This window comes from Nocardia exalbida NBRC 100660 (assembly GCF_000308575.1).
In the GTDB taxonomy this organism is placed as follows: Bacteria; Actinomycetota; Actinomycetes; order Mycobacteriales; family Mycobacteriaceae; genus Nocardia; species Nocardia exalbida.
In genome coordinates this window covers 114676-170784 of sequence record NZ_BAFZ01000089.1, presented here as the reverse complement: position 1 = coordinate 170784, position 56109 = coordinate 114676, and the positions used below count along the sequence as shown (strand labels likewise).

The window sequence follows — 56109 nt, the reverse complement described above, 5'->3', positions numbered from 1 at the left end:
GGTGGTGATAGATCTGGCCGGAATCGCCCACACCGTCGACCCCGGCGAGTTCGGCCGCGGTTCTGCGCCCGCCCATGATCTCGCGCAGCAGACGCAGCCGGACCGGGCTGCCCAGTGCGGCAAGGCATTCGGCGGTCTCGGCCCAGTCGTCCTCGATGAGATCGCCGGTGGTGAACCTGGCCTGCCATGCGCGCTGCTGGTCGTTGGGCAGGCGGACCGACCCGGCGAAGACGACGCCGCCGTTGGGCTCGTCTGCCGCCGCGAACTCCTCCTGTAGGCGGGCCACCGCCCACTCCGCGGTGACCGGAGGAAGGCTCTCCGGCCGTACATTCTCTTCCAGCGCGCTGAGCCGCCGCTCCAGCTCGGCGACTCGGTCTTCCAGACTCACGAATCCAAAAGTTACGGAAGTACGTATTCTCCGACAAACCGAGGGCTCCGGTCCCGCGGGCGGCGGGAGCCGGAGCCCGCGATCTCAGTTGTAGACGGCGCCGAACGACGGGACCGAGATCGTGGCCAGTCGGTAGGCGTACCCGTCCGGATTCTCGTCGCTCACGGGCACCGACCAGCGGTGCCACAGCGATCCGTACACCGCGGCGGCGACCGGGCCCGCGCCGGTGTCCAGGGCGCGGGTGCGAATGGTGGTGTCCACCGGGACATCGTTGTGCTCGTAGAGAAGTTCGGTGCCGCTGCGTCCGTTGGCCAGGTTGACCCACAGCACTTCGAGCTTCGCGCCGCCCTGGTTCGGCGAGATGGTGCCGGGCCCGCCGAAGAACCCGAGACGGAATCCGTCGACCCCGAGGGCGATTCCCGATCCGTATACGCCGGGCCCCTCTCCTCGGCCGATATCCGACTGCGCGGGAATCTGGAACGGTTGGGCGGGCAAGGCCACCTGCTCGGCCTCGGCCGGCTGCCCGGAGGCGATCAGCCGATCCACCGCCTGCTCGGCTGCCGCGTTCCCGGCCGCGGCGGCGCGCAGTTGCTGCGCGGCGGCAGTCCAGTCCACCGTGGCGGGCTGCGCGGCGGCGTGCCCGGCGAAGGGGGCTACCAGCACCGCGGAGGCGGCGAAGGCGGTGGCGAGGCGACGCGTGAGACTCAGTCGTTGCATAACCAGTTCTCCTCGAAGTTTTCTGGTACAGCTCGAGTGAAAATACGTCCGCTGATTCGTCGATCCAGCGACTCAGGGCGATAGGCTGCCTGGTCGGTGCGCCGCCTGTCCAGGGGTGAACGCCGAATGGCGTGATCGTGTCGTTGACTCATCGACGCAGCGGCGTGCTCGTCAGCGGGGCGAGCACGATGGATCATAGGGCGCAGCGGTTTCCGCGCCGCGCGAGGCCTCTGCGAAACGGGCCGCCGACGGCGTTCGGATGCTCGCTCGTGGGCAGCATGGCGTCAACTGATGTGGCTGCCGATCGCGGGCCTGCGGGGGCGCATGCTCGATAAACCGTTCCGTATGGTCTGGCCGAGGGTAGTGTGGGTTTCGAGGCGACCGCCGAATCCGCGGCGGCGGTGACCGTATCTCTACGGTGTGCCACCCAATCGGGCGTCATCGATCGCGAATGAGCGGAGAATCCAGAAAATGCATCGAAGTAACCGGTCACCCCTGTTCAGCCACCCGAGTGAGCCCGCAGAGGTCGGCGCGCCTGCGGCCGGAGTTCCCGTGCCCGTATTCAGCGACGTCGTCTCCGCGACGCCGTCCGCGGCGACCGACGAAGCGGGACCGGTCGACTCCGGCAGCGATTAGTGCATCCGGCCGGCCGGGTGTGGGACCTGGGTTACGCCGCCGGCTGGCGGCTGGTGCGCGCCCTGCCGGAATCGCTGGCCGTCCGCCTCTTCGACGCGGGAGCCGAACGCGCGGCCCGCGACGGCGGCCCGAACCAGTTGCGCCGCAATCTCTCCCGTGTCCTGGGCACCGCGCCGGGCGAGGTGCCGCATGAGCTGGTCCGGGCGAGCCTGCGCTCGTATGCCCGGTACTGGCGCGAAGCCTTCCGGCTGCCGTCGATGGACCCGGTACGGCTGGCCGACACCATCGAATCCTGCGCGACCGGGCTGGAACACATCCACCAGGCGGTCGAACGCGGCACCGGTGCCGTACTCGCACTGCCGCACAGCGGTAATTGGGACCTGGCCGGAGTCTGGCTGGTGCAGCGCGTCGGCTCACCGACTGTGGTCGCGGAGCGGCTCGCGCCGGAATCGTTGTTCCGGCGTTTCGTCCGTTTCCGTGAACGTCTGGGTTTCGAGATCATCCCGCTCACCGGCACCGCGACGCCGCCGTTCCCGCAGCTGCTCGCCAGGATCCGGCAGGGACGGATAGTCGGACTGCTCGGTGAACGCGACCTGTCCGGTACGGGCGTACCGGTCACCTTCTTCGGTGAGCCCGCTCGGCTGCCTGCCGGTCCGGCCCGGCTGGCGATCGACACGGGCGCGCCACTGCTCCCCGTGCACTGCTGGTTCACCCCGGACGGTTGGGGAGTCCACGTGGGTCCCCCGCTCGACACCAGCCGTGGAGTGGGCGAGACCACCCAGGCGCTGGCCGATCGCTTCGCGGCCGGTATCGCCGCCCACCCCGCCGACTGGCACATGCTCCAGCCCCTCTGGACGGCCGACCTCACCGCCGCGCAACTCGCGCGCCGGAGTGCCGCCCCGCCGGACTGAACCCGCTCCAAAGGGGAAATTCCGCCAGCGACCAGCGCGGATGCGTGCCGTCACCGGGTAGGATCGAAGTATTCGGAGGCATCCCGCGCGCCGACCGCTCGAGGTCGCGCCGTCCCCGATCCGAAATTCCGATCCTTCCGTGGATCGCGACAGGAGCGTCTCATGACGCAACAGCTACGCCCCATCACCAACCATGCCGATATGGGCGCTGACGCGGGGGGTTCCCACAGCGACCGGCAACCCTTCTCCGTCCCGACCCGCACGCCCCGAGTCCTCCTGCGCCCCGCCGGCGGCGCTCCCGCCCGGATCGGCGGTGCGTGGTGGCCGTGGACGTCGAATATCACCACGGAGCTGCACGACCTGATCACCGCTCTCAGGCCCCGGCTCGGCGAACTCGATCGCATCGGATTCGACTGGAACGCCATCAGCCTCGCCCAGCGCCGCATAGATGACGACGACGGCATCCGTATCCACGGCCCGGTGACCGGGCAGCCCTCCGACACCATGCGACTGGTCGGACGCAACGGCACCAGCCTGACCCTTTTGGTGATCCCCGCCGATACCGACCCCTGGATCGCCGACCGACGCATGCGGCAAGCAGCGGGACAAGCGGCCGACCGTGAATCCTCCACCGAGGCGCCGCATCGCGACATCAACCAAGACGGCGAGCGAACCCGATCCTGAAGTGCCTCAGTCGCCGGGCAGCCCCCACGCGAATCCAGCGGCGATCACGAAACAACTGACGATCGAAATGAGAACAATGCTCCACATGTGCGCGAAGGATACGGAACATCCGGTCCGGAAGCCATAGCCGCCTGATCACCAAATCCGTTCGGTGGACACGTCATTCGTTTTGCCCGATGGCATGGAAACGGAAAATCCGGTGCGAGTCCGAGAAGCTCGCACCGGATTTCGCTACCCGGATCGTCTAAGCCGGTATCACTTCAGCTCGGCGCTGGTCTTGCCGAGGATGCGGCGGGCGACGATGAGCTGCTGGATCTGCTGGGTGCCTTCGAAGATGTCGAGGATCTTCGAGTCACGGCCCCACTTCTCCAGCAGGGTGCGCTGGGAGTAGCCGATGGCCCCGGCCAGTTCGACGGCCTTCAAGGTGACGTCGGTGCCGGTGCGGCCCGCCTTCGCCTTGGACATGGACGCCTCGAGCGAGTTGGGCTTCTTGTTGTCGGCCATCCACGCGGCACGCAGGGCGAGCAGGTAGGCGGCCTCGTAATCGGCTTCCATCCGCAGGAATTCGGCGGCGGCGGCGTGCTGGTTGTTGGCGGGGGTGTCGTAGGAGATTTCCACACCGGCGCCGGTCAGGATGGAGCGCAGCTCTTCGAGCGCGGCGCGGGCGACGCCGATCGCCATCGCGGCGACGAGCGGGCGGGTGTTGTCGAAGGTCTGCATGACCCCGGCAAAACCCTTCTCCACGTTGACTTCCGGGCTGCCGAGGATGTTGTCCTTCGGAATCCGGCAGTCCTGCAACAGCAGCACGGCGGTGTCGGAGGCCTTGATGCCGAGCTTGTGCTCGAGCCGGGCCACCGAGAGGCCGGGAGCGTCGCGCGGCACGACGAACGACTTGATCGCCGCGCGTCCGAGGCTCTTGTCCACCGTCGCCCACACCACGATGTGGGTCGAACGCTGGCCCGCGGTGACGAAGATCTTCTCGCCGTTGAGCACCCACTCGTCACCGTCGAGCACGGCGGTGGTGGACACGGCGGCGGAGTCGGAGCCGAACGACGGCTCGGTGATCGCCATCGAGGCCCACACCTTGCCGAAGCGCTTCAACTGCTCATCGGTGGCCACGGCGGCGATGGCCGCGTTGCCCAGGCCCTGGTAGGGGATCGACAGCATGAGGCCGACGTCGCCCCAGGAGGTCTCCAGCGCGTTCAGCAGCGCGGACATGTTGCCGCCGTTGGTGTTGCCGAGCAGCTCGGTGGCGTGACGGTCGGTGTCGCTGTCGTCGGACCGGCCACCGGCGGCGCCGCCGATCTTCTGGGTGCCGGAGTCGGCCAGACCCTCGACCATGGCGGCCATGGTGTCCAGCTCGACCGGGTAGTCGTGCTCGGCGAGGTCGTACTTGCGCGAGATCGGGCGGAAGATCTCCTGCGCGACCTGGTGCGCCTGGTTCGCGCTGGCCCGCAGCTTCTTGGGGAGTTCGAGATTGATCATGGGGTGAGGTCTCCTGGAAAACGGAACGGGCCGGTTAGATGAGCACGACACCTTCGGCGATGCCGATGGCCCGCAGGTCGCGGTACCAGCGCTCGACCGGGTGTTCCTTGGTGAAGCCGTGACCGCCGAGCAGCTGCACGCCGTCGAGGCCGATCTGCATGCCCTTGTCGGTGGCGAGCTTGCGGGCCAGCGCCGCCTCGCGGCCGAAGGACAGGCCCTGCTCCGCGCGGGACGCGCCGCGCAGCGTCACCAGCCGCAGGCCGTCGAGTTCGATGGCGATGTTGGCGACCATGAACGCGACCGCCTGACGGTGCGAGATCGGTTCGCCGAACGCTTCGCGCTCGTTCACATACGGGATCACGTAGTCGAGCACGGCCTTACCGGTGCCCGCGGCGAGCGAAGCCCAGCCGAGGCGGGCCAGGCGCACGGCGTCGGCGTACTCCTCGGCGCGGGTCGCGGCGTCACCATCGCCCAGGATGGCGTCGGTGCCGACCGCGACGTTGTCCAGGATCAGGCGGCCCAGGCCCGCGGCGCGCAGACCCATGCTCGGGTCGGCCTCCACCACCAGGCCCGGCGCGTCCGACTCGACGATGAACAGCGCGGGACGGCCGTCCAGCTCCGCGGCGACGAGGAACAGCTCGGCATCGGCCGCGGCGGGCACCAGGCTCTTCACGCCCGAGATGCGGTAGCCGCTCGGCGAGCGCACCGCCTTGGTGTCCAGGGCGAACGGATCGAACAGGGCGCGCGGCTCGCTGATCACCACGGAGGCCTGCGGCACGTTCTCACCGGTGAAGGACGGCAGGTAGGTCTTCTGCTGCGCGTCGCTGCCCCACTGCGAGAGCGCGACCGCGACGCCGCTGGGCGCCAGGATGGGCAGGGCCAGACCCATGTCGCCGTGCGCGAGCGCCTCGGCGACCAGCGAGTTGGTCACCGCACCGCGCTCGGAGGCCGCACCCTCGAGTTCTTCGGGCACGTTGATCAGGGTGATGCCGAGTTCGGCGGCGCGCTCGAGCAGGTCGCGGGGCGCCTTGGCGGCATTGTCGGCCTCGTAGGCGGCCGGACGCAGGATCTCGGCGGCGAACTCCCGCACCGTCTCGACGATCATCTGCTGTTCGTCCGACGGCGTCAGGTCGAAGAAGTCCTTGTTCTTCGCCTCGTTGGTGGCCAGGCGCTTCGGCGCGCCGCTGCCCGCCACCCTGGCGAACGCGCGGGTAGCCGCGCCGAGCGTGCGGAAGCCGGTCTTGGTGCCCTCATAGGTGACGCGCTCGATCGGCTTGCGCAGGTTGTATTTCTCGGCGAGTTCCGACCCGGTGAGAGTCGTCATGACCCGCATCGCCGCGCCCATCCAATCCCGCTTGGGATGGGTCAGGCCGACCGCGGACGTGTCTGGACGTCGCTTCGTTGCGCTGTCTCGAGTGCTCATCATCACCTGTTTTCTCGGACGGTTTGGTGCGGTCTGTCTCCGGCTATCTTACTCCAGAGTAAGGCTATCTTACTGCTGAGTAAGAACGGCGTCGAGATGCAGCATACGCGCGGAATCCGGGCCTTGCTGGACAAGTGCCCAAAGCTGGGCAGTCGGCGATCGGACGCCGTCTGCACCACGCGCGGCACCACGCCTGCAAGGGCGATGAGCTGCACTTTCCGGCCTGCAGGAGAAGCTGCCGGGCCGAAGAGTCGAGGCGGCCGCCGCCGATTCGCCCGGTTCCAAGGCGAAAGTGATGATCGATCCTGTTTCGTTACCGGAACTCGGATGCCCGTCCGCCTCGCGACGACGGTGTGGGAGCTGTCGGGACCGACCGGCGCGGGAGCCCGCAGCACGCATGACGGCGGTGCTGACCGTGGTGGCGAACATGCTGGTGGTGGCGTGGGTGATGTGGTCGGCGCGGGCGGCCGACGGTGCTGCCGTGATTACAATCCGACGCATGTCAGCGATCTTCGACTGGGCCCGGCCGGACAACGTGCAGCCGGAGCCGATCACGGTCGACATCTGGCGCGAACTTCCCGACGAGTTCTGCCGCTTGGTGGAGGTGGTGAACGGGGACGCGGTTCGATGCGAATCCCCGACCCGGGCACACCAGAAAGCCGTCCATCGGCTGCTCGCGATGTTGGAAGCGGCGGCCCGGGAGAATATGGCCGAAGATCCCTTGGCATGTCTGGATGCCAACCACGACTTCGAAGTGGTGCTCTGGGAAGTGCCTCGCGCGACGATTCGGCGTCCCGACATCGCCTTGTTCGAGTACGTACCGGCGGACGTGCGACCGGTGCCCGCACGCTATTTGAAGATCGCCGTCGAGGTCATCTCGCCCAGTCATGTCAAAACGGACCGGCTCGAGAAAATGGGCGAGTACGCAGCTGCCGGAATCCCGTGGTACTGGCTGGTCAGTGTGTCGGACACCGAGGTCACCGCCATCGAGACCTACGGTCTCGACCACAGCGTCGGCCACTATCGGCTCGCCCGCCTCCTGAAACCGCAGACCGCGTTCGCCGTGGACCTGCCGATCCGGATCCAGCTCGACTGGGATCAGTTGACCGAGCTCGTGCTGTGAGGTTCGCACACAGGAAGGCCCGGCCCGGACGAGCCGGTGGCGCGGCGGCCACCGGCTCCGGCGCTCACTCGCGCACGTAGTAGCGCAGCGTCGCGTAGGCCGTGATCGCCGCGAAGACGATGCCGACCGGGGCGATGACCAGCGCGGTCATCGCGATGTCGTCGCCGGTGATGCGGGGGAAGACCTTGCTGGCGAACAGGTCGCCGAGGGCGCTGTCGATCACCAGCGGGCGGGCGATGAGCAGACCGAGCACCGCGAGCACCGAGCCGGCCAGCGCGGCGACCATGGCCTCGAGCAGGAACGGCAACTGGGTGTACCAGCGGGTCGCGCCGACCAACCGCATGATGCCGACCTCGGTGCGCCGGGTGAACGCGGCGATCTGCACCATGTTGGCGATCAGCATCACCGCGGCAAGCGCTTGCAGCACGGCCAGACCGAAGGCCGCGTTGCGCAACCCGTCGAACAGGCTGACCAGCCGGTCCACGATGTCCTTGTCGTTGCGCACCATGCCGACGCCGGGGCGATCGTAGAACTTCTCGTAGATCGTGGGGTAGAGCTCCGCGTCCTCCATCTTCACCCGCAGCGACGCGGGCAGCGGCGTCTCGCTGACGTATTTGGCCAGCTCGGGCTGGTCCTTGAAGGTCTTCTCCTTGGCCTCGCGGACGGCCTCCTCGCGATTGAGGAACTGGACCGACTCCACGCCGCCGGTGGCCTTCAGGTCCGCCATGAGCGACCGGCACGGGTCCTGCGAGCAGTCCGGGTCGTTGGCCGAGACGTCCTCGGTGAGGTACAGCCGCACCTCCAGCCGGTCCAGGAAGTACTGCTCGGTCTTGTCCGCGATGCGCACCGCGAGCAGACCGCCGCCGAGCATGGTGAGCGAGACCGCCGTGGTCAGGATCATCGCGATGGTCATCGTGACGTTGCGGCGCAGGCCCGCGAAGACCTCGCCGAACAGGAAGCTCGCGCGCATTACCGGCCCACCCCGTACACGCCCGTGGCCTCGTCACGCACCAGGCGGCCGTGGTCGAGTTCCACCACCCGCCTGCGCATCGCGTCGACGATGTGGTTGTCGTGGGTGGCCATCACCACCGTGGTGCCGACGCGGTTGATCCGCTCCAGCAGCATCATGATGTCGGCGCTGGTGTCGGGATCGAGATTGCCGGTCGGTTCGTCGGCCAGCAGGACCAGCGGCCGGTTCACGAACGCCCGCGCGATCGCGACGCGCTGCTGTTCACCACCGGAAAGCTCGGTCGGCAGCCGGTCGGCCTTGCCGCCGAGCCCCACCATGTCGAGCACCTCGGGAACGGTGCGGTCGATGAACTGGCGCCGCTTGCCGATCACCTCCAGCGCGAACGCGACGTTCTGGTACACCGTCTTCTGCTGCAGCAGCCGGAAGTCCTGGAACACGCACCCGATGCGCTGGCGCAGCTTGGGCACCTTGCGGCCGGGTAACCGGTCGACCCGGAAATCGGCGACTCTGATCTCGCCCGCCGTCGGCGCCTCCTCCTTCAGCAGCAATCGCATGAAGGTCGATTTGCCCGAGCCGGACGGTCCGATGATGAAGACGAACTCGCCCTTGCCCACATCGACGGTGATGTCGTCCAGCGCGGGTCGCGTCGAGGTCTTGTACGACTTGGTCACGTTCCGCATGGTGATCACGGGGAGCCAGTGTAACCAGCAACCGGTCGCGGCCTGCGTCGTCAACCATGGGGGACAGCGTGGCGGCGGACCGTCGCGCTCGGCTCAGCGGCCCGGCGGTTCCGTGATCACCGCTGCCGGAACAGCGTTGACCAGGGTGGCCGGAGGGGTGGTGGTTTCATCGGGTTTGACGAAGACGTACAGCACGAACGTGGCGACCCAGGTTGCCATCAGGATCGCCGTGGATCTACGTGGTCTCACTGATTCCCTCCCGGCGCAGCGCCGCGGCGACTCGCACTCGCAGCTCGCGTCCGACTTCGAACTGTTTGCCCGGCAACGTCCGGGCAACCATTCGGATGTTCATCTGGTCGACGGTGAGGTCTTCCACACCCATGACGGTGGGCTCGTCGAGCAGCAACGGCTGCAGACGAGCGTCTTCGTACGCCTTTGTACCGACCTCGTGCAGGATCTCGTTGACCCTGGTGATGTCAGCGCTGGCGGCCACCGGCACGTCGATCGCGGCGCGTGCCCAGTCCTTCGACAGGTTCGTGACCTTCACGATCTGGCCGTTGGGCACCGTGATCACTTCACCGTCGGCGTTGCGCAACGTGGTGATCCGCAGCGTGACGTCCTCGACCGTACCTTCCGCCTGCTCCGCGGCTCCAGTCACCGCGATGCGGACCACATCGCCGAACCCGTACTGCCGCTCGGTGATCAGGAAGAATCCGGCGAGGATGTCCTGCACGATGCGCTGCGCGCCGAAACCGAGCGCGGCGCCGAGCACCGCGGCGGGCGCGACCAATCCGGTGACGGCGAAGCCGAGCCGCCGCAGCACCTCCATGGTGATCAGCACGTAGACGATGGTCAGCACCACCCAGGTGATCACCTGGGCCAGCGCGTGCCGATGCTTGGCCGCCTCGGTGCGCACCAGGGCGTCGCTGCTGTGGAATCCGGCGTCGATCCGGCGGGTGACCCGGTCCCTCAGGTAGGTGGCGAACCGGCTGAACAGGATGGCACCGAGGATGAGCAGCACGATCTCCAGGCCCGCGCCGCGTAGCCACGTGGTGAAACCGGTGGAAGCGATCGCCTGGATGCCCGCGACATTCATCTAGCTCGCCTGCTCTCGCATTCGCCAACGGATACCCGACTCGATGAACCCGTCGATGTCGCCGTCGAGCACCGCCGACGGATTGTTGACCTCGTGGTTCGTCCGCAGGTCCTTGACCATCTGGTAGGGGTGCAGCACGTAGGAGCGCATCTGATTGCCCCAGGACGCACCCTCGTTGGTCTTCAGCGCGTCCATCTCGGCGCGCTCTTCCTGCCGCTTGCGCTCCAGGAGCTTGGCCTGCAGCACGCGCATGGCCGAGATCTTGTTCTGCAGCTGCGATTTCTCGTTCTGGCAGGTGACCACGATGCCGGTGGGCAGGTGGGTGATGCGGACCGCGGAGTCGGTGGTGTTGACGCTCTGGCCACCCGGGCCCGACGAGCGGTACACGTCGACGCGGATCTCCGTCTCCGGCACCTCGATGTGGTCGGTGGTCTCGACCACGGGTAGCACCTCGACCTCGGCGAAGGAGGTCTGGCGGCGACCCTGGTTGTCGAACGGGCTGATCCGAACCAGCCGGTGGGTGCCCATCTCGACCGACAGCGTGCCGTAGGCATAGGGCGTCTTCACCGCGAAGGTGGCGCTCTTGATGCCCGCTTCCTCGGCATAGGAGGTGTCGTAGACCTCGACCCCGTACTTGTGCCGGTCGGCCCAGCGGATGTACATGCGCATCAGCATCTCGGCCCAGTCGGCGGCGTCCACGCCACCGGCGCCGGAGCGGATGTTCACCAGCGCGTCGCGCTTGTCGTACTCGCCCGACAGCAGCGTGCGGACCTCCATCGCCTCGACGTCGCTGTGCAGCGCGACCCGCTCGGCGTCGGCTTCGGCGAGCGCGCTGGTCCTGGCCTCGCCCTCTTCCTCCTCGGCCAGTTCGTAGAGCACCGGCAGATCGTCGAGCCGCTGACGCAGCTCCTCCACCCGGCGCAGTTCACCCTGGGCGTGCGACAGCTCACTGGTGACCTGCTGGGCGTGGTCCTGGTCGTTCCACAGGTCGGGGTCGGCGGCCTGATGCTCGAGCTCGTCGATACGACGGCGCAGCTCGTCGATGTCGAGGACCGATTCGACCGTCTTCAGGGTGGCGTCGAGTTCGGCGAGATCAGCGGAAACGTCAGGATGCACGATCGTCAAGCCTAGCTGCCCCTCTGCGACGGCAGCACACGAGTGCGCGCGGGATGACCGGGGACGGCGTCGCCGGGGGTGGGCGCCGTCGTGCGCGGGCCGGCCGGTCGGGTCGCCGGGACGTCACACGCACGTTCCCGGCTCCCCGCGGGACGGGTGCGCTGTGACGGACGCCTCATGGGTTTCCACCCTAAACGGCGAGCGCGCTTGGCGCAGTTGGCGATTGGAATTCGCAGGGTAGATGACCGTTCTGTAGCGCGGTGAGATGCCGTCGCGGCCGATCGCTCGTCTTGCCGGATCGCCGGACCGGGCCCGGCCGGGCGGTGTGTCGAACTCCACTGATTCCGCCTGTGGGTGACCGCCAACGCCGCGATACCGACCGCTCAGCCCGAGACCGCGTGCAATCCGCCGGGACGGCGTCCGTTGAGCGCGTCGAGGGCGGCGGCGGTGGTGTCGTTGGCGGGCAGGTAGACGATCACCCGCTGGTCGTCGTCGGCGGAGAGTTCGAGGGATTCGTAGGCCAGGCGCAGCGAACCGGCCTCGGGGTGGGCGAGACGGGTGATGCCGGTGGCGGCGGCCAGGCTCGGCACCGTCTCGACCCGGTCGGCGAACGCCGGGCCCACGGTGACGGTGAGTTCGTCGGCGAGGGCGGCGATATGCGGGTCGGCTCGGAACGGTCCCTGTTTCAGCGTGGCGACCGTCGCGTCGGCGATGTGCTCCCAGTCCGGGTAGAGGTTCTGGGCGGCGGGCAGGCAGAAGACGAAACGCGCCAGGTTGGGCGGGGTGTGCGGGCCGTCGAACAGTCCGGTCGGTGCCATCAGCCGGTGGTAACCGCCGGTGTAGGCGAGCACTTCGGTGAGGCGGTTGACCACGACGGCGGGCGCGGGTTCGAGCCGATCCAGGATCGCGCGCACCGTCGGCCGCACCTCGCGCAGCGGCTGCGCGTCGCCCATGCAGGTGAACCCGCTGTCCACCGACTTGCTCAATCGGTGCAGGTGGATGCGCTCGGCGGGGCTCAACCGCAACGCGTCCGCGAGCGCGGACAGCACCGGGGGCGAGGGATGCCGGTCACGCCCCTGCTCGAGGCGCGTGACGTACTCCACGCTGACCCCGGCCGAGGTGGCCAGCTCGGCGCGCCGCAAGCCCGGGGTGCGCCGCCGCGGGCCGGTGGGCAGGCCGACCTGCGCGGGCGTCACCGCTTCACGGCGGCTGCGCAGGAAGAGCCCGAGTTCGTTGTCGCTCACCTCTCGAAGCTAACAAGGCGCGCCGCCTGGAGGGTGTCCCTGTCACTACCACTCTTACGCCGGTCTCCCTGCTCCGCGCGCCGGGCAGCAGATTGAGTGGGCGGCCCGAGCCGGGCCGCTTCGTGATCCGAGGAGGAACAGCATGTCCAACGCTCCCTTGAAGCTCGCGGTGATCATCGGCAGCGTCCGGGAGGGCCGCTTCGGCCCCGTGGTGGCCACATGGTTCAGCGAGCAGGCGCGGCGGCACGGTGGGTTCGAGGTGGACGTCATCGACTTGGCGGAGGCGCACATTCCCCTGGAGTTGCCCGCGGTGCCTCCGGCGATGGACCCGAACCCGCCGCGGCCCGAAGGCATGACCGACCTCACGCGCAGGCTCGCGGCGGCCGACGCCTTCGTCATCGTCACGCCCGACTACAACCGCAGCATCCCCGCCTCCCTCAAGGCCGTCATCGATTGGCACTTCACCCAGTGGGACGCGAAGGCGATCGGCTTCGTCGGCTACAGCGGAGCCTCCGGCGGCCTGCTCGCCATCGAGCACCTGCGGCAGATCTTCAACGAACTCAACGCGCACACCGTGCGTCACTACGTGTCCTTCCCGCGCTACTACCTGCTGTTCGACGACGAGGGGCGGTTGCGGGAGCCGGAAGAGCCCGCGGCCGTCGCGACGGCGATGCTCGACCAACTGCACTGGTGGGCGAGCGCGTTGGTCGCGGCACGGTCGCTGCAACCGGTGGGATGAGCGCCGGACGGGAACGGCGGCAGCCGGGCGGACCGATAGGGTGCGGAGCGTGGCTGTGTACTCCTCCGATCTCGAACTCGCCCTGCGGCTGGCCGACGCCGCCGACGCGATCACCCGGGCTCGCTTCGGTGCGCTGGACCTGAAGGTCGACGCGAAGCCGGATCTGACGCCGGTGTCGGACGCCGATCTGGCCGTGGAGCAGGCGATCCGGCAGGTGTTGTCCGAGCAACGACCGGACGACGCGGTGCTCGGCGAGGAGTTCGGCGGCGACGCCGAATTCAGCGGAAGGCAATGGGTGATCGACCCGATCGACGGCACGAAGAACTTCGTGCGCGGGGTGCCCATCTGGGCGACGCTGATCGCGCTGCTGGAGGACGGCGAACCGGTTGTCGGTGTGGTGAGCGCGCCGTCCCTGGTACGGCGCTGGTGGGCGGCCGCGGGATCGGGCGCGTGGTCGAGCTTCGACGGGCAGGCGGCCGAGCCGATCTCGGTCTCCGCCGTCAGCGAGCTGGGTTCGGCCAGCCTGGCGTTCTCCAGTCTGTCCGGCTGGCGCGAGCGCGGCCTGCGCGAACAGTTCATCACCCTGACCGACGACGTGTGGCGCGTGCGCGGCTACGGCGATTTCCTCAGCTACTGCCTGCTCGCCGAAGGCGCCGTCGACATCGCCACCGAACCGGAGGTCTCGCTGTGGGACCTGGCCGCCCTGGACATTCTCGTCCGCGAAGCGGGCGGGCGTTTCTCCGCGCTGGACGGCGCACCCGGTCCGCACGGTGGCGACGCGATCGCCACCAACGGCCTGCTGCACGAGCAGGTCCTCGACCGCTTTCGCGGCTGAGTTGTTCTGCGGTCGCTCGGCGTCGCCGGGTGGCCGCCACCACGGATGCCACTTCGACCACGGCTTGCCCCCCCGTCGGATGTGGACAACGCGGCGACCTCCGCATGCCGGAAGTCTCTCGAACTATCCGGCCCGCGCCGGGTTCGCCGGGGTGAGATCGATCCCCGGCGGCGGGCGCAGGCGGCGCAGGGTGCCGTCCATGCTGGTGACGTAGAGCGCCCACGCGTTCCCGTCCCGGTCGATGCGCACCGACGTGGCGCCGTCCGGCGGATTGCGCAACGGGCCGGGCTTGATCAGGCCCGTGATGATCGCGCAGGTGGCGCCGGTCGTCGTATCCACCCGGTAGACGGCGCCGAGTATGTGATCGGCGACGAACAGCGCGCCCGCCCGGGTGGCCTCCATATCGTCGGGCAGCGCGACCAGGTCCGGGATGCCGGAGACGACGGTGGGATGCGCCGGCTCGTCGAGCCGCACACGCAGGATCTGCAGCGTCATGGTGTCGACGAAGACCGATTCGCCGTCGGCGGCCAGCGCGAGGCCGTTGGACGGCGGCAGCGCCGACCAATCCCGCTCGTACTCGCTCGTCTCGGGCCAGTAGCGGGAGATGCCGCTCGGACCGCTCAGGCCGATGGTGGTGAACAGCAGGCTGCCATCCGGCAGCAGCAACAGACCGTTCGGCCCGTTCAGCCCGGTCAGCAGGACGTGCACCGCGCCGGTCTCGATGTCGTAGCGCTGGAGCGTGCCCGGCGGTTCACTGAGGCCGTCCCCGGTGAGGAAGTAGACGTAGCGCCCGGCTACGCGCACGCCCGCCGGGCGGTGCAGATCGGTGACCAGCTTCGTCATTCGCCCGGCGCCGTCGACGTGCGCCAGGTAACCATCCATCAGACCGGTGACGTAGAAACCGCCGCGTCCGTCGGAATCGAGATTCTCGAGATTGCCGACTCCTTCGATGACGGTCGTGGTCTCCCAGCCGTCCGAGCACATGGCGGGGAATGTCTCCGCCTGTGCTGCCGGCATCGCCGTGATGAGCCCGGCGACCACGGCGACGGCGCTCAGTACCGCGGCGCGCACCCGGATTCCTGTCCCTTTTGCCATGAGCGACAACATAACAGCGCCGAACCGAGCGGGAAGCCTCTAGATTTCCGCCGGAGCGGTAGAAAACCCGAGGTCGGTGCGCCGCGGCGAAAGATCCGGATCCGAGTTGTCCACATGTGCACAACTCGGGCGCCCACCAGGGTGAACGCCGAACCGTGCCGGTACCGCCCCGCCCTGGCGCTCGTAGGATGGGCCGGGTGACTTCCCCCGATGATTTCGCGGCTGTAGCGACCGGTGTCGCGTCCGGGTCGGACACCGGATCCGTTGCGGCGCAACAGGTCCTACGCCGAGTCTTCGGTTACGACAGCTTCCGTGGCGATCAGCAGGCGATCGTCCAGCACGTGATCGACGGTGGCGACGCGCTGGTGCTCATGCCGACCGGCGGAGGCAAGTCGCTCTGCTATCAGGTCCCCGCGCTGGTGCGCCCCGGCGTCGGGGTGGTGGTCTCCCCGCTGATCGCCCTCATGCAGGATCAGGTGGACGCGCTCAGCGCACTGGGCGTGCGTGCCGGCTTCCTCAACTCCACGCAGTACCCCGACGAGCGCCGGACCGTCGAGGCGCAATTCATCGCGGGCGAACTCGATCTGCTGTACCTGGCGCCGGAGCGGTTGCGCCTCGACTCCACCGGGCAGTTGCTGGATCGCGGCAAGGTCGCGCTGTTCGCCATCGACGAGGCGCACTGTGTCTCCCAGTGGGGTCACGACTTCCGGCCCGACTACCTGGGCCTTTCCATGCTGCACGAGCGCTGGCCGGACGTACCACGGATCGCGCTGACCGCGACCGCCACCGAGAAGACGCGCGATGAGATCATCCAGCGTCTCGACCTCGGCACCGCCCGCCGGTTCGTGTCCAGCTTCGACCGTCCCAATATCCAGTACCGGATCGAGCCGAAGAACCGCCCCGAGCGTCAGTTGCTGGAATTCATCCGCAACGAGCACGCGGGAGACGCGGGCATCGTCTACTGCCTGTCGCGCAACTCGGTGGAGAAGACCGCGGCGTTCCTCACCGAGAACGGCGTCACCGCGGTGCCCTACCACGCGGGCTTGGACAATCGCATCCGCGCGGCGAACCAGTCGCGCTTCCTGCGCGAAGACGGACTGGTCGTCGTGGCGACCATCGCCTTCGGCATGGGCATCGACAAGCCCGATGTGCGCTTCGTCGCCCATCTCGACCTGCCGAAATCGGTCGAGGGGTACTACCAGGAAACCGGGCGCGCCGGCCGGGACGGGCTGCCCTCCACGGCGTGGATGGTCTACGGCCTCAACGACGTGGTGCAGCAGCGCAAGCTGATCGACTCCTCCGAGGGCGACGCCGCGCACCGTCGCCAGCTCCAGCTGCACCTGGACGCGATGCTCGCGCTGTGCGAGACGGTCGGCTGCAGGCGCACCCAATTGCTGGCCTACTTCGGCGAGCCCGGATTGCCCTGCGGCAACTGCGACACCTGCCTGTCCCCACCGCAATCCTGGGACGGCACGGTGGCCGCGCAGAAGCTGCTGTCCACGGTGCTGCGGCTCGAGCGGGAACGTGGCCAGAGGTTCGGCGCCGGTCACATCGTAGACATCCTGCTCGGCAAGAAGAACCCGAAGGTTCTGCAATACGACCACCACGAGCTGAAGGTGTTCGGCGTCGGCACCGACCTGCGCGATACGGAGTGGCGCGGCGTGGTGCGGCAATTGCTTGCCCACGGGCTGCTGGCCGTCCACGGAGACTACGGGGTGCTGACGCTGACCGAGGCCAGCAGCGAGGTGCTGTTCGACGGACGGCGAGTACCGCTGCGCCGCGAGCCCGAACGCGCGACCAAGCCCGCGCGGGCCGCGAAGGCCGCCAAAGCGGCCTCGGCCGAGCTGCCGCCCACCGACCTGCCGCTGTTCGAGAAGCTGCGCGAATGGCGCGCGGCCACCGCGAAGGAGCAGGGCGTGCCCGCCTACGTCGTCTTCCATGACGCCACGTTGCGCGAGATAGCGGCCCGCAAACCCGCGAGCCTCGCGCAGCTCGGCGGCGTCAACGGCGTCGGTGAGAACAAACTCGCCAAATACGGCGAACAGGTGCTCGAAGTGCTCGGCGCCGAATGAGCCGCTACCGTCACGCGGGACACGAGGGGTGAGGATGGCCACCGGGCGAGACCGTCGAAGACTGTGGAGGACAGCGTGAGTCGGAGCGAGACGATCGGGCGCCGGGAGTTCCTGGCCGGTGCGGCCACGCTCGCGGCCGGGGCCACGTTGGTCGGCCGCACTCCGGCGCACGCGGTACCCGTCGCCGAGGGGGTCACGAAGTTTCCCTTCCCGGCCGAGCGCCGGGTGCGGGTGCTGGTGACCGGCGACGCGGGCACCGGGACCCGCACCCAGTGGGCGGTCGCCGACGCCATGCGCGCGCTGCACAGCCGCGAACCTGTCTCGCTGGCACTCGGGCTCGGCGACAACATCTACGAACACGGACCCGACGGCGCCGCCGACCAACAGTTCGCCGGCAAGTTCGAAAATCCCAATACCGGTTTGGATTTCCCTTGGCTGATGGTGTTGGGCAACCACGACAACAGCTCGGTGCTCGGCGGTGACGGCGGGTGGCTGCTGCGCGGCAACGCCGAGGTGGAATACCACGCCGGCTCCAGGCGCTGGTGGATGCCGAGCCGCTACTACTCGGTGCGCATTCCCGAGCAGAACCCCGTTGTCGAATTCTTCGTCCTCGACGTCAACCCGCTCGCCGCCTACCTGCCGCCGGTCTTCACACCCTATTGGGCGGTCGACGGACAGTTCATGAACGAGCAGCGCGACTGGCTCGATCGCGCTCTCACCGAATCGCCCGCCACCTGGAAAGTCGCCTGCACCCACCACCCGTATCTGAACAACGGCCCGCACGGGGACGCGGGCCGCTACGAGGGCTTGTCGCTGGAGCCGATCAACGGCGTGCACGTGAAGCGGTTCATCGAAGACCACGTGATCGGCCGCTGCCAGTTCCTCCTGTCCGGGCACGACCACTCGCTCCAGGTGCTCGAACCCACGGCGGCAACGAAGGGAACCAGGCAGATCGTGTCCGGCGCGGCCGCCAAGACGGTCGGGGCCGAGCCGCGGCTCACCCCGAGCGCGGGCCACAGTGCGCTGTACGAGAACTATCACGACCTGGGCTTCATGGTGCTCGAACTCACCGAGGACGGAGTCGAACTGGGCGTCCACACCGTCGACCTGACGACCGGCGCGTCCGCCGAGGCGTTCCGGCGGCGGCGCCTGGCCTGAGTTCCAACTGGGTTGCGCCGCGCGGGAATTGCGGCGGGTCGCCGTCGTGGCGGCTACCGTTCTGGCTATGGCACCGGATGAGGGTTCCAGTGACACGGGCGATGACATTTCTACCGGCTCGATGGGCGGTGAGGCCCCGGACGCGCCGCCGTACGTCCGCAGCAGAACCGATCCGGCCGTGGAGAACGTATGGCTGCGGCGCCGGCCACCGCCACCGCGCCCCGGCCTGCCGCGAATGTCGACGGTGGCGCTGCTCGCCGCGTTCCTCGCCGTCCTCACGCTCTACGTGGTGCTGCATCAGGGTGGTTAGGGCCTGCGCGACCTGCGGGAATAAACCGGTTGCCGGGTCACTTAGAGTGGACCGTTATGAAGGAGAAGGGGCGCAAGGTCATCGCGACCAACCGCCGGGCGCGGCACAACTACACGATTCTGGACATCTACGAGGCCGGAATCGCGCTGGTCGGTACCGAGGTGAAGAGCCTGCGCGAGGGCAAGGCCTCGCTGGTGGACGCGTTCGCGACGGTGGACAACGGCGAAGTGTGGCTGCGTGGGCTGCACATCCCCGAGTTCAGCCACGGCACCTGGACCAACCACGCGCCACGCCGGGTGCGCAAGCTGCTGCTGCACAAGCGTGAGATCGAGCGTTTGGTCGGCAAGTCGCGGGAGGGCAACCAGACGCTGGTGCCGCTGTCGATGTACTTCTCCGACGGCAAGGTGAAGGTCGAGCTGGCGCTGGCCAGGGGTAAGCAGGACTACGACAAGCGCCAGGACTTGGCCCGGCGCACGGCCGAGCGAGAGGTCACCCGTGAACTAGGACGGCGGGTCAAAGGCATGCGGTGACCGCCGTCCTGCTCGCGCTGGTAGCCGCGGTGGGCTACGGCGTGAGCGATTTCTACGGCGGCGTGGCGTCGCGGCGGGTGACCGCACTGCGCGTCGTCATCTATTCCTATCCGTTCTCGGTGCTGCTGGTGCTCGCGCTGCTTCCGTTCGTGTCCGGGAGCGCGGACGCCGCCTCGCTGTGGTGGGGCGCGGCGGCGGGTGTCGCCAGCGGTGTCGCGGTGTGGTGGTTCTACGCCGCGCTGGCCGGTGGTCCGATGGCCGTGGTCTCACCGCTGACGGCGGTGCTGGTCGCGGGCATTCCGGTGCTCGCCGGGCTGGTGACCGGCGAGCGCCCCGGCCCGCTCGCCTTCGCGGGGATCGTGTTCGCGCTGGTCGCGGTGCTTCTGGTGAGCCGGGAGTCGCCGGACGAGGTGACGGAGGAGATCACGGGGGGACGCGAACTGCGGTTCACCCGCAAGGTCGCCGCGCTGACCATCGGATCAGGCGTCGCGTACGGATTCGCCTTCGTCTTCTTGCACGAGACATCGGCGCAGTCCGGACTGTGGCCGCTGCTCATGCAGCGCCTCGCGGCCACCGCGGTGGTATGGCTCACCGCGCTGACCGCCCGCGATTTCGGGCGGCTGCGGGGCGAGCCCCTGCGACTGGCCTGCTATATCAGCGTGCTGGACGTCATCAGCAACGCGGCGCTGCTGTATGCCTTCCATGGCTCGCTGCTGTCGCTGGTGAGCGTCATCGGCTCGCTCTATCCGGCCGTGACCGTGCTGCTGGCGATGGTTCTGCTCGGCGAGCGGGTCCATCGGCTGCAGCAGGCAGGCCTGGTCCTGGCGTTGGCCTCGGTCGCGCTCATCGCCGCGGCCTGAGTCCACCGAGCGACTGCCCAGATTCGACCGCCGGGCCGACTCCGGCGCAGGCCGGGCTGACTCGGGCGACGGCTGATCGAAGGATGCCCGCCGCCCGAGTGAGAGAGAACGCGGATTGCGAGTGTCCGCCTCCCGGAACCCGAATTCCGTCCTGGCCGGTCGCGCGGCTCATCGCGTGCACGGTTCGCGCAGCGATATCCGTTTCAAGGTCGGACTGCGGTAGTCGGCGACCACGGTGCGCGACCCCAATGACGTGGACGGATCGGGCACGTTGACCACCGCGCGCTGCGCCGCGACGTCGGGCTCGTCCCGCCCGTAGATCTGCTGCGCCGCCATTCCCTCGGAGTCGACGGTGAGCCCGGCAAGGGTCGTGCGCAGGGTCGGCCGGTCCAGTCCTCCGGTCTCGGCTGCCTTGGTGAGCAGCGCCTTCATCGGATAGGAGATCCCCCAGCCCAGGTTGTAGCCGAAGTTCGTCGGTTCGCTCGGCGCGGCGTTCCTGGCCCGTTGGGCACCCAGGCTCATGCCGTCCCAGCCGTCGAACGGAGAGGTGTAGTTGTAGAGCGACATCAGCGCGGGCGCGGCCGGGGTCTTGAGCAGTGCGCTGTTCCAGGTCGGTGTCGATCCGAGGAACCGGCCCGTGTAACCGGATTTCGCCAGTTTACCGACGATCTCGGCGGCTTCGGCCGGTCCGGTGGCCAGCAGGACCACGTCGGGCGGATCGGCCATGATCTCGGCGACCGGGTAATCCTGGTTGCCGACTTCGGGGTTGGGCCCGGTGTCGACCCGAGCGGTGATGGTCGCGCCGTTGTCCAGTGCCCACTTGAGTGCCCCGCTGGCGTAGTCACCGCCGTAGTTGCCGCGGTAGGCGACCACGCCGAGCGTGCGCGGCTGGTAGTGATTCTGCGCGAACCAGTCCAGACCCAGCACGGCTTCCGTGCAGTACGAGAAGCCGTCGTCCAGCACCAGGTCTCGGTCGGTGGAGCGGTACTGCCAGCCGGACCAGAGGGTGCCTGCCCCGGTGACCAGGTCCGCGTCGTCCATCTCGCCCAGGACGGCCAGGGTCTGCGCGGTCCCGAAGCTCATCGCGAGGGCCAGCACATGGGGGGCTATGTTCTCGAATTCCGCGACGTGCCTGCGCGGATCGTAGGCGGTGTCACGCGTGTAGGTCGCGATGTCGATCTCGTATCCGCCGATACCGCCTTGCTTGTTCACCTCGTTCCAGAACGCGAGCTGCCCGTCCTGCAGCGACTTTCCGAGCGGAGCGAAGGGACCGTTGTTCAGGTCCGACAGAACGCCCAGATAGATACAGCCCTTGTCGCGGTGGATCGCGTGCGGGCACGCTTCGCGGGTGACGCCCGGGGCAGCGGCGGACTCGGAAGCCGAACAGCCGCCGGTCAGGACGAGCCCGAGCGCGAGGGGGGCGGCCACGAGACGCAGTAGCCGACGAAGATTACGGTGGAAAGGCATGTCTTGCTCGCTTACGGCTGCACGCAGGGCTCGGTGAGGGTGACGCGGTCCTGGGTCGGGCCGTGATAGTCGGTCGCCAGGGTCTTCGCGCCCAGCGGCGCGGTCTGATCCGGCGCTTCGATGACCGCTCGCTGCCGGGTGAGGTCGGGTTTCGCCGCGCCGTAGGTGTATTCGGGTATCGCGCCCTCGTAGTCGACGCGCAGGCCGTGCACGGCTTGGCGGACGCCCTTGCGGGTCAGCTTGTCTTCGTTGACCGCTCGGGTGAGCAGCGCCTTCATCGGATAGGAGAACATCCACCCGGCGCTGTAACCCCAGGTGGAGGGCTCGCGAGTCGCCGAGGCCCTGGCCTTCTTGGCGCCTGCGCTGTTGCCGTCCCAGCCGTCCAGCGGCGAGGTCATGTTGTAGCGCGTCGTGATCGCCGACGCCGCAGGGCTTTTCAACAGGCCGCCGTTCCAGGTCGGGCCCGAGCCGAGAAACCTGCCCGGAAAACCGGCGAGCGCCGCCTTGCCCATGATCTCGCCCGCCTCCGCGGGGCCGGTGGCCAGGAGCACGAGATCCGCTCTGGCATTGAGGATCTTGGCGACGGCGGCGTCCTGGTTGCCGATCTGGGTGTTCGGCTCGGTGTCGATCTGCGCCACCATGTCGACGCGGTTGGCGGAGGCCCATTTCTTGGCGCCGGTGGCGTAGTCGCCGCCGTAGTCGCCCTGATAGCTGACCGTGGCGATCGAAGACGGCTTCGCTTGGTGCTCGGCGATCCAGTCCAGGCCGATGATCGCCTCGGAACAATAGGAGTAGCCGGACTCCAGCAACAGACCCTTGTCGCTGTTCTCGAATTGCCAACCCGACCAGAGGGTTCCGGCAATGGCGATCATGTTCGCCGCGTCCATCTCGGGAAGTACCTTCTGCGTCTGCACGGTGCCGAAGCTCATGGCGAGCGCGAGGACGTGCGGCTCGATTCGCCGGTACGCCTCGGCGTGCTTCTGCAGATCGTAGTTCGTGTCCTCGGTGTAGGTGGCGATGTCCACCTCGTATTTGCCGCCGATGCCGCCCGCTTCGTTCACCGCCTTCCAGAACGCCAGCTGGCCGTTGTGAATGTCCTTGCCCAGCGCGGCGAACGGCCCGCTGGTGAGATCGGACAGCACGCCCAGGTAGATACACCCCTTGCGGGAGTCGACCGCGTTCGGACACGGATCGGAGGTGACCCCGGATTCGGACGCGGCGGCCGATTTGTCGCCCAGGACAGAGCATCCGGTCAGGACGAGTCCGGCGATGGCGGTGAGGGCGGACAAGCGCAGCAACCTGTCCCGAATGGTGCGAACTGCCAAAGTGTTTCCTTAGTCTGAAATCGAGATCCGCTGCTCAGAGCCGATCGTACGGCTCGTGCAGTGTAAGTCGGGTTCCTCGCCGGGCCCGGAGAACCGGCTACCAGCATCCGGGAAGGATGGGTGTTCGAGCGGGCGGTGACGGAGATCCGGTTGAGCTGCGTGCCGTGACCCCCGGACCATATCGGAGGAACAGAGAACACGGTGCGTTCTCGCCACCGCCCGAGGGCGGGGAGTTCGGAGGTTCCGGTCCGGGAACGTATCGACTCAGAAGGCATCCTCCGCCCCACGGTTCCCACCTACCTCACCCGCATCAGCGGCCCCGGCCGACGCGGCCGGTGTGGGGTCCACCACGCCCGGATATCGGGATGATCCGGCCTCTCGCCGGTGTTAACATGAACAGCCCGGCAAGACGCCGGGGCGTACGGGGCTGAACGGTTTCGACTGCGTACGTAGATCTAGGGGAAGCGTGTCGGTGCAGGCAAGAGACCACCGTAAGCGTCGTTGCAACCAATTAAGCGCCGATTCTCATCAGCGCGAGTACGCTCTCGCTGCCTAACCAGCGAAGCGTCTCTGTCGGCCCGGGGCATGCCCTCGGCTCCGGTGCCGGCATCAGCTAGAGGGCTAACCGTCCTACTCGGTCGCGGAGTAGGACGGGACATCGAACAGCGACTGGGATCGCCATCCGGGCTTGTTCGCGGGACCCGGAGATCCGAGTAGAGGCACAGCGGACTGCACACGGAGAAGCCCTGGAGACGCGGCGGAGGACCCGGGTTCGATTCCCGGCAGCTCCACGACAAGGCCCCTCACTTGCATCGCAGGTGAGGGGCCTTTTTCATGCCGCTACGCCGCGGTGGGAGCTGGGAGACCGCAACATTTGTAACGGTCGCCGTCCGGTCGTCGCCCGACGTAACCCGTTGGGCGCAACTTACCCGTCGATCGCCGTACTGTCCGGCTCACTGCCTGCGCATCGCTCACGGAGGTGCCGCTCGGCGACAAGCTTCCGCGGGCAAGGCGGTGTGCAGCTCGCGTGTAACTTCGTCAGGCCTTGCGCGTGCTGCTCGTCCGCGGGCTCGTTGCCGTCCTCGCAGTAGTCTTCGATCCACGAACGCCGAGTCGTCATCGCTTGTCCTCGCTCTCGATGCGGTCCATGACCTCACGGAAGGGGACCTGTTCGTCGGGATCGTCGCCCAGCTCGAGTAGCCACGGCAGGACCCAGAACAGCAGGATCAGCAGACCGCCGACAGCGGCGATGACGATCAGGACGGTTGCGAGCTCTGCGGGCATTCGGTGACCCCTCGGCATTGTGGTGTGGTTGGGTAGCACCCGACGCCGGGGAGTGCGGGGACTCACCCGGCGTCGGGGCCTGCCAGAAACGTTCGCTTGCGGCAAGCTCGCCGAGGGACAGACAGGGGACAGCCCGGGGAAAACGATTTACCCTCGCAGGATGAGCGGACACATAGGGAAAGCCCTTGCATCCGAGCGCAAGTTGACCGGATTGAGTCAAGTTGCGCTCGCGAAGCGGGCGGGCTACTCGCTATCGATGGTCAAGGCCGTCGAGCAGGGCCGGGAAGCCGCATCGGCTGGGTTCGTGGCCGCCGTCGCAAAAGCCCTCGGTATCGACCCGGACCGATTGCAGGGCACGCCCTATTTGGAGACCCTCGCCGAAGACGGGCCCCTTGCCGGACTGGAAGAACTGCGGGTGCTACTGGCTGAAGGTGGCTACGTGCGTGCCGAGCAACCACCTGCCCGTGACGTGCTGCTCGCTGATCTAGCCGCTGTCAACAAGGCCATGCACACCGACCGCACGCGGCATGCGCTGATCAAGCTGCCGCGACTGATCCGGCAGTTGCACGGTGCGATCGAGTTCGCCGACAGCGATGTCGTCCGCACGGAGAGCTACGCGATGCTGTGCTCGGCATACATCGCCGCCGAAGGTGTGTGTGTCCGCTTGGGGTATTCGTCGCTCACCGCGCTTGTGCTGGACCGGCTCGACCAAGCCGCCGCCCACACCGGTGATCCGGCGTATGCGGTGCGGGCATTGATGAAGCGGGCACGCCTGTTGATGGCCCATGGTTCCACCGATTCGGCTATGTCGCTGGTCGGTCGTGGCCTCGAACTTGTCCCCGGCGAGACAGAGTCCGAGCGTGTGCTCCGGGGATATGGGCACCTGCGCGGAGCGATGGTCGCTGCCCGTGGGCTCCGCCTCGAACTGGCGCGTGACCATATCGACCAGGCAGCGGTCATCGCCGCGCCGATGCTGCACGAGAGCACTCTCTACACCACTGATTTCGGCCCCGGGAACGTGGCGGTTCATGCATGCGCGGTAGAACTCGAGGCAGGCGACCCGGGTAAGGCGGCCCGCGACGGTGCAGCGCTGACTCTGCCCGCGGAAATGGCCGCGCCGCGCGCCGGTCACCACTGGCAAGACAACGCCCGTGCATGGTTGATGGCGGGTAAGCCGGACAAGGCGCTGGTGGCCTTGAGCAAGGCTCGTGCAGTCGCGCCGCAGCAGACTCGGCTGCATCCGGGGGTGCGGGAGACAGTGCACGGGATCGCTGCGGCGCAGCGGCGGCAGAGTGAGGGCTTGGTGGGTTTCGCGTCCTGGCTCGGCACTTCGCTGTGACATCGGCTCACGCTCTACCTTCACTTGAGACATGGCCGCTGATAGGTTGGGAGGCCGCCGATCCGATGCGGCAGTGGTCGGATCCAACGAGGAGTGCACGTTCGCAAGAGGCGACCAGCGTGGGCTTCGACGATGAGCGTGAGCGGAGACGTCGAATGCGTCCTTCTGAAGGCCGGGTTTTTCACCAGTACGTTGTGACTTGGATCAATGATCGGCCGCATGCTAGTGACGAGGATTGCGCAGCAGCGGCACGAGAGCACTTTGACGGAGTAAGTGCAGACAAGATCGCGGAGATACGCCGAAACAGACGGCCCCCGCAACGAGTTGATGCAGGTAGTAGGAGGGGCTACAAGCCATACGTGCAGGAACCCGTGGTGGATGTGAGCCCGCCCAGACCAAGTTTGCCGCCGCGGGAGCCCTGCCCGTCGTGTGACATCCTGCCTGATATCGCTGGGAACTGTTTGTGTGGCTGACCGGCTGGTATGCGGAGCGAAACCGCCCGGCGCCGGTGTGTGAGGGCGACGCCAAGTTTCATTGGAGCGACTAGTTATGCGCAGGTGGCGTCGGTGTGGTGGCTGGTGAAGCTTATTCGGGTGTCGTCGGCATCGAGGGCGATGTTGAGGATGGCGTCGAGGGCGTCGGCGAGTTTGGCGAGTAGAGGGAGGGTTGGCACGGTGTCGGAGCCTTCGATGCGCGAGATTTTGACTTGGGTAAGGCCAGCACGTTCGGCAAGGTCCGCCTGGGTGAGTCCGAGTTCGGTCCGGCGGTTGTAGACGGCTTGGGCCAATGCCATGGAGAGTCGGATTTCACGGCGGGACTCGGCGACATCATCGGCTTCGGTGTAGCCCGCGACAAGTTCGCGCTCCCGGAGGGTCTTCCAGCGTGCGTGCCTCATCGGTCCAGTTCTCCTCTCTCGATTGTGCGAACGAATGCCTGGTGGGCGGGTGCGTGTTCGGCTCGGCGCAGAGTTGTTGAGCGAGTATCGCGCTTTTGACTTCGGCATCTTCTCGCATCCGGGTCTTGCGGAACACTGTCAGCAGGATTATCCGCCGTCGGGGTGCGAGCCAGTAGGTGATGCGGATGGCGGCACCATCCACAGAGGAGTGGAGTTCGCGGACGCCGTCGCCGAGATGCCGAGTGTACGGCTCGCCGAGGGACTCTGCGTGTTCGGCGAGTACGCGCACGTATTCATCGATCTCGAAGAAGTATCTGGCTGCCAGTGCTTCCAGCCGGTCCCGGACTTCAGGCTCTCCCGATCCGGCTCATGACCCGGCCTGTGGGCACCTGCCTCGGTAGATATGGGCTCCGCATTGTTCGGGCTGTTCGAGGCAGGGGTGGCGCGACCGGAAAACGGCAAATCGGGAAAAACGGTCGGATTCTGTTTGGTTGCTGACTGCGGTGGAATTGCCGGGGTAATGTCCACTGAGCAGGGAAAATGGGGTGTTTGCCCCCCGGTATCTGGATGGCTGCCATGAAGCTCGAAGCCGAGATTCGCAACTTCTCCCGAGATGGGAGCGGGGGGCTTGGGAGGCCGACATGACTGCGGGAATCGCGGGTAACGGGATGCGGTCGATCCTGCGTGCCGCCTGTGTGAGCGTCGGGATAGACGCGAGCGATGCCGAACCGGTGGGGTCGCAAGGGGTCTACCGGTTGCGCGGCGGGCTCGTCGTGCGGATCGGCGAGCGGGGACAGAAACTCGCGACCGGGCGGGAAGTCGCGGTCGCTCGATGGCTGGAGACCTGCGGGGTATCCGCGGCGCGCGTCGTCGCGGGCATTCCGCAGCCGGTAGTGGTCGACGGACGTCCGGTGACCTTCTGGCAGGAGCTGCCGCCGCATCACCCGGGCACGCCCGGTGAGGTCGCCAGGGTGCTGGGACAGCTGCACCGACTACCACTGCCGGGGTTCGAACTACGCCGGATGTCGCCCCTTGCCCGGGTGGAGGAGGAGATCGCCGCCGCGCACACCGTGAGCGAGGACGACCGGCGCTGGCTGCTCAAACACTTGGAGGAATTGCGCGGCCGCTGGAAGGCACTGCCGAAGGGCCTGCCGTGGTCGGTGGTTCAGGGTGGCGGCTGGGAGGACGGCGTGGTGGTCGGCGACGACGGCGACGTCATCCTGGTCGGCTTGGGGCAGGCGATGATCGGCCCGCCCGAGTGGGACCTGGTGCACACGGCGATCGAGTGCTGGACCGCGCGCAAACTCTCCGCATCGCAGTACGCCGAATTCTGCGCCGGGTACGGCCGCGACGTGATGCGCTGGGACGGCTTCTACCTGCTGCGCGACATCCAGGAGTTCCGGATGGCCTTGCAGTCGATTCGCGCCGCCACCGTCGACCCCACCTATCAGCGGCAGGCGATGCGTCGCCTCGCCTGCATCCGCGGCGACTCGGGCATGCGGCCGTGGCCCGAGTGGGCGGACCTCGAATAGGCCGCCCGCCGCCCCGCTACCCGTCATCTCTGAACGGATGACAGGCAGCGATCTCGGGGACGTAGCCCAGGTGCGCGCCGGGCACGTCGCGGTACCGGGGCCACGCCTCCGGACGGTAGCGATGGGTCGGTCGGTGATCAGCCTTGCTGAGTAGGGACGACGACGAGTTCGGCGATGTTGACGTGCGCGGGTACGCCGACCGCGTAGGCGATCGCGTCGGCGATGTCGCGGGGTTCCAGGATCTCGATCGCCGTGCGCCACTGCTCCAGCCCGGCGCGCTGTTGTTCGTCCTGCATCCCCGCGCCGAGTTCGGTGCCGACGAAGCCGGGTTCGATGTTCTTGACCCGCACGCCGCGCGGCCCGAATTCGGCGCGCAGGTTGCGGGTCAGGTGCGCTACCGCGGCCTTGGTGGCGGTGTAGACGGCGTAGTTGGGGAAGACCGTGTGGCCGCCGATCGAGCCGACCAGCACCAGATCCGCTTGCCCGCCCCGTTCCGCGGCCGCGAGCAGGTCGTCGATGAACGCTCTCGCGGTGTAGAGCAGGCCGGTGATGTTGGTGCCGATCATCTGGTCCCACTCGTCGGTGAGCGCGGACTCGAACGGCGCGGCGAGCATGACGCCCGCGTTCGCGACGACCAGGTCGACGGAACCGAATGCCGCCCGCACGGTGGCCGCGGCGTCTCGCATGGACTGCTGGTCGCCGACGTCGGCGACCACCGCGAGCGCGTTCCCGCCGATCTCTGCGGCGAGTTCCTCGATGCGATCCTTGCGCCTGCCCAGCAGGACGACCTTCGCGCCGCCCAGCGCGAGCTGCCGCGCGGTCGCTGCGCCGATTCCACTGGATGCTCCGGTGACGACCGCGACGCGGCCGGTGATGTTGTTCGTCATGTCCACAACGTTGCGCGCCCGCGCGGCCGCCTGACAGGTTGCGGTCTTCCTGGTAGTCGCGGGACCACCCGGGCTCACGTCGGCTCACCTAGGCTCGGATCATGGACTCCGACAATCGACTGGGCGCTTTCCTGCGTGCGCGCCGCGAGCTGGTGCGGCCGGAGGATTTCGGGATGCCCGGTGGTGGTCAGCGGCGGGTCGCCGGACTGCGCCGGGAGGAGATCGCCCTGCTCGCGGGGGTGAGCGCCGACTATTACGTACGGCTGGAGCAGGGACGCGACCGGCATCCCTCCGAACAGGTCATCGCCGCGCTGGCGCGCGTGTTCGCGCTGGACGAGGAGGGTACGGCGCATCTGCGGGCGTTGGCGCGGCCGACGGCCGCGCGATCGCGGGCGCCGCGACGGCCCGAACGGGTGGCGCCGGGGCTACTGCGCCTGATGAAGGCGTGGCCGCATACGCCTGCGGTGGTGCTCGGCAGATACCTTGACGTCCTGGCGGCGAATCCGCTGGCCGCGGCCGTCAATTCGTGCTCGGTGCCGGGCGTCAATCAGGTGCGCATGGTCTTTCTCGATCCCGAGGCGCGCGATCTCTACGGTGACTGGCCGACCATCGCGGCCGATACGGTCGCCAGCCTGCGGGCGACCGCGGGTGCGGACCTGGACGATCCGCGATTGACCGAGCTGGTCGGGGAGCTTTCGCTGAAGAGCGAGGAATTCCGGCAACTGTGGGCGCGCCACGACGTCCGGGTGAAGACCGCGGGCGTCAAACACTTCCGCAATCCCATGGTCGGGGACCTCACGTTGTCCTACGAGACGCTCAGCGTCAACGGCGCACCGGGCCAGATACTCATCGCCTACCACGCGGAACCGGGCTCGCCCTCGGAGCGATCGCTGGCCCTGCTCGGCAGTTTGATCGCGGACGACGGGAAAACGACCGATGCCGAGCGCCGCGACGCCGGTGCGTCTCGGCCACAGCGCTGAGCGAGTCCGGCGCCGATCGGCCGAGTCAGTCCTTCGTTTCGGTCCGTGTGGCCCCCGCCGACGCCGCCACCACACACCCGACGCCCGCCCACTGTCCGAGGTTCATGACCTGACCGAGGACGACCAAGCCCGCGATCGCCGCGACCGCGGGCTCCAAGCTCATCAGCACACCGAACACACGGGGCGGAATCCGCCGCAGCGCTTCCAGCTCCACCGAATACGGCAACACCGATGACAACATCGCGACCGCGAATCCCGCGGCGAGCACGGCGGGCTGCAACAGCGCGGCGCCCGCATCGATCACGCCGACCGGCAGCATCACCAGCCCGCCGAATGCCATGGCGAGCGCCAGGCCGCCCCCGCCGCTGGTCCGTTCGCCGAGCGCGGCGCTGAGCAAGATGTAACCCGCCCAGCACGCGGCCGCGGCCAGCGCGAACATCACCCCCACCCAGTCCACGTCCCCGTCCGCCCGGGTCAGCAGCAGCACCCCGGCCCCGGCCAGCACCGCCCACAGCGGGTCGATCCAGCGCCGCGATCCGGCCAGCGCGACGGTGAGCGGTCCGAGGAACTCGATGGTCACCGCCATACCGAGGGGGATCCGGTCGATCGCCTCGTAGAACGAGAGGTTCATCAGCGCGAGCACCGCCCCGTACCCGAGCACGACCGGCAGCGCACCACGCCCCACCCGCAGCGACGAACGCCAGATCACCAGCAGGACGATCCCGGCGAAGACCAGCCGCAGCATGACCGCCCCGGCCGCGCCGGTGGCCGCGAACAGCTGGGTGGCTACTGCCGCGCCCACCTGCACGCTGACGATGCCCGCCAGCACCAGCGCCGTCGGCGGCACACCACCGAGCCCCTGCGCGGCGACCCTGCGCCGCACCGACACCGGCCTCGCGCCGCGCACCATCCGCTCGAAGTCGATCGCTACCACACCAGCACCTCCGTCGCTCCACGGGAAGACCCTCGGACACACAACCACGAGGGGACGACACGATCGTCGGGCGGCACGAGATCCCGTCGCCGAGCCTGCCGCACGCCGCCGGTGAGGGCAGCGGCCGTGGTGCGGTCGTTGTCGCGTCGCGTCGGACCCGACGGAACGGACCCGTCCGAGCGGGCAACCGAGGAGCACACGCGCCGACGGCTCTCGGTGCGCCGGTGCGAGCCGAATTCCGCGGTTCGCACCCCGTCGAAGCCGTGCCGGAGTGAGGATCTAGTAATCGCGTCGGTGCGCGCGGCCGGCGTCCGTTCGACGAGGAGCGACTCACGACCGATAGGACCACCCGAATGCGAAGACGAATCGGTGCGACAGCGGCGGCGCTCGGAGCCCTCGCGGCGGTCACGATGGCCGACCCGCCCTCGGCCGGGGCCACGGTGACCCAGGTCGGGATGTATCCCGGCCTCAATTTCGGGTTGGTGACCAATTACGGGACGGGCTGCACCTATACCGCGCGAGCCACCGTGACCGACGTCGTCGCACCGGTGGTGTTCTACGACAACGGCATTCCGTTCGGTGTGGTCCGGCCTTCCGGCGGCGTCGCGCTGATCGACTGGGTGCCCGCCACGCAGGGACCGCACACCGTCAGTGCCGTGCAGGAGCCGGACGCGCCCTATGTGGCGAGCATCGACCTCCCGGTCGGCGAAGGCATCCACCTGGGCTACGCCTGCGTCGTCCGCGGCGGTTGACGGCGACGTCCGCCGCATCGGTGATCGGCGATCCGAGCTCGATCTCTTCGGCGGGAAGGAAATGAGCATGCGAAGCAACGGGCCGATCATCGTCGGTGTGGACGGGTCCGCCGGGTCGGCGGTGGCGGTCGCGTGGGGAGCGCAGGCCGCCGCGCAGCATCGGGCGCCGCTGCGTCTGGCGCACGTGGTGGATCCGGTCGCCGACTACGGGCCCGGTGTCACCGAACCGCTCACCAGCACCGACTACGCCCGATTGGAGGGGCACGGTCGCTGGGTGCTGGACACCGCGGCCGAGGAGGCGCGCATCGCGGTCCGTGCGCTGCACGACATCGAGATCAGCACCGAGCTGGTGCACGAGCCGGTCGGTCCGGCGCTGCTCGACCGCACCGGCGCAGCGCGGATGATGGTGGTCGGCACCCGCGGTCGCGGGACCGTACAGCGTGCTCTGCTGGGATCGGTCAGCGCGGCGCTGGCGCGACGGGCGCGCTGCCCGGTGGTCGTGGTCCGGGAGGGCGCCCCGCTCACCGCGGAAGCCAGGGAGAAGCTGATCGTCGTCGGCGTAGACGGCACCGAGATCAGCGAACCCGCTATCGAAGCGGCGCTGCACGAGGCTTCGGCGCGGGGTGTTCCCCTGCTGGCCCTGCATGTGTGGACGGGCGTCGAACTGCCGTCGGTGAGCGCCGAACTCGCGGTGGATACCGAGAAGCAGATCGTGCTGGCGGAAAGCCTCGCCGGGTGGCAGGAGCGTTTTCCCGATGTCGAGATCCGCCGCGAGATCGTGACCGACCGGCCCGAGCGCTGCCTGCTGGAACGTTCCGGGCAGGCCCAGTTGCTCGTGGTGGGCAGCCGCGGTCGAGGCGGGTTCGCCGGCATGCTGTTCGGTTCGACCAGTCAGGCACTGCTGCTGTCGGTGGCGTGCCCCATCATGATCGTTCGCGACGTCTCGATGGCGGTCCGCTACCTGCCCGACTGAGCGTCATACGCCGGTCGTCGAGCCCGGCCGCACGATCATCAGAACGGTGACCGCCGCCCACAGCAGGTTGAACACGCCCGTGTCCATGGCGAGACGGCGGATCAGCGCCGGAGTGGTGCCGACGAGGTCGGCGAGGACCTTCTGCTGCCCGGGCAGCACGAGCAATGCGAGCACGCCCGCCGCGGCCGCGGTCAATCCGATCGACACCACCAGCCAGGTGTCGCCGAGCACGCCCAGAGCGAGCGCGGTGAGCACACCGAAGGCCGGGACCGCCACGCCGAGCAGGGCATAGACGCGGCAGATGCGATGCAGCGTGCCGAGGACGGCCGGGTCGTGCCCGGTCGCGGTGGCGGCGAGGGCGCGGCGGGTGGTGGCGGGAAACATGCTGGCCGCCACCGTCACCGGGCCGACGGCGATGATCACGGCGAGCACGTGGACCGAGAGCAGGAACTTCGTCACGGCGGTCGACACTAGCCAGGATCTGACGCGGGCGAAATTGGCGAAAGTGCCATATATCGCTCGATTCTCGCCAAGGGCGGTGAAATGCGGATATTCGGCAGAGGCCATTTCGGCGCATTGGCTGAAAACAGCCGGATGCCTAAACTATCGCCATGCACACCGTGGCAGTCCTCGCGCTGGACCAGGTGATCGCGTTCGATCTGGCCACGCCGGTGGAAGTGTTCGGGCGCACCTGTCTCCCCGATGGCAGGCCCGCCTATCGCGTGCTGGTCTGCGCGGGCACCCCGACGGTCGACGCGGGGCCGTTCACGATGCGAGCCCCGCGCGGGCTCGACGCGCTGGGCGAAGCCGACACGATCGTGCTGCCCGGCTGCGCCGACCCGGCCCTTCCGGTGCCGGACGAGGTGCTCGAGGCGCTGCGCCGCGCCGCGGCCGCGGGCACCCGTCTCGCGTCGATCTGCTCCGGCGCCTTCATCCTGGCGGCGACCGGATTGCTGGACGGGCACCGCGCGACCACGCACTGGCTCGCCGCCGCGGACCTCGCGGCCCGCTACCCGGACATCGACGTGGACCCCGACGTGCTGTACGTGGACAACGGCTCGCTGCTCACCTCGGCGGGCGCCGCGGCCGGAATCGATCTGTGCCTGCACATGATCCGCCGGGACTACGGCTCGGCGGTCGCGGCCGACGCGGCCAGGAAGTCGGTCGTCCCGCTGGAGCGGGAAGGGGGGCAGGCGCAGTTCATCGTGCACGACCAGCCGCCGACGCCGCGCGGCTCGGCGCTGGAGCCGGTGCTGCGGTGGATCCAGGACAACTCCGCGCGGGATCTCACCCTCGACGACATCGCCGCCCAGGCCGGGATGAGCACCCGCACGCTCAACCGGCGGTTCCGCGAGCACACCGGGACCACGCCCCTTCAGTGGCTGCTGCGCGCGCGAATCCGGCAAGCCCAGCATCTGCTCGAAGCCACCAGCCATCCGGTCGATCGGATCGCGGGCCAGGTCGGCTTCGGCTCGCCCACCGCGTTCCGCGACCGCTTCAAGCGGGTGGTCGGCACGAGTCCGCACAACTATCGCGCGGCATTTCACGGCTCCGATGCGAACCTGTCCGGCTAGCGTGCCGGACGGGGCGCCGCGACGGCGGCCGCGCCGACCGATGAGTTCTCGCGCGTCGTCCCGTCGGATCAAGCGACATCGCAACACCGATCCAGGAGCAACGCACATGAGGAAAATCACCGCCGGCCTGTTCATCGCCCTCGACGGCGTCATCGAGGACCCGCAGGACTGGCACTTCCCCTACTTCGACGACGCCATGGGCGCGGCGGTCGACGCCCAGCTCGGCGCCGCCGACACCCTGTTGCTCGGCCGCAAGACCTACGACAGTTTCGCGGGCGCGTGGCCGGAGCGCGAAGCGGCGGGCGGCCCGGACGCGGCGTTCGCGAAGAAATTGGGCGACGCGCGCAAGATCGTGGTTACCCGGCAGGATCTCGACTTCACCTGGCGCAACTCCGAAGTGATCGACGGCGATCTGATCGACGCGGTGACGGCGCTGAAGAACGAGCCCGGCGGTGACATCGGCATGAGCGGCTCGGTCTCGGTGGTCCGTCAGCTCCTGGCCGCCGGTCTGCTCGACGAGTTGCACCTGCTGGTGCACCCGATCGCGGTCGGGAAGGGCGATCGCCTGTTCCAGGACGGCGCGGCCACGGTCCCGCTGCGCCTGCTGTCCTCGGAGACCTTCCCCACCGGCGTGCTGCATCTGGTCTACACCCGCGACGAGGCCGCGTCCACCGCGTCCTACGACGACGCGAAAGCCCATCTGTCGCAGGGCGTTCAGTAGGCGTCGTCGCCGTCCGGTCGGCCCGTCGTGGTGAATCCCTAGTGCCCCAGCGCTTTCGCGACGATGCCCCCCGTGACGGCTTTGATGAGATAGCTGGTCGAGTCGTGTGGCGACGCGCCGTTGTCGAAATGCTGTTCGGTGACCGGGATGACGCCGCTGCCGGGGTACGGCGGAAAGAACGAAGTGAGGTCGAGGTGTGCCGCCACGAGGTCGTCCTCGTCGACCAAGTTGTGCCATTCCGTCACCGATTTCGGCACGGTGCTCGGCTGGGGGCGCAGCCGGTCGTACACGACCGAGCGCAACCCGAGCGGCGAGCCCATGGTCAGCAGGGTCACCGGATGGCCGGTGCGGTGCAGCGCCTCGTAGGCCACCACGCTGCCCAGCGAGTGCGCGACGACCAGGCGGGTGTCGGGACCGACCTGGTCGAGCACTTGCTGCTGGGCGTATTCCCGCACGTCGTCGTCGGTGAAATACCGGGCGACCTGGGACAGGGCGCGGATGACGAACTTCTGCGCCAATCCGAAACCGAACGGCGCGAACCAGCGCAACCGCATCAGCGCGTTGAGCGCGGGCCGCAGTCTCGCCTGCGCTCCCTGCGCCACCGCGTCCGGCGGCGGGGGAGTGCCGAGGCGACGGGCCGTCGCCCGATCACGCTCGTCGCCCGCGTGCGCGGCGGCCGTCGCCAGCCACTCGGCGGCGAGCTGTTCCATCAGGTCGAGCTGGGCGTCGTCGGGTTCGATCCCCGCGCCCTGCGCGCCCTCGACGAGGAAACGATTGCCGTAGAAGGCCATCCGGGTCGACAAGTCGCCGGGAGAACCGTTGCGCCACAAGCGGTCCGCCAGCTCCGGGGCGCCGTGGTTGCGGACGCCGCCCGCGAGTCCGGGCAACCAGCGCGCCTCCAAGGTGTCGGCCGACTCCTGTTCCTGCGCGATGCCGTGTACAAGGACGATCGTCGCCAATGTCCCCACCCCTTTCGATCCCCGGTGTCGCCGAACAGTGTCCCTCATCGCGGCCTGTTCGTCAGCACGGTTCTCTTTGGCAAAGCATCGCGCGCCGTGCGGCTGGCCGCCACCGCCCAGCGGGCCCGGACCGTGGTGGAACCGGGGAACTTCGGAGAATTCGCCAGATTGTCGGCCGCCGTGCCGCAGCTGGCGTGGCGCAGTGCGATCCGTCGGGTCCGCGCACGCGGGAAGATGCTCAGGCGTCCCGCCACTTGATCGAGCAACCCATGCTCGGCCGGTGCGGTTCGGGGACGGGCCCGCCCGCCAGCACGGCTTCGACGGCCGTGCGCAAGTCGTTCCCGGTCAGCGGCTTCCCGTTTCCGGGCGTCGATTCGTCGAAGGCGCCGCGGTAGGCGAGCCGGAGGTTCGCGTCGTAGAGGAAGAAGTCGGGAGTGCACGCGGCGCGAAAGGCCCGGCCCACGTGCTGCTGCTCGTCGACGAGATAGGGGAAGGTCCAGCCCGCGCGGATCGCTTGGTCGCGCAGCCGCAGCGGTGCGTCGTCCGGGTAGGCGGACGCGTCGTTGGTGCAGATCGCCACGGTGGGCATGGACGGCAGGGAATCGACCAGTTCGCCGAGCGCCGCCTCGATGTGCTTGACGTAGGGGCAGTGGTTACACGCGAAGACGACCAGCAGTCCGGGGCCGTCCGCGAAATCGTCCCGGGAGTAGATCCGCTGGTCGAGGTCGGGAAGCGAGAAGTCGGGTAGCGCTGTGCCGATGGGGACCATGTGTGAGGTATGCGCCATGGTGTGCCTTCCGTCGGGATCGCAGAGGACAGCGGGAGCCTAACCCCGTGTCGTCCGATTCGCCGGAAATACGACGCTGAGCCGTCAGTCGGCGTGGCGGCCGTCCGAACCGGCCAGATCGGACGGATCGGTGTTCGCTCCGCACAGCACCACACATACGCGTTGGCCCGGGCTCGGCCGGAACGCGGGCTCGTCGCCGAGGATCGCCGCCACGGCGGTCGCCGCACCGTGCTCGACGGCGATGCGGCGCTCCTCCCACAGCTCGCGGCGCGCTGCGACGATCGCGGCGTCCTCCACGAGCACCGACGCCACGTCGTAGTGCCGCGCGGCCGCCAGCGCCAGTTCCGAGGCCCGCCGGGCGCCGAGCGAGTCGGCGGCGACCGAGTCGACCTCCACGTCGACGACCTTCCCGGCCGCGATCGCGGCATGCAGCGCGCGGCAACGGGCGGGCTCCACGGCGACGGTCCGGACACCGTAGTGATCGGCGGCGGTGGCCACACCCGAGAACAGCCCGCCGCCGCCCACGGCGACCACGACGGCCCCGAGATCCGGGATCCGCTCGCGGATCTCCGTCATCAGCGTGCCCGCGCCCGCGGCGATGAGCGGGTGGTCGTAGGCGTGGGAGAGCAGGGCGCCGGTGGTGTCGGCGAATTCGCGACTGGCCGCGAGCGCGTCGGCGTATTGCGTCCCCACCAGATGGACGTCGGCGCCGTAGGAGTCGAGCCGGTCCACCTTGACCCGCGGGGCGGTGGCCGGCAGGAACACCGTGGCCGGAATCCCCTGACTGCGGGCTGCCCACGCGCAGGCGAGTCCGGCGTTGCCGCCCGAGGCGATCGTCACGCCCACCCGTGGGAGCGTGCCGTTCTCGCGATGCGCGAGCAAGAAGTTGAGCGCGCCGCGGGACTTGAAGCTCCCGGTGTGCTGGAGGAACTCCAGCGCGAACCACAGTTCACCCGCCTGGTCGGCCTGCACCACCGCCACCGGCCTGACCAGTCCGCTCACCCGTTGGGCGGCGGCCTTCACGTCGCTGTGGGTCAGTTCCACGCGGGCTCCTCGGGACACGGTCGGGCGCCGCCGCTCAGTACTCGCGGCGATGCGGGACGAACTCCAGGGTGAGCAGGGCGGCGGCCGCGATCACCACCTCCCGCCAGCGGACCAGGACGTAGCGCTCATGCGACAGCGCGTGGAACTTCCGCAGGAAGCGGTAGAGCGATTCCAGCCGGATCAGCGGATCGGCCAGGTGTGCCAGCACATAGAACAGGGTGGCGGTGCGCGATTTGTCCTTTTCGGCGAACAGTTCCGGGAACGGCGCGAAGGCCAGGGAGATCCGCTGGATGTCATGCGCCGCGGCGTAGTCGACCAAGTCGACGATCATGCGTTCATCCAGGCCGTTGGGCGCGTCCTTGCGCCGCCACGGGACGTCCAGGCTCAGTTCCCGCCCGCGCCCGGAAATGCCGTAGCGCTGGAAGCCGACCGGACTGCCGTCCGCGTCGTTGGCGATGACCACCAGCATGTTCGGATTCCGCCCGTCGAGCAGATGGTCCAGGATCATCGAGAAGCCACGGGTCTGCCTGCCGCGACGCCATTCGTCGACGATGGCCAGCAATTCCTCGCGCCGCGCAGGGGGGAGGGCGGACTCGTACACCACCTCGGTGGTGACGCCGAAATTCCTGGTGCGGCTCACGGCTTGGCGCAGGTTGCGGTACTTGCGTCCGACGAGGTTGAACTCCTCCACGTCGATCGCCACGTCGCGGCCGATCGGCACCGCGCGCAGTCCACGATGCTCGAGTGCCCACACCTGCCACAGCTCGGCCAGTTCCGGGCCGGCGCCCAGCACGGCGACGCGCCAGCCATGGTTGACCGCGAAGTCGGAGAACGCCGCGACCAGTTCGGGGAATGCCGCGCGATCGCCGATCGGGTCGCCCGCGACGACGGCGATGCCGAAGCGGGTGCGGTAGCCGATGGCGGCGGTCGAGGACGCGTTGAAGAAATAGGACTTGGACGAGTGCAGGGCGAAGGGAGCCAGCGGGTCGTCCTCGGTGCGGCCGACCAGTTCGGCCACCCGATACACCTCGCCTGGCTGCGGTCTACCGGTGCGCGGCAGCACCACGACGAAACCGGTGGCGGCCAGCAGGACGAATCCGGCGTCGGCATGCTCGGCGCGGTAGGCGAGATGCGCGACGGCCAGCACCAGCACCGCGGCGGTGACGTGCGGAAGCGTGATCGGCCTGCGCAGGTGCAGTCCGCGCGCGACGAACACCCCGGACAGCGCGAGCCCGACGAACCAGCCGTGGTCGGCGCCCTCTTGCGAGGTCATGTTCGACTCGTAGGCCAGGATCACCGCGATCAGCAGCGCCATCGTGATCAGTGCGGCGCGCGTGCCGGGGGTGGTGGTGAAGGCGGCTGCCCGATAGCCGCCGAGCGTGGTGGCGCGCAGCGTGCGCGAGCTGGAGGTTCCCTGACCGTCAGGCACGATCGAGCTCCGCCCTACCCTCGTGCTCCGTTACCCACGACAGCTTCGCCATGGTGGTCCTCCACATGATCGCCTACCGAACACACTATGCGGCCCCCCTGGTCCAGGGGAAACACCTTTTCGAAACCAGCCGGTAGGCGGCACGAACCAAGGCATCACAGACCAACGGCGCCCCACGGCAAACATCGGACGAATCTTGTCTATTCCTTCGTCGCCGAAGTGATCGGGTTGAGAGCGCGAACGGGCGCGGAGGAGTCGCGGGTCGGCGTCGGTGGGCGAGACGGTCGATTCGCAAAGGGTGCGCCGTGCTGCGTGCCGGGTGGCCCACGGACGTGGAGTGAACCCCCGGCGGTGTCGCTGGCGGCTGCGGGCGGTGCCATCCGCTGGCGCGGCACAGACGCGTCCTGATCGGCGGCGTGGAACGGTTCCGATCGCGGCCAGTGGTGCGAGAGAGGCGAACTTCGAGCGCGTCCCTCGTGTGCGCGAGGATTGCCTGAATGTCGGCAGAGGCCCATGGCGGAGAATCTGAAATTCAACCCTATTTCCTTCTCCGGCGAGCGCTTTCGGACATTTGCGGTCGAATTGCCGATTTATCGGCGTGTATCCGCGCTTTTCCTCTTTCCCGTTGTCATGCTCAGTGCCTGGCTGCTCCGAACCAACCGCCTGATGAGTGGGCGCGACGAGAGGTCCGACTGTGAAACTGAGCTGGATGGTGATTCCCGTGCTGGTCACCGCCGCTGTGTCCGGATGTTCCGACGATACTTCGGCGAGTGAGGCGGCGACCGTGACGAGTACCGTCGCCGCCCCGAGCGTTCCGGCGACGACGACCGGGGCGCGCGACGAGGAAGTGGCGGACAGCGGTATCAGGATATTGCTGGGCGAATCGAAGAAAGTCCCGGTGCCCCCCGACGTGGTGCTCGATATTCGAGCGCCTGCCGCATGGGGACAGGCTGCCAACGGGATTCGCTGCACGGTGACCGATAGTTCAGGGCGGAATGAAGATCTGCGCTCGTCGGACGCGAAGAAGACCGAGACGTTCGGCGGGACGGAGTGGGTGACGGTGTGGACGTTCTCCTCCGTGCCGAACAGCGACGTCACCGTGGGCTGCCGGGACCCGGAATCGAAGATCGCCGCGGATAATCGTGAGCCGTACCTGCGCGTCGTGCCGCGCGTGATCGTCCCGATCGCTGCGCCGCAGCGCTGATCTGCGGCCGCCCCCCTCAGGCGGCGCGCACCGCGACCGGCCGGTAGACCCGGGACGCCAGCGTCTGGAGCACCATCAGGCGGGTCAGCTGGTTGCGCAGCCAGATGTGGCCGCCCGTGGCCGGAATCAGCATGGAACTGCTCGCCCGTACCGAGCGCTGTGCCCGCAGTACCGTGGGCCGCAGAGCTTGTTCATAGCGGTGGAAGGCGATCCGATGGTCGCCGCCCGCTGCGGCGAGTTCCGTCGCGAGCAGGTGCGCGCCTTCGATGGCCAGTGCCGCGCCCGCGCCGGACAGCAGGGTCGCGCAGTACCCGGCGTCACCGACCAGGGCGACCCGTCCGCTCGACCAGGCAGGCAGGCGGACCTGGCTCACCGCGTCGAAGTAGAAGCCGTCGTCGGCGGTGGCCTGCTCGAGCAACGCGGGCACCTGCCAGGCTCGGTCGTCGAAATACGCGCTCAGCAGGGCTTTCTGGGCGTTCTCGTCGCGGTGGTCGACATCCAGCACGCGAGCCTCCCGGAAGGCGAAGAACGCCGTGGCGCCGTCGTGCGCCCCCGATCGGTAGACGCCCGCCACCTTTCCCGGCGTGTTGTAGAGCGTCACCGCGTGCGGGCGTCCGAGACCGGCGTCGACGCGGGCGGTGGCGAAGTACACGCCGAGGTGATGCAGCGCGTCGGCTTCCGGCGTGACGGCCAGATTCCTGGTCCGCGAATGCAGTCCGTCGGCGCCGATCACCAGGTCGAACTCGGCCTGCTCGCCGCTGTCGAAGGTCACCTCCACGGCGTCCGGGCGCTGGGTGATCGCGGCGATCGAATCGCCGAAAGTGAACTCGACGTCGTCGGCGGTCGCTTCGTAGAGCACTTGGGCCAGGTCGCCGCGCATGATCTCGATGTCTCCGTCGGCGTTGAAGACGCGCGTGCTCATCCCGGCGACGCGGCGATCGGCCGCGTCGACGAACGTCAGCTCGCGGATGTCGGTGGCCCGTTCGCGCAACGTCGGCAGTACGCCCATCCGCTCCGCGATCCGTACCGAGGACCCCCGGATGTCGACGCCGTTGCCGCCTGGGCGCAGCGCCGGGCTGCGCTCGACGACGGTGGGCCGGAAGCCGTTGCGCACCAGCCAGTACGCGAGCGTCGGTCCGGCGATGCTCGCGCCGGAGATGAGGATGCGGGGATCGTGCGCCATGGGTGCCTCCGTTGTATCGACTGACCGTTGGTCAGTCACGAATGTAAGACACTGACCACCGGTCAGTCAACGGGTAGGATCCGAGACGTGAGCGACGAGACGACGACCCGCGCGCGCATCCTCGAGGTGGCCATGGACCTGTTCGGGACGCATGGTTATCACCGCACCTCGGTGCGCGCGATCGCCGAGCAACTGGGCATTTCCAAGGCGGGTGTGCTCTATCACTATCCGAGCAAGTACGACATCCTCGCGGGCTTGGCGGAGCCGTTCCTCGCGGCGATGGAGCGCACGGTCGCCGAGGCGGGCGATCCCGATCCGTGCGAGGCGCGCCGCCGGGTGGTCGAAGGGCTGCTCGACGTCTTCCTCGCCCATCGCTACCTGCTGCGGCTCAACGTCCGCGATCTGGCGCTGGCCGCTCCCGGTAGCATCTTCGAGCGCTTCAGCAAGGTCATGATGCAGGCGAACATCCTGGTCGCGGGCCCGGACGCCAGCTTCGCCGAGCGCGTTCGCGCCACCCAGGCGGTGGCGGGGCTCAGCGACCCGGTGGTGCTGTACGCCGAGGCTCCGGTCGACCAGTTGCGTTCGGAGGTGCTGGAAGGGGTGCGTCTGTTGTTGGCGCCCACGGACCGGACGCCGCCCGCGGCCACGTCCAGGGGGCGGCCGGTGGCACTGACCCCGCAGCAGGTCGAACTCGCGCGGCGGCGGCACGACGCGGAGGGGCGCGGCGTCGCCGAAATCGCCAGGGAACTCGGTGTCTCCCGGGCAACGCTCTACCGCTATCTCAAATAACGGCATATTTTGAGACAATATTTTTGAGACGCCGTGCGCGCATGGTCGGTGGCCCGGAGGGTAGCGTCGGTGTCATGAACGATGCCGCCTACCGCGAGCGGCCGTCGCGGTACGAGGGCGCCGTGTTGTGGATCAAGACCGTCGATGGCGGTGGCGCGGCGCTGCCGGTGCTACCCGACGGCTGCATGGATCTGATCTGGATGGACGGCCGGCTGGTCGTCGCGGGGCCGGATACCCGCGCCCACCACCCCGGTGGAATCCAAGGTGATCGGTACGTCGGCGTCCGGTTCTTTCCGGGGACCGCGCCCGCGTGGCTGGGCGTTCCGGCGCGCGAGTTGCGGAACCGGCGGGTCGAGTTGGCTCAGCTGTGGCCATCGGCTGTGGTCCGGCCGCTGGTCGATCGGATCGCGGCCGCCGACGATCAGGCGGCAGCGCTGGAACGCGTCGTGCGGTGGCGCGCGGCCGAGACCGAGCCGGCCGATCCGCTCATCCGGAAGGTGGTCGGCGCGCTCGACGCCGGATGGCCGGTGGCGGCGGTCGCCGACGCGGCCGGACTGGCGGAACGGACCTTGCACCGCCGTTCCCTGGACGCCTTCGGCTACGGCCCGAAAACCCTTGCGAGGGTATTGCGTCTGCAACGCGCGCTGGCGGCGGCCCGCAGCGGCGTGCCGCTCGCCGACACCGCGATGCGGGCCGGATTCGCCGACCAAGCGCACCTCTCCCGCGAGGTGCGCGCGCTGGCTGGAATTCCATTGGGCGGCCTGCTCGCCGAGTCGTGACCACGTCGACGCGCGCGCAGGCTGGTCGCTGTCCCGGGACGCGTCGGACCGGTCGAGACGGCGTACGCGGCGGATGTCGTCGGGAAGCGTGTCCGGCTCGTCTCGCGCCGTGCGTTCAGCCGCTCGCGGCCGGAAGGGCGGCGTACAGGTCGACGCCGTTGCCATCCGGGTCCTGCACCACCGCGTAGCGCTGCCCCCAGAACGCGTCCCACGGTTTCAGCTCACCGTGATACCCGGCATCCACGAGTTCGGCGTACACGGCGTCGACTTCCGTGGGATCGGCACAGCGAAAAGCGACTGCGAGACGGCCCGCGCCGGCCGGGGGCCGCCACCCGGTGTGGAACGACTCGATGACGGCTTCGGTGTCCAGGGTGAGCCGCATGCCGTTGGGTAGCGCCGCCTCGGCATGCCCTTCCTGCTCGGAGCCCTCCGGGAAGGCGAGCCCGAGGCGGCGGTAGAAGGCCACCGAGGCGGCCATATCGCTGACGACGATGCCGATGACGTCGAGTTGTGGTGTCATACCGGCAGCGTAGGCAGCGGCGTGCGGGCGCGTCTTGAACGAATCGGACAGCGCCTAGCGTGCGGGCGCGGGGACCAATTCGGCGATGAGGTTCTCCACCAGGATGCGGATGTGGTCGCGGATGGTGCGCACCACGTCGAGGGACTGGTCCGCGGGGTCCGGCAGCATCCAGTCGCGGTAGCTGATACCGGGGAAGAACGGGCAGGCGTCGCCCGCGCCCATGGTGACCACCACGTCGGAGATGCCGATCGCGTCCATCGTGAGCGGCTTGGGGGCGTGGCCGGAGATGTCGATGCCGATCTCGGCCATGGCGTCCACCACCGTGGCGTTCAGGGCCTCGGCCGGCGCGCTGCCCGCCGATCGCACGTCGAACCGGTCACCCGCGAGGGCGGTGAGGAACCCGGCAGCCATCTGCGAGCGGCCCGCGTTGTGCTCGCAGACGAACAGCACACTGGGCTTGTGGGACATGGGAACGCCTTTCGATGTGCAAGGTGGAGCATAAGTGTGCTGGCCGTCCGGCCGCGGTGAACCGAAACGCTTTCCTAGCGTACGAGATACGTATACCAGCGCGCCGCGAAGCGTTACGGCGCGACGTGCTCTCGCGGGTGCGCGCGTACCGCGACCGCAGGTCACAGGCCCGAATCCGTTATCACGCAGCATTTGCGGCGCCTCGGGCTGCCGGAGCACGGGAGTGGACTGGACGGTAATGCGACGAGGATGTACGGCAGGGCGCGACCGGCAAGCGCGCCGCCACGATCCGCATGTCGCCGCAGCGACTGTCGAACGCGAAATTTCGCCACGCGCAGGGCCACGCGTCGCATTGATGCGCCGCGCTCCGCTGTCGAGGAATACGTGGCGCGGTCAGTGCGGCGCGGTTCGACCGCTATGTCGCGTCACGAAAGACCGGCTCCGAGTTCGCGGCCAACACGCGTACCCCGGTCGACGAGGGTCGACCGGGGTACGGACAGTGTCGGCGAATGCGATCGGGTCGCCCCGGCCCACCGACCGTGGTCACCCGAAGCGTTTTCCGGGAAGGATCAGATCGGACGCAGGTCGATCATCTTGCGCAGCCGCTGCCGGTCGCGTTCCAGGCGGCGTGCTTCGTAGGCGATCGGGAAGTAGCGCAGGCGCTCCGGCAGCAGCGGGACCAGTCGCGCGATCAGCCGGCCGAGCACGCGCAGCTTGCGTTCGTCGGCCGCGGTCCAGGTCAGCCCGAGCTTGCGCCGCGCGACCTCGGGCGTGGTGCCGACCGTCACGAAGTACTGGAGCCAGCCGATCGGCGCGACCGCCGCCTTCCAGGCGGGATGCAGCGCGCGCGGCAGCTGCTTCGGCGGAGCGACGGAGCGGATCACCCGCAGGTAATCGCGCGCGGTGTCGGTGGCGACCAGGTGGTTGGCGACGGTGTCTTCGAAGAACTTCTCGAACTCGGTGTAGTTCGCGGGGATCTCCTTGGGCGCCACCGAGAAATTGCGCAACAGCTGCAACGTCTCCTGGAAGTACGCCTCTTTGTCCGCCGCGGTGAGCGGGCGCTTGGCGAAGTACTTGGCGCTCTCGGTGAAGGCGAAGGTTCCGGTGTGCAGCACCCAGGCCCACGGGGCGCTCGACAGCGCGGTGTGCCGGACGCCGTTGGCGTCGGTGGTGTTCAGCGACGCGTGCAGCTCGCGAAGGCGGTCGGCCTCGGCGAGCGCTTCCTCGCCGCCGTAGACCCACATCATCACCGACGCCAGGCTGCGCATCGCGCGGCCCATGGGATCGGTGCGGAAGGTGGAGTACTCGTCCACCACCGCGGAGATGGTCGGCTCCATGGTTTGCAGCAGGAAGGCCGAGCCAGCCGTGAGGGAGAAGGTGACCAGACCGGTCTGCTCCCACATCTGTGTCCCCGGTTCGATCGGGCGGCGGGGCGGCAGCGTTCGCGCGCCGGTGGATTCGCGTGCGACGGACGCGGTCATCGTGATCTCCCTTGATCGGCCGAACTCAATACAATGAGATGATAACCCTACAAGTCTCTCATCGTCTATCCATGATCGGCGATCTGGGCGCTGCCCTTAGGCTGTCCGGATATGACGACCGAGTGGCGCAGTCGTGGCGGCCGGATCGGGGTGCTCACGGGCGCGGGCATCTCCACCGATTCCGGCATCCCGGATTTCCGCGGCCCGCGCGGGGTATGGACGAAGGATCCGATCGCCGAATTGCTGTCGACCTATCAGAACTATGTGGCCGACCCCGGCCTGCGGGAACGCGCGTGGCTCGCCAGACGGGACAATCCGGCCTGGCAGGCCGTACCCAACGCCGCGCACAATGCCCTCGCCGACCTGGAGCGCGCCGGGCGGGCGGTCACCATCATCACCCAGAACATCGATCGCCTGCATCAGCGGGCGGGGTCTTCGCCGGAGCGGGTGATCGAGATCCACGGCAACATGTTCGAGGTGGTCTGCATCGAGTGCGACTACCAGACCTCGATGTCCGCCACCTTGGAACGGGTGGCCGCGGGTGAGCCCGACCCGCCGTGTCCCGGCTGCGGCGGCATCCTCAAGTCGGCCACCGTGATGTTCGGTCAGCAGATGGACCGCCGCACCATGACCAAGGCCGCGCTCACCGCGCAGACGAGCGACGTCTTCCTGGCGATCGGCACGTCGTTGCAGGTCGAGCCCGCCGCGTCGATGTGCTCGATCGCGGTGGAGAACGGCGCGGATCTGGTCATCGTGAACGCCGAGCCGACGCCCTACGACGACATGGCCACCGAGATCATCCGCGAACCCATCGGCACGGCCGTGCCCCGCCTGGTCGCGGAGATTCTCGCCGCGTGACCGCCGCGGCGCTCGTGCGGTGAGCCGGGTTCAGCCGACCGGTCCGAGCACCCGGTCGAGGTAGGGATTGGCGAAACGCCCCTTCGGATCGAAGCGCCGCCGCACCTCGGCGAACCGATCCCAGTCGGGATAGCGGTCCCGCAGGGTCGCCGCGGTCTGGAAGTGGCGTTTGCCCCAGTGCGGGCGGCCCTGGTAGCGGTCGAACACCGCTTCGCAGGCGCGGAAGTACGGCTCGAAGTCCATGCCCCGGTATTGGTGCACCGCGATGTAGCAGGTGTCGCGGCCGCCCGCAGGGGACAGGAACGCGTCGTCGGGTGCGACCCACCGCACCTCGATGGGCATCGGGGTGTCGAAACGAGTGGTCAGTTCCTTGATCTCGCGGATCGCGTCGACGGAATGCGCGCGCGGGATGGCGTACTCCATCTCGGTGAAGCGAATCAGGCGGGGCGAGGCGAACACCCGGTAGGAGCGGTCCACCTGACGCCGGTAGCTGCCCGCGTAGGCGGCGCTGCGCTGGATGAAGGGGACCAGGCGCGGTTGCCTGCGGCTCACTCTGCACAGCGCGTCGAACAGGTGATTGGACATCAGGATGTCGGCGAACCAGTCCACCGCCTTGGGGCGCGGCTGCTCGGGCAGGGTCACGCGGTTGTTGCGCTTGGTCATGGCCAGCGGACTGTGCGCGAACATGTAGAACTCGAAATGGTCGTTGCCGTCGACGAACGAATCCAGGTCCGCGAGCACCTCCTCCACCGGGATCGGCCGTTCGACGCCCTCCAGCACGAACGACGGCGCCATCCGCAGGGTCACGGCGGTGACGACACCCAGTGCTCCGATGCCGACCCGCGCCGCCCGCCAGCCGTCGGGATCGGTGTGCTCGTTCAGTTCCACCCGGGTGCCGTCCGCCTGCGTCAATTCCAGCGAATGCACCGCGGCGGAGAGGTTCTGCAAGGTGGCGCCCGTGCCGTGGGTGGCGGTGGCGATAGCGCCCGCGACGGTCTGCACATCGATGTCGCCCAGGTTCGGGAAGGCGAGGCCGTGCTCATGCAGGGCGGTGCTGGCCGCGTTCAGGCTGATGCCCGCCTCCACCCGCACCAGGCCGCTCGCCCGGTCGACATCGAGGACGCGGTTCAGCTTCGCCAGGCTCAGCAGCGTGCCGTCGGTCAGGACGGCGTCGGTGAACGAATGACCGGTGCCGGCGACCCGCACGGTCCGGCCGGCGGCTTCGGCGTCGGCGAGCAGGCCGGCCAATTCCTCGACGGAGCGCGGTGTGGCGATGATCGCGGGCGCACACTGTTGATCGCCTGCCCAGTTCACCCACGAGTTGGTCATGTGACCAACTTTACGGGAGCGAACGTGACGTGCGCTACTTACGGTGCGATTTCGCTACCGCTTGCGCCAGCCGCAGGTCAGATGCTGCTTGGCGTGCTCGACCTCGGCGTCGGTCAGCGGGGGGACGTCGAGATGCCTGCGCGGCGTGCCGTCGCTTCGCAGGCCGTTCAACATGATGGCCATATACCGCTGCCAGACATCGGGATTGACCGGCTTGGCGAACTCGGCGAGCCCGTCGACCATGTGCACGAGCGCGAAGAAGTCCGAGGGCTCGATGCCGTCGGCGAGCACGCCCGCGTCGCGCGCGCGAGCGCAGATGGCGGTCACGGTGGGCTTGATGCGATCGCGCACGACCGCGAACCGGTCGGTCTCGTCGTCCTCGAGTTCGAGCATGACCTCGCTGAAGCCGCGGTTGGTGGCCATGTGCCTGCACGCGTACTCGAAGAATTCGACGAGTCCGAACCAGGGGTCGGGATGTCGGTAGGCGGCCTCGGCCGCGTCGGCGAAATCATTCAGGTTCTGGTCGAAGACCTCGACGATCAGTTCCTTCTTGTTCGCGAAGCGGCGATAGACCGTACCGACACCCACGCCCGCGCGTTCGGCCACGTCGTCGAGCGTGATCTCGAGTCCGTGGTCGGCGAACAGTTCCCGCGCCGCGGCGATGATGCGCTGCTGATTGCGTGCGGCATCGGCCCGCAGACGCCGGGGTGGAGAGGCGACCGTGGCGTGATTCACACCGTCATTCTACCAACCTCGGGGATTAACCGGAGGCGTTGTCTCCGTTATCGTGATAACTTCTTCGGGTAAGCGGAGGAGTTTCCTCCGGATCAAGGCTAGAGACAAAGGGGACACATGACTACCGCCATCGACCGCGGGGCCCCCGCCCCTGAGCAGGCGGGCAGCGAGCGGCGCGGCTCGCACGCCCTCCGCTGGTGGGTGCTCGCCGTCCTCGGTGTCGCCCAGCTGATGGTCGTGCTCGACGCGACCGTGGTGAACATCGCGCTGCCCGCCGCGCAGGCGGATCTCGGCTTCAGCGACGGCGACCGCTCCTGGGTGGTCACCGGCTACGCGCTGGCGTTCGGCAGCCTGCTGCTGCTCGGCGGACGCCTCAGCGACCTGTTCGGCAGGCGCAACACCTTCATCATCGGCCTGGTCGGCTTCGCGGTCGCCTCCGCCATCGGTGGCGCGGCCACCAGCTTCGAGATGCTGGTCGCCGCCCGGGTCGGGCAGGGTGTCTTCGGCGCGCTGCTGGCGCCCGCCGCTCTCTCGCTGCTCACGGTGACCTTCACCGAGCCGTCCGAGCGGGCTAAGGCGTTCGGCATCTTCGGTGCCGTCGCGGGCACCGGCGGCGCGATCGGGCTGCTGCTCGGCGGCGCGCTCACCGAATGGGCCTCGTGGCGCTGGGTGATGTTCGTCAACCTCGCCTTCGCGGCCGTCGCTCTGGTCGGCGCGGTACTGCTGCTGGCCAAGCACGCGAGCACCGAGCGGCCCAAGCTCGACATCCCCGGCACGCTCGTGGTCACCGCCGGTCTGTTCGGCATCGTCTACGGGTTCTCGCACGCGGAGTCGGACGGATGGACCAACGGCGTCACCCTCGCGTTCCTGCTCGGCGGCGCGGCGCTGATCGCGGTGTTCGCCTGGCTGGAGACCCGGGTCGCGCACCCGCTGCTTCCCATGCGGATCGTGCTCGACCGGATGCGCGGCACCTCCTACCTGACGGTGTTCGTCATGGGCATCGGGATGTTCGCGATCTTCCTGTTCCTCACCTACTACATGCAGCTCACCCTGGGCTACTCGCCGATCATGACCGGCGCCGCGTTCCTGCCGATGGTCGCCGCCATGGTGGCCTCCTCGACCACCGCGCCGTCGCTGCTGCTGCCGAAGCTCGGCCCGAAGATCGTGGTCAGCGGCGGCTTCCTTATCGCGGCGGCGGGCATGGCCTGGCTGACCCGGATCGGCTTGGACACCGGCTACGCCAGCCACATCCTGCCCGCCCTGATCCTGCTCGGTCTCGGCCTCGGTGGCGCGATGGCGATCGCCTTCCAGGGCGCCACCTCGGGTGTGCAGCACGAGGACGCGGGTGTGGCCTCGGCCATGATCAACACCAGCCAGCAGGTCGGCGGCTCGATCGGCACGGCGTTGCTGAGCACGATCGCGGCGTCCGCGGCCACCGACTACCTGTCCACCCGCACACCGGATCCGCTGTCCATCGCCCAGTCCGCGATCGAGAGCTACACCACCAGTTTCTGGTGGGCCACGGCGATCTTCGTGGCAGGCGGCATCCTCACCGCGGTGCTGATGCCGAGCACGGTGCCGGTGCCCGCCGAGGGAGAACCGGTACTCGCGCACTGATCGGAGTGCGCCACCGGCTATCCGGTTCCGTATCGCACGGCCGCCGCTCCCGCGACCTCGTCGCAGGGGCGGCGGCCGTCGTCGTCGGACCGCACGGCGCGCGATCCGCTTCGGCGGTGAGCGCGGCGAGACGCACGCGTCGTACCCGGGCCGAATCTGTGCTCCGCGATTGCCGATCGGCCGCTCCCGGCGTGCGAGTGCCGTGTCGAGGATGAGCCCTTCCGTCCGCTGCCGCCGTCCGAATCAGGGTTGTCCACGGTGCCGCTCGGCGTCGCGCGGACTCGCGCCGCTCGTCCGCCGCGCAAGCAAAGTGCTCCATAATCACCGTTATCGGTGCAAAATTACAAGGTAAGTAGATGCGGCGGGCTGTGCCGCGAGCGGTCCCCTTTCCGACCTACGCGGTAAATATCATGGGATGCTTTGCACGTCGGAATCCGCGAGGGTTCCGGCCGCTCATGCGTGGGTAGCCAAGAGACTGCTGCGCACCCTTCTCGGCATCGGCGCACCCGGCGGTCGCACCACCCTCTCCACCCCACCCGCGGGGTTCGTAGACTCCTCGGACCGGGCGCGGCGCTCCCCGCGCTCGGCCGCCTCGGGGAGTGGCGGTGGTGCGGCCGGGACGGCGGAGCCCGGCGGGCATGGCACGGTGGTTACCTGGTTCGGCTCTGCGATCGACGGGAACGGCACGACGGAAGGGGGCAGGCAATGAGTGGTTCGCAAACGGGCGCTGCCACGGCGGGACGATGGCGGCCCGCCGCACGGCTCACCGTGCTGCTCGACGAGGACGACAAATGGCGGCACGCGCCCCTGTATCACGAGATCGTGCGCCGGGCCAGAGATACCGGCCTGGCGGGAGCCAGCGTGTGGCGTGGCATCGAGGGCTACGGTGCGTCCGCGCACGTGCACACCACCCGGATCCTCGACGTCGCCGACCACCTTCCGTTATTGCTGATGCTGGTCGACGAGCCGGAACGCCTGCGCGCCTTCGTCGAGCGGAATGCCGAGCTGTTCGCGTCGGTCAACGTCACCTTGGTGCCGGTGGACCAGTGGCAGGAAGGTGAGCGATGACCAGACGCGGCAAGCCCGGCGGAACCGCCGTAGCCCCTGTGGCCGCAGCGGGTTTCACCTCGCCGCCGCTGTCACACGCGGCGGCCGTTACCATTGTCGGTTCGGCGCGGCTCGGCAATCTGAGCGGCGCGTCGGCGGGCGATCGGCCGCTCGCCGCCGCGGAAGCAGGCTTCCGCACCGTGCCGACCACGTTCGACATGTACGGCTACGAGAGGTTCCGGCGGGTGGCCGACGTGAACGACGTGGCCGTGGGGTCGGCGGTGGCCGGGTGGTCGTGGACATGATCCTCATGACGAGCCGGGCGCAGCCGATACGGAAGGGAGACCCGAGCATGGCCCACGATCGAGCCGGGCGTTCCGCACGTCCCACCGATCTGGAAGACATCGCGCACCTGGTGACGGCGTACTACAGCCGTGTTCCGGACGCGGCGGATCCGGCCCAGCGGGTGGCGTTCGGAACGTCGGGACATCGCGGCTCCAGTCTGGACGGCGCCTTCAACGAGGCGCACATCCTGGCGATCACACAGTCGATCGTGGAGTACCGCGCCACCCGGGGCATCACCGGCCCGGTCTATCTCGCCAGGGATACCCACGCCCTGTCCGAGCCCGCCTGGACCACCGCGCTCGAGGTGCTCGCCGCCAACGACGTCACCGCGGTGATCGATGCGCGCGACCGCTACACCCCCACGCCCGCGCTCAGTCACGCTGTGCTGCGCCACAATCGGGGCGGCGCCAAGCATCAGGCCGACGGCATTGTGGTCACCCCGTCGCACAACCCGCCTCGCGACGGCGGCTTCAAATACAACCCGCCGCACGGCGGCCCGGCGGACAACACGGCCACCGACGCCATCGCCGCGCGCGCGAACGAACTGCTGCGCGACGGGCTCACCGGGGTCAAGCGCACCACGTTGCAGCGGGCGCTGGCCGACGGCGTGGAACGCTACGACTACCTCGGCAACTACATCGACGACCTGCCCAACGTGCTGAACCTGGACGCGATCCGCGGCGCGGGCATCCGGCTCGGCGCCGACCCGATGGGCGGCGCCAGCGTCGACTACTGGGAGGAGATCGGCCAGCGCTACGATCTCGAGCTCGAGGTGGTCAATCCGTTCGTGGATCCCACCTGGCGGTTCATGACCCTCGACAGCGACGGCAAGATCCGGATGGATCCGTCCTCCCGCTACGCGATGGCCTCGCTGATCGGGATCAAGGACGACTACGACATCTCCACCGGCAACGACGCCGACGCCGACCGGCACGGCATCGTCACGCCCGACGGCGGGTTGATGAATCCGAACCACTTCCTCGCGGTGGCCATCGAATACCTGGTCGCCAACCGGATGGGGTGGGATGCGCTGACCAAGATCGGCAAGACCGCGGTGACCTCGTCGATGATCGACCGGGTCGTCTCCGTGCTCGGGCGCGATGTGCACGAGGTGCCCGTCGGATTCAAGTTCTTCGTTCCCGGATTGTTCAGCGGCAGCCTGGCATTCGGCGGGGAGGAGAGCGCGGGCGCGTCGTTCCTGCGGATGGACGGCACGGTCTGGACCACCGACAAGGACGGCATCCTGCTCGCGCTGCTGGCCGGCGAGATCGCCGCGGTCACCGGCCAGAGCCCGTCGGCGCGCTACGTCGAACTCGAACGCCGCTACGGCAGCCCCGCCTACGCGCGGATCGACGCACCCGCCACCGTGGAACAGAAAGAACTGCTCGCGAAGTTGACTCCGGACATGATCACGACGAAGGAGATCGCCGGGGAGCCCGTCACCGCCGTGCTCACCAGGGCGCGGGGCAACGGCGCGCCACTGGGCGGCCTGAAGGTGACCACCGAGAACGCGTGGTTCGCCGCCCGCCCCTCCGGCACCGAGGACAAGTACAAGATCTACGCGGAGTCGTTCCACGGACCCGAGCACCTCGCCGAGGTGCAGACGGCCGCGGAGGAATTGGTGGGGCAGGCGCTGTCCGGTGACCGGTAGATCCAAGCCCCTGCCCAGCGAGATCTGGGTGCTGGTCGGGGGCGCGTTCGTCATCGCCATCGGGTTCGGCCTGGTCGCCCCGGTGCTGCCGCAGTTCGCGCGCGGATTCGGCGTCGGCGTGGCGGCCGCCTCGGCCATCGTCTCCGCGTTCGCGCTGATGCGGTTGCTGTTCGCACCCGTGAGCGGGCGGCTGGTGCAGCGGCTGGGGGAGCGCTCGGTCTACCTCGGCGGGCTGCTGATCGTCGCGGCGTCCACCGGCGCGAGCGCCCTGGCCCAGAGCTACTGGCAGCTCATGGTGCTGCGGTCGCTCGGCGGCATCGGCTCGACCATGTTCACCGTATCGTCGCTGGCGCTGGTCATCCGGATGTCGCCGCCCGAACAGCGCGGCCGGGTCTCGGGACTGTGGTCGACCAGTTTCCTGGTCGGCTCGGTGAGCGGGCCGCTGGTGGGCGGCGGGTTGTCCGGGCTCGGCCTGCGCTGGCCGTTCGTCATCTACGCCGTGGCGCTGTTCGTCGTCAGCGTCGTGGTGTACTTCAGCCTGCGCAATTCGGAGTTGGCCGCGCCGGAGCCGGTCGGCGGCGCCCGCATGATGTCCTTCCGCGAGGGCTGGGCGCGGCCGGAGTACCGGGCGGTGCTGCTGTCGAACTTCGCCAACGGAGCCGCCGTGTTCGGTGTCCGGATGGCTCTGGTGCCGCTGCTCGTCGTCGAGGTGCTGCACCAAGCGCCGGGTATGGCCGGTGTCGCGTTGACGGTGTTCGCCGCGGGCAACGTCACGGTGCTGTTCGCCGCGGGGCGGCTGTCCGACCGGTGGGGACGGAAACCGTTCGTGATCAGCGGCTCGCTGGTGTGCGCGGTCGGCACGGCGGGGCTCGGCCTGGCCACCGACCTTCCCTGGCTGCTCGCCACCTCGTTCCTGGCCGGGCTCGGTTCCGGCATGTTCACCCCCACCCAGCAGGCGGCCGTCGCCGACATCATCGGCCCCAAGGCGCGCGGCGGGCCGGTGCTGGCCGGTTTCCAGATGGCCGCCGACCTCGGCACCGTCATCGGACCGGTCGCCGTCGGAGCCCTGGCCCAGCAGGTGTCCTACGGTCTCGCGCTCGGCGTGACCGGCGCCCTGCTCGCGGTTGCGGCGCTCGTCTGGGCTGTCGTGCCCGAGCCGCTGCGGCGGGGGGTTCCCGCTCACTCGGAGATGCCGTCCGAACGCTCCGCAGGAGCGGACGATGCCGGGCGCCAATCGGCACGGATCGACCGTGCGCTGAACGAAGTGTCCGGCGCGCCGGTCGCCGACAGTCCGGTGCCCGTGGTGGCCGAGCCCATGGCGGTTCCGGGAGAGGGTTCGGCGGATCCGCAAGTCGTGGTTGATCGGCGGGAGTCGGTGACGGACGGTGTTGCGACGGTGGCGGAGTCCGACGGACCGTCGGGCTGTCCCCCGGCCGGGATCGGCGATCACCGCGGTGCGGCAGCCGACGCCAGACCTGGGCGGACCGCGCCGGCCACCGCGGTCGTCGACTCCGACGAGGCGGAATATCCGCCGGGGCGCCCGATGTCCCGCGGCAAACGTCGGCGACCGGAGCGGCGTGCCCGCCGCAAGCGCTGAGCACTGTAGTCCGGACGGGCGGTGCTACGGGCCGGGCGCAGCTGGGGCGTAGCGCGAGGTAATCGGCGGCGCGGTCCGTCCGCGCGTCGCGGAGCCCGCGGACAGAACCGTTGGGTGGCCCGGGCGGGGGACTTGCCGGGGGCTCCGCTCAGTGTGCGCGCGGCCGTCGGATCGGTGGCCCGGCGGCGGGAACGGTGGTTCGTTGCGGCAAAGTGTCAATGTGAGCGAATCGCGTTCGAACTACACTCCACGGCCGATGTCCAGCGCGACCACCTATGCGCTCGGTGCGGTCGCTCTCGTGCTGATCGTGCTCATCGTCATCGCGGCGATCCGCTGGGGGCGAGACGACGCGGCCGTCCGCAACGACGGCTACGGTTCGGTGCGGGACCCCGCCGTGCACTCGATGCTCGAGCAGAACGGTTCGATCCTGCTCGGCCGCCCGGACGCGAAGAAGACCATCGACATCTTCGAGGACCCGCTGTGTCCCGGCTGCGGCAGTCTGGAGCGCATCTACGGCCAGGAGATCGCGCAGCAGATCGATGCGGGCGCGCTGGCCGTGCGCTATCGCCTGGTGAACTTCCTCGACGGCCGCTCCCGGAGCAAGGACTACTCGACGCGCGCGGTCGCCGCGAACCAGTGTGTGGCCGAGGCGGGTTCGGGGCCGGTCTACTCCAAGTTCCACACCGAACTGTTCACCACGAAGCGTCCCAGCGAAGGCGGCGCCGACCTGAGCAACGAGGAACTCGCCGCGATCGCGGGCGACGCCGGAGCCGCCGATCCCGTGCGGCAATGCATCGCGACCGGTAGCAAGGTCGATTCCGCGCGCAACACCGCGATGGCGCAGACCGCGGCGCTCGGCGAAGTGCTGGGTGGCTCCGCGGCCACCCCCGCGGTGTTCGACGGGACGAGGAAAGTCGACACCAACGACGAGAACTGGGTGGTTTCGCTCGCCGGTTGAGCGGGACCGCAGTCGCTGCGCGCGAGTGCATAGCTGACATCACGCCGGGCACCTCCCGACCTCGGACACAGCAGACCTTCACCAGTTGCATCAACGGCTGTCGGCGGCATCCGCCCATGGGGAAGAGGGCATAGGCGCGGTAACCGACTCACGCCCGTACCCGGCAAGACCGGTGATCTTGTCCTTCCGGCGGGGCCGTCGCCGGATGCCGCCTCGGCAAGGCAGTCGAGCCCCTCGTGACCCGGCAGCTTCTACGGCGAACGGAAGGGCCGGAACGCCGACTCCACCAAATCGACGCCCCGGCCCACTCGACGGCACGACCCGACATCCCCAGCCCCCGAGATCGCCGCTCGCCGAGTTTTCAGTTGGCCTGGGGCCGGGCAGCGGCTCCACCTGCCGCTGCCCGGCCCGCGCACTCGACAGCGCGATCCGGCCCCCTGTCCCTAGACCGCACCTCGAGGTGTCTCACATCCGCTCCGACTCCCATCGGGGAGCCGGACAATCGAAACGAGCAAACCAGCAACCCCATCTGCTCTGGCCGTTCCGAGCGTCCGACCGGCTATCGCCCTACGCCCTGATCGAAATTTGATTCGA

At 68.7% G+C, this 56109-nt stretch carries 55 protein-coding genes, 1 other RNA gene and 1 pseudogene (1 of these 57 only partly in view); 28 read left to right on the top strand and 29 right to left on the bottom strand.

The genetic code is table 11. The features are described 5' to 3' along the window. Positions 1-388: the 5' portion of an ArsR/SmtB family transcription factor gene (locus ON29_RS21630; protein WP_040868881.1), read on the bottom strand. 113 nt of this gene lie to the left of the window's left edge; the window shows 388 of its 501 coding nt (coding positions 1-388); it begins with the start codon at positions 386-388; its stop codon lies beyond the left edge, outside the window. A gap of 84 nt (positions 389-472) precedes the next feature. Further along, positions 473-1105 (bottom strand): hypothetical protein, encoded by a 633-nt coding sequence (locus ON29_RS21625; RefSeq protein WP_040868879.1) that lies wholly within the window; start codon positions 1103-1105, stop codon positions 473-475. A gap of 635 nt (positions 1106-1740) precedes the next feature. Between ON29_RS21625 and ON29_RS21620 the strand changes: the two genes are divergently transcribed. Both ON29_RS21620 and ON29_RS21615 read left to right on the top strand, forming a co-directional pair. Continuing rightward, on the top strand, positions 1741-2652 hold the full coding sequence (locus tag ON29_RS21620) for a phosphatidylinositol mannoside acyltransferase (protein WP_040868877.1): 912 nt from the start codon (positions 1741-1743) through the stop codon (positions 2650-2652). Between the two features lie 162 nt (positions 2653-2814). Beyond that, complete coding sequence (locus tag ON29_RS21615; RefSeq protein ID WP_063825358.1) at positions 2815-3336, top strand: DUF5994 family protein; 522 nt, start codon at positions 2815-2817, stop codon at positions 3334-3336. Between the two features lie 255 nt (positions 3337-3591). On the opposite strand, the gene ON29_RS21610 is transcribed toward ON29_RS21615, so the two are convergent. Next, complete coding sequence (locus ON29_RS21610) at positions 3592-4821, bottom strand: acyl-CoA dehydrogenase family protein (protein WP_040868875.1); 1230 nt, start codon at positions 4819-4821, stop codon at positions 3592-3594. Positions 4822-4855: 34 nt separating this feature from the next. Further along, a complete protein-coding gene (locus ON29_RS21605; RefSeq protein ID WP_373283896.1) occupies positions 4856-6250 on the bottom strand; it encodes an acyl-CoA dehydrogenase family protein in 1395 nt (464 codons plus the stop codon). 391 nt (positions 6251-6641) lie between these two features. Between ON29_RS21605 and ON29_RS21600 the strand changes: the two genes are divergently transcribed. Then, complete coding sequence (locus ON29_RS21600; RefSeq protein WP_040868870.1) at positions 6642-7367, top strand: Uma2 family endonuclease; 726 nt, start codon at positions 6642-6644, stop codon at positions 7365-7367. 64 nt (positions 7368-7431) lie between these two features. Here ON29_RS21600 and ftsX read toward each other — a convergent pair whose 3' ends face one another. From ftsX to ON29_RS21575, 6 genes are all read right to left on the bottom strand, one after another. Beyond that, positions 7432-8337: a permease-like cell division protein FtsX gene (ftsX, locus tag ON29_RS21595; RefSeq protein WP_040868869.1), complete on the bottom strand. Its 906-nt coding sequence runs from the start codon at positions 8335-8337 to the stop codon at positions 7432-7434. Next, positions 8337-9026: a cell division ATP-binding protein FtsE gene (ftsE, locus tag ON29_RS21590; protein WP_040868868.1), complete on the bottom strand. Its 690-nt coding sequence runs from the start codon at positions 9024-9026 to the stop codon at positions 8337-8339. The genes ftsX and ftsE overlap by 1 nt, the downstream gene beginning before the upstream one ends. A gap of 84 nt (positions 9027-9110) precedes the next feature. Then, the gene (locus ON29_RS37515; RefSeq protein ID WP_281032555.1) at positions 9111-9236 is read right to left on the bottom strand and encodes a hypothetical protein; all 126 of its coding nucleotides are present in this window, start codon (positions 9234-9236) and stop codon (positions 9111-9113) included. Positions 9237-9252: 16 nt separating this feature from the next. Continuing rightward, the gene (locus ON29_RS21585) at positions 9253-10113 is read right to left on the bottom strand and encodes a mechanosensitive ion channel family protein (RefSeq protein ID WP_040868866.1); all 861 of its coding nucleotides are present in this window, start codon (positions 10111-10113) and stop codon (positions 9253-9255) included. After that, complete coding sequence (prfB, locus tag ON29_RS21580) at positions 10114-11229, bottom strand: peptide chain release factor 2 (protein ID WP_040869058.1); 1116 nt, start codon at positions 11227-11229, stop codon at positions 10114-10116. Between the two features lie 383 nt (positions 11230-11612). Then, on the bottom strand, positions 11613-12473 hold the full coding sequence (locus tag ON29_RS21575; protein WP_040868864.1) for a helix-turn-helix transcriptional regulator: 861 nt from the start codon (positions 12471-12473) through the stop codon (positions 11613-11615). Between the two features lie 142 nt (positions 12474-12615). Between ON29_RS21575 and ON29_RS21570 the strand changes: the two genes are divergently transcribed. Together ON29_RS21570 and hisN are read left to right on the top strand one after the other, a co-directional pair. Beyond that, positions 12616-13212: an NADPH-dependent FMN reductase gene (locus ON29_RS21570; protein WP_040868863.1), complete on the top strand. Its 597-nt coding sequence runs from the start codon at positions 12616-12618 to the stop codon at positions 13210-13212. A gap of 49 nt (positions 13213-13261) precedes the next feature. Next, positions 13262-14047 (top strand): histidinol-phosphatase, encoded by a 786-nt coding sequence (gene hisN / locus ON29_RS21565; RefSeq protein ID WP_040868862.1) that lies wholly within the window; start codon positions 13262-13264, stop codon positions 14045-14047. Between the two features lie 123 nt (positions 14048-14170). Here the strand turns inward: hisN and ON29_RS21560 are convergent, their stop codons facing one another. After that, positions 14171-15142 (bottom strand): hypothetical protein, encoded by a 972-nt coding sequence (locus ON29_RS21560; RefSeq protein WP_040869056.1) that lies wholly within the window; start codon positions 15140-15142, stop codon positions 14171-14173. 197 nt (positions 15143-15339) lie between these two features. Between ON29_RS21560 and recQ the strand changes: the two genes are divergently transcribed. The 5 genes from recQ to ON29_RS21535 all read left to right on the top strand — a co-directional run bounded on the left by recQ (position 15340) and on the right by ON29_RS21535 (position 20072). Continuing rightward, the gene (gene recQ, locus ON29_RS21555) at positions 15340-17214 is read left to right on the top strand and encodes a DNA helicase RecQ (protein WP_217999257.1); all 1875 of its coding nucleotides are present in this window, start codon (positions 15340-15342) and stop codon (positions 17212-17214) included. Positions 17215-17289: 75 nt separating this feature from the next. Next, complete coding sequence (locus tag ON29_RS21550; protein ID WP_040869055.1) at positions 17290-18372, top strand: metallophosphoesterase; 1083 nt, start codon at positions 17290-17292, stop codon at positions 18370-18372. A gap of 67 nt (positions 18373-18439) precedes the next feature. Beyond that, on the top strand, positions 18440-18682 hold the full coding sequence (locus tag ON29_RS21545; RefSeq protein ID WP_157172850.1) for a WLR motif membrane protein: 243 nt from the start codon (positions 18440-18442) through the stop codon (positions 18680-18682). 56 nt (positions 18683-18738) lie between these two features. Beyond that, a complete protein-coding gene (gene smpB, locus ON29_RS21540; protein ID WP_040868858.1) occupies positions 18739-19212 on the top strand; it encodes an SsrA-binding protein SmpB in 474 nt (157 codons plus the stop codon). Further along, complete coding sequence (locus ON29_RS21535) at positions 19209-20072, top strand: DMT family transporter (RefSeq protein WP_174371850.1); 864 nt, start codon at positions 19209-19211, stop codon at positions 20070-20072. Before smpB ends, ON29_RS21535 begins: the two co-directional genes overlap by 4 nt. Positions 20073-20240: 168 nt before the next feature. Here the strand turns inward: ON29_RS21535 and ON29_RS21530 are convergent, their stop codons facing one another. Together ON29_RS21530 and ON29_RS21525 are read right to left on the bottom strand one after the other, a co-directional pair. Further along, the gene (locus tag ON29_RS21530; RefSeq protein WP_245549053.1) at positions 20241-21500 is read right to left on the bottom strand and encodes an ABC transporter substrate-binding protein; all 1260 of its coding nucleotides are present in this window, start codon (positions 21498-21500) and stop codon (positions 20241-20243) included. 50 nt (positions 21501-21550) lie between these two features. Next, positions 21551-22864 (bottom strand): ABC transporter substrate-binding protein, encoded by a 1314-nt coding sequence (locus tag ON29_RS21525; RefSeq protein WP_040868856.1) that lies wholly within the window; start codon positions 22862-22864, stop codon positions 21551-21553. A 423-nt stretch (positions 22865-23287) separates the two neighbouring features. Between ON29_RS21525 and ssrA the strand changes: the two genes are divergently transcribed. Further along, positions 23288-23658, top strand: a transfer-messenger RNA (tmRNA) gene (gene ssrA, locus ON29_RS34335). 322 nt (positions 23659-23980) lie between these two features. Here ssrA and ON29_RS36015 read toward each other — a convergent pair. Next, a complete protein-coding gene (locus ON29_RS36015; RefSeq protein ID WP_157172849.1) occupies positions 23981-24148 on the bottom strand; it encodes a hypothetical protein in 168 nt (55 codons plus the stop codon). 52 nt (positions 24149-24200) lie between these two features. On the opposite strand from ON29_RS36015, the gene ON29_RS21515 reads away from it, so the two are divergent. Further along, the gene (locus ON29_RS21515) at positions 24201-25487 is read left to right on the top strand and encodes a helix-turn-helix domain-containing protein (RefSeq protein ID WP_245549052.1); all 1287 of its coding nucleotides are present in this window, start codon (positions 24201-24203) and stop codon (positions 25485-25487) included. Positions 25488-26034: 547 nt separating this feature from the next. Here the strand turns inward: ON29_RS21515 and ON29_RS21510 are convergent. Together ON29_RS21510 and ON29_RS37810 are read right to left on the bottom strand one after the other, a co-directional pair. After that, complete coding sequence (locus ON29_RS21510) at positions 26035-26382, bottom strand: helix-turn-helix domain-containing protein (RefSeq protein ID WP_040868850.1); 348 nt, start codon at positions 26380-26382, stop codon at positions 26035-26037. Then, positions 26315-26671 carry a type II toxin-antitoxin system RelE/ParE family toxin gene (locus ON29_RS37810; RefSeq protein WP_217999256.1) on the bottom strand — a complete coding sequence of 119 codons (357 nt, stop codon included), beginning with the start codon at positions 26669-26671 and terminating at the stop codon, positions 26315-26317. Before ON29_RS37810 ends, ON29_RS21510 begins: the two co-directional genes overlap by 68 nt. A 352-nt stretch (positions 26672-27023) precedes the next feature. Between ON29_RS37810 and ON29_RS21500 the strand changes: the two genes are divergently transcribed. After that, positions 27024-27914 carry an aminoglycoside phosphotransferase family protein gene (locus ON29_RS21500; RefSeq protein WP_040868848.1) on the top strand — a complete coding sequence of 297 codons (891 nt, stop codon included), beginning with the start codon at positions 27024-27026 and terminating at the stop codon, positions 27912-27914. A gap of 137 nt (positions 27915-28051) precedes the next feature. On the opposite strand, the gene ON29_RS21495 is transcribed toward ON29_RS21500, so the two are convergent. Further along, complete coding sequence (locus ON29_RS21495) at positions 28052-28801, bottom strand: SDR family oxidoreductase (protein ID WP_040869050.1); 750 nt, start codon at positions 28799-28801, stop codon at positions 28052-28054. A 101-nt stretch (positions 28802-28902) separates the two neighbouring features. Between ON29_RS21495 and ON29_RS21490 the strand changes: the two genes are divergently transcribed. Continuing rightward, positions 28903-29781 (top strand): helix-turn-helix transcriptional regulator, encoded by an 879-nt coding sequence (locus ON29_RS21490; RefSeq protein WP_040868847.1) that lies wholly within the window; start codon positions 28903-28905, stop codon positions 29779-29781. Positions 29782-29806: 25 nt separating this feature from the next. Here the strand turns inward: ON29_RS21490 and ON29_RS21485 are convergent, their stop codons facing one another. Continuing rightward, positions 29807-30715: an EamA family transporter gene (locus ON29_RS21485; RefSeq protein WP_245549051.1), complete on the bottom strand. Its 909-nt coding sequence runs from the start codon at positions 30713-30715 to the stop codon at positions 29807-29809. Between the two features lie 353 nt (positions 30716-31068). Here ON29_RS21485 and ON29_RS21480 point away from each other — a divergent pair, with 353 nt between their 5' ends. Both ON29_RS21480 and ON29_RS21475 read left to right on the top strand, forming a co-directional pair. Further along, on the top strand, positions 31069-31467 hold the full coding sequence (locus tag ON29_RS21480) for an Ig-like domain repeat protein (protein ID WP_040868846.1): 399 nt from the start codon (positions 31069-31071) through the stop codon (positions 31465-31467). A 67-nt stretch (positions 31468-31534) separates the two neighbouring features. Continuing rightward, positions 31535-32440, top strand: coding sequence for a universal stress protein (locus ON29_RS21475; RefSeq protein ID WP_063825360.1), 906 nt, complete (start codon positions 31535-31537; stop codon positions 32438-32440). Between the two features lie 3 nt (positions 32441-32443). Here ON29_RS21475 and ON29_RS21470 read toward each other — a convergent pair whose 3' ends face one another. Then, positions 32444-32899 carry a hypothetical protein gene (locus tag ON29_RS21470; protein ID WP_040869046.1) on the bottom strand — a complete coding sequence of 152 codons (456 nt, stop codon included), beginning with the start codon at positions 32897-32899 and terminating at the stop codon, positions 32444-32446. A 152-nt stretch (positions 32900-33051) separates the two neighbouring features. On the opposite strand from ON29_RS21470, the gene ON29_RS21465 reads away from it, so the two are divergent. After that, complete coding sequence (locus tag ON29_RS21465) at positions 33052-34014, top strand: GlxA family transcriptional regulator (RefSeq protein WP_040868845.1); 963 nt, start codon at positions 33052-33054, stop codon at positions 34012-34014. 106 nt (positions 34015-34120) lie between these two features. Beyond that, positions 34121-34735, top strand: a complete 615-nt coding sequence (locus tag ON29_RS21460; RefSeq protein ID WP_040868844.1) for a dihydrofolate reductase family protein — start codon at positions 34121-34123, stop codon at positions 34733-34735. Positions 34736-34773: 38 nt separating this feature from the next. Here ON29_RS21460 and ON29_RS21455 read toward each other — a convergent pair whose 3' ends face one another. The 4 genes from ON29_RS21455 to ON29_RS21435 form a co-directional block, all read right to left on the bottom strand. Continuing rightward, positions 34774-35703, bottom strand: coding sequence for a hypothetical protein (locus ON29_RS21455; RefSeq protein WP_083863954.1), 930 nt, complete (start codon positions 35701-35703; stop codon positions 34774-34776). 229 nt (positions 35704-35932) lie between these two features. Beyond that, a complete protein-coding gene (locus ON29_RS21445; protein WP_040868841.1) occupies positions 35933-36481 on the bottom strand; it encodes a thioredoxin family protein in 549 nt (182 codons plus the stop codon). 84 nt (positions 36482-36565) lie between these two features. After that, on the bottom strand, positions 36566-37525 hold the full coding sequence (locus ON29_RS21440) for a threonine/serine dehydratase (protein ID WP_040868839.1): 960 nt from the start codon (positions 37523-37525) through the stop codon (positions 36566-36568). A 34-nt stretch (positions 37526-37559) separates the two neighbouring features. Further along, the gene (locus tag ON29_RS21435) at positions 37560-38954 is read right to left on the bottom strand and encodes a bifunctional lysylphosphatidylglycerol flippase/synthetase MprF (protein WP_245549050.1); all 1395 of its coding nucleotides are present in this window, start codon (positions 38952-38954) and stop codon (positions 37560-37562) included. A gap of 721 nt (positions 38955-39675) precedes the next feature. Here ON29_RS21435 and ON29_RS21430 point away from each other — a divergent pair. Beyond that, positions 39676-40158, top strand: a complete 483-nt coding sequence (locus ON29_RS21430) for a hypothetical protein (protein WP_157172848.1) — start codon at positions 39676-39678, stop codon at positions 40156-40158. A gap of 16 nt (positions 40159-40174) precedes the next feature. Here the strand turns inward: ON29_RS21430 and ON29_RS21425 are convergent, their stop codons facing one another. Further along, positions 40175-41341 (bottom strand): FAD-dependent monooxygenase, encoded by a 1167-nt coding sequence (locus ON29_RS21425; protein ID WP_040868835.1) that lies wholly within the window; start codon positions 41339-41341, stop codon positions 40175-40177. Between the two features lie 87 nt (positions 41342-41428). On the opposite strand from ON29_RS21425, the gene ON29_RS21420 reads away from it, so the two are divergent. Further along, positions 41429-42130, top strand: coding sequence for a TetR family transcriptional regulator (locus tag ON29_RS21420; RefSeq protein WP_040868834.1), 702 nt, complete (start codon positions 41429-41431; stop codon positions 42128-42130). 74 nt (positions 42131-42204) lie between these two features. Continuing rightward, positions 42205-42909: a helix-turn-helix domain-containing protein gene (locus ON29_RS21415; protein WP_040868833.1), complete on the top strand. Its 705-nt coding sequence runs from the start codon at positions 42205-42207 to the stop codon at positions 42907-42909. Positions 42910-43024: 115 nt separating this feature from the next. Here ON29_RS21415 and ON29_RS21410 read toward each other — a convergent pair whose 3' ends face one another. From ON29_RS21410 to ON29_RS21400, 3 genes are all read right to left on the bottom strand, one after another. Continuing rightward, complete coding sequence (locus ON29_RS21410) at positions 43025-43429, bottom strand: VOC family protein (RefSeq protein ID WP_040868831.1); 405 nt, start codon at positions 43427-43429, stop codon at positions 43025-43027. Positions 43430-43483: 54 nt separating this feature from the next. Then, complete coding sequence (locus ON29_RS21405; protein WP_040868829.1) at positions 43484-43897, bottom strand: arsenate reductase ArsC; 414 nt, start codon at positions 43895-43897, stop codon at positions 43484-43486. A 569-nt stretch (positions 43898-44466) separates the two neighbouring features. Beyond that, entirely contained in the window at positions 44467-45378 is a 912-nt protein-coding gene (locus ON29_RS21400; protein ID WP_051175438.1) for an oxygenase MpaB family protein, read from the bottom strand. A gap of 111 nt (positions 45379-45489) precedes the next feature. Here ON29_RS21400 and ON29_RS21395 point away from each other — a divergent pair, with 111 nt between their 5' ends. Beyond that, positions 45490-46236, top strand: a complete 747-nt coding sequence (locus ON29_RS21395) for an SIR2 family NAD-dependent protein deacylase (protein ID WP_040868827.1) — start codon at positions 45490-45492, stop codon at positions 46234-46236. A gap of 30 nt (positions 46237-46266) precedes the next feature. Here the strand turns inward: ON29_RS21395 and ON29_RS21390 are convergent, their stop codons facing one another. Together ON29_RS21390 and ON29_RS21385 are read right to left on the bottom strand one after the other, a co-directional pair. Continuing rightward, positions 46267-47565 carry a D-arabinono-1,4-lactone oxidase gene (locus ON29_RS21390; RefSeq protein WP_040868825.1) on the bottom strand — a complete coding sequence of 433 codons (1299 nt, stop codon included), beginning with the start codon at positions 47563-47565 and terminating at the stop codon, positions 46267-46269. A gap of 54 nt (positions 47566-47619) precedes the next feature. Beyond that, complete coding sequence (locus ON29_RS21385) at positions 47620-48300, bottom strand: TetR/AcrR family transcriptional regulator (RefSeq protein ID WP_040868824.1); 681 nt, start codon at positions 48298-48300, stop codon at positions 47620-47622. 117 nt (positions 48301-48417) lie between these two features. On the opposite strand from ON29_RS21385, the gene ON29_RS21380 reads away from it, so the two are divergent. The 6 genes and pseudogenes from ON29_RS21380 to ON29_RS21355 all read left to right on the top strand — a co-directional run bounded on the left by ON29_RS21380 (position 48418) and on the right by ON29_RS21355 (position 55515). After that, positions 48418-49917 (top strand): MFS transporter, encoded by a 1500-nt coding sequence (locus tag ON29_RS21380; protein WP_040868823.1) that lies wholly within the window; start codon positions 48418-48420, stop codon positions 49915-49917. Between the two features lie 705 nt (positions 49918-50622). Beyond that, positions 50623-50985: a DUF190 domain-containing protein gene (locus ON29_RS21375; protein WP_051175437.1), complete on the top strand. Its 363-nt coding sequence runs from the start codon at positions 50623-50625 to the stop codon at positions 50983-50985. Then, positions 50982-51269, top strand: coding sequence for a hypothetical protein (locus tag ON29_RS21370; RefSeq protein ID WP_040868822.1), 288 nt, complete (start codon positions 50982-50984; stop codon positions 51267-51269). Before ON29_RS21375 ends, ON29_RS21370 begins: the two co-directional genes overlap by 4 nt. Positions 51270-51316: 47 nt before the next feature. Next, positions 51317-52960, top strand: a complete 1644-nt coding sequence (pgm, locus tag ON29_RS21365) for a phosphoglucomutase (alpha-D-glucose-1,6-bisphosphate-dependent) (protein WP_040868821.1) — start codon at positions 51317-51319, stop codon at positions 52958-52960. Then, positions 52950-54149: pseudogene (locus tag ON29_RS21360) on the top strand (MFS transporter); the annotation flags it as partial. The gene pgm and the pseudogene ON29_RS21360, both read left to right, overlap by 11 nt. 664 nt (positions 54150-54813) lie before the next feature. Then, positions 54814-55515, top strand: coding sequence for a DsbA family protein (locus ON29_RS21355; protein WP_051175436.1), 702 nt, complete (start codon positions 54814-54816; stop codon positions 55513-55515). Positions 55516-56109: the final 594 nt, after the last annotated feature.

What these genes read in the sequence shown, in the direction of transcription:
- ON29_RS21625 (WP_040868879.1), bottom strand. Translation starts at nt 1,105, where the DNA reads ATGCAACGACTGAGTCTCACGCGTCGCCTCGCCACCGCCTTCGCCGCC.
- ON29_RS21615 (WP_063825358.1), top strand. Translation starts at nt 2,815, where the DNA reads ATGACGCAACAGCTACGCCCCATCACCAACCATGCCGATATGGGCGCT.
- ON29_RS21610 (WP_040868875.1), bottom strand. Translation starts at nt 4,821, where the DNA reads ATGATCAATCTCGAACTCCCCAAGAAGCTGCGGGCCAGCGCGAACCAG.
- ON29_RS21600 (WP_040868870.1), top strand. Translation starts at nt 6,642, where the DNA reads ATGACGGCGGTGCTGACCGTGGTGGCGAACATGCTGGTGGTGGCGTGG.
- ftsX (WP_040868869.1), bottom strand. Translation starts at nt 8,337, where the DNA reads ATGCGCGCGAGCTTCCTGTTCGGCGAGGTCTTCGCGGGCCTGCGCCGC.
- ON29_RS37515 (WP_281032555.1), bottom strand. Translation starts at nt 9,236, where the DNA reads ATGGCAACCTGGGTCGCCACGTTCGTGCTGTACGTCTTCGTCAAACCC.
- ON29_RS21585 (WP_040868866.1), bottom strand. Translation starts at nt 10,113, where the DNA reads ATGAATGTCGCGGGCATCCAGGCGATCGCTTCCACCGGTTTCACCACG.
- ON29_RS21570 (WP_040868863.1), top strand. Translation starts at nt 12,616, where the DNA reads ATGTCCAACGCTCCCTTGAAGCTCGCGGTGATCATCGGCAGCGTCCGG.
- ON29_RS21560 (WP_040869056.1), bottom strand. Translation starts at nt 15,142, where the DNA reads ATGGCAAAAGGGACAGGAATCCGGGTGCGCGCCGCGGTACTGAGCGCC.
- ON29_RS21545 (WP_157172850.1), top strand. Translation starts at nt 18,440, where the DNA reads ATGGCACCGGATGAGGGTTCCAGTGACACGGGCGATGACATTTCTACC.
- smpB (WP_040868858.1), top strand. Translation starts at nt 18,739, where the DNA reads ATGAAGGAGAAGGGGCGCAAGGTCATCGCGACCAACCGCCGGGCGCGG.
- ON29_RS36015 (WP_157172849.1), bottom strand. Translation starts at nt 24,148, where the DNA reads ATGCCCGCAGAGCTCGCAACCGTCCTGATCGTCATCGCCGCTGTCGGC.
- ON29_RS21510 (WP_040868850.1), bottom strand. Translation starts at nt 26,382, where the DNA reads ATGAGGCACGCACGCTGGAAGACCCTCCGGGAGCGCGAACTTGTCGCG.
- ON29_RS21500 (WP_040868848.1), top strand. Translation starts at nt 27,024, where the DNA reads ATGACTGCGGGAATCGCGGGTAACGGGATGCGGTCGATCCTGCGTGCC.
- ON29_RS21495 (WP_040869050.1), bottom strand. Translation starts at nt 28,801, where the DNA reads ATGACGAACAACATCACCGGCCGCGTCGCGGTCGTCACCGGAGCATCC.
- ON29_RS21490 (WP_040868847.1), top strand. Translation starts at nt 28,903, where the DNA reads ATGGACTCCGACAATCGACTGGGCGCTTTCCTGCGTGCGCGCCGCGAG.
- ON29_RS21480 (WP_040868846.1), top strand. Translation starts at nt 31,069, where the DNA reads ATGCGAAGACGAATCGGTGCGACAGCGGCGGCGCTCGGAGCCCTCGCG.
- ON29_RS21475 (WP_063825360.1), top strand. Translation starts at nt 31,535, where the DNA reads ATGCGAAGCAACGGGCCGATCATCGTCGGTGTGGACGGGTCCGCCGGG.
- ON29_RS21465 (WP_040868845.1), top strand. Translation starts at nt 33,052, where the DNA reads ATGCACACCGTGGCAGTCCTCGCGCTGGACCAGGTGATCGCGTTCGAT.
- ON29_RS21460 (WP_040868844.1), top strand. Translation starts at nt 34,121, where the DNA reads ATGAGGAAAATCACCGCCGGCCTGTTCATCGCCCTCGACGGCGTCATC.
- ON29_RS21445 (WP_040868841.1), bottom strand. Translation starts at nt 36,481, where the DNA reads ATGGCGCATACCTCACACATGGTCCCCATCGGCACAGCGCTACCCGAC.
- ON29_RS21425 (WP_040868835.1), bottom strand. Translation starts at nt 41,341, where the DNA reads ATGGCGCACGATCCCCGCATCCTCATCTCCGGCGCGAGCATCGCCGGA.
- ON29_RS21415 (WP_040868833.1), top strand. Translation starts at nt 42,205, where the DNA reads ATGAACGATGCCGCCTACCGCGAGCGGCCGTCGCGGTACGAGGGCGCC.
- ON29_RS21410 (WP_040868831.1), bottom strand. Translation starts at nt 43,429, where the DNA reads ATGACACCACAACTCGACGTCATCGGCATCGTCGTCAGCGATATGGCC.
- ON29_RS21405 (WP_040868829.1), bottom strand. Translation starts at nt 43,897, where the DNA reads ATGTCCCACAAGCCCAGTGTGCTGTTCGTCTGCGAGCACAACGCGGGC.
- ON29_RS21400 (WP_051175438.1), bottom strand. Translation starts at nt 45,378, where the DNA reads ATGACCGCGTCCGTCGCACGCGAATCCACCGGCGCGCGAACGCTGCCG.
- ON29_RS21395 (WP_040868827.1), top strand. Translation starts at nt 45,490, where the DNA reads ATGACGACCGAGTGGCGCAGTCGTGGCGGCCGGATCGGGGTGCTCACG.
- ON29_RS21390 (WP_040868825.1), bottom strand. Translation starts at nt 47,565, where the DNA reads ATGACCAACTCGTGGGTGAACTGGGCAGGCGATCAACAGTGTGCGCCC.
- ON29_RS21380 (WP_040868823.1), top strand. Translation starts at nt 48,418, where the DNA reads ATGACTACCGCCATCGACCGCGGGGCCCCCGCCCCTGAGCAGGCGGGC.
- ON29_RS21375 (WP_051175437.1), top strand. Translation starts at nt 50,623, where the DNA reads ATGAGTGGTTCGCAAACGGGCGCTGCCACGGCGGGACGATGGCGGCCC.
- ON29_RS21370 (WP_040868822.1), top strand. Translation starts at nt 50,982, where the DNA reads ATGACCAGACGCGGCAAGCCCGGCGGAACCGCCGTAGCCCCTGTGGCC.
- pgm (WP_040868821.1), top strand. Translation starts at nt 51,317, where the DNA reads ATGGCCCACGATCGAGCCGGGCGTTCCGCACGTCCCACCGATCTGGAA.
- ON29_RS21355 (WP_051175436.1), top strand. Translation starts at nt 54,814, where the DNA reads ATGTCCAGCGCGACCACCTATGCGCTCGGTGCGGTCGCTCTCGTGCTG.